The organism is Flavobacterium sp. RSP15, assembly GCF_003968755.1.
In the GTDB taxonomy this organism is placed as follows: Bacteria; Bacteroidota; Bacteroidia; order Flavobacteriales; family Flavobacteriaceae; genus Flavobacterium.
The window spans coordinates 1-57671 of the sequence record NZ_RYDL01000014.1; the positions used below are offsets into that span (position 1 = coordinate 1).

The 57671-nt window shown below is 35.5% G+C and carries 44 protein-coding genes, 5 tRNA genes and 1 pseudogene; 34 read left to right on the top strand and 16 right to left on the bottom strand.

Annotation, left to right across the window (positions count from 1 at the left end):
• The 18 genes from EKM00_RS12565 to EKM00_RS12650 all read left to right on the top strand — a co-directional run.
• On the top strand, positions 1 to 312 hold a 312-nt coding region (locus EKM00_RS12565; protein WP_148103249.1), incomplete at its 5' end, for a transposase.
• 197 nt (positions 313 to 509) lie between these two features.
• Positions 510 to 704, top strand: a complete 195-nt coding sequence (rpsU, locus tag EKM00_RS12570; RefSeq protein WP_035670421.1) for a 30S ribosomal protein S21 — start codon at positions 510 to 512, stop codon at positions 702 to 704.
• A gap of 68 nt (positions 705 to 772) precedes the next feature.
• A complete protein-coding gene (locus EKM00_RS12575) occupies positions 773 to 1669 on the top strand; it encodes a tyrosine-type recombinase/integrase (RefSeq protein ID WP_126516431.1) in 897 nt (298 codons plus the stop codon).
• Positions 1670 to 1699: 30 nt separating this feature from the next.
• Positions 1700 to 2002 (top strand): ribosome hibernation-promoting factor, HPF/YfiA family, encoded by a 303-nt coding sequence (gene hpf / locus EKM00_RS12580; protein WP_126455885.1) that lies wholly within the window; start codon positions 1700 to 1702, stop codon positions 2000 to 2002.
• 90 nt (positions 2003 to 2092) lie between these two features.
• Positions 2093 to 2166 (top strand) — tRNA-Thr (locus tag EKM00_RS12585).
• A 33-nt stretch (positions 2167 to 2199) separates the two neighbouring features.
• A tRNA-Tyr gene (locus tag EKM00_RS12590) sits at positions 2200 to 2280 on the top strand.
• A 65-nt stretch (positions 2281 to 2345) separates the two neighbouring features.
• A tRNA-Thr gene (locus tag EKM00_RS12595) sits at positions 2346 to 2417 on the top strand.
• A 53-nt stretch (positions 2418 to 2470) separates the two neighbouring features.
• Positions 2471 to 3658, top strand: coding sequence for an elongation factor Tu (tuf, locus tag EKM00_RS12600; RefSeq protein ID WP_126455883.1), 1188 nt, complete (start codon positions 2471 to 2473; stop codon positions 3656 to 3658).
• 66 nt (positions 3659 to 3724) lie between these two features.
• Positions 3725 to 3795, top strand: a tRNA-Trp gene (locus tag EKM00_RS12605).
• Positions 3796 to 3812: 17 nt separating this feature from the next.
• Entirely contained in the window at positions 3813 to 4010 is a 198-nt protein-coding gene (gene secE / locus EKM00_RS12610) for a preprotein translocase subunit SecE (RefSeq protein ID WP_126455881.1), read from the top strand.
• Positions 4011 to 4020: 10 nt separating this feature from the next.
• Positions 4021 to 4572: a transcription termination/antitermination protein NusG gene (gene nusG / locus EKM00_RS12615; RefSeq protein ID WP_126455879.1), complete on the top strand. Its 552-nt coding sequence runs from the start codon at positions 4021 to 4023 to the stop codon at positions 4570 to 4572.
• Between the two features lie 65 nt (positions 4573 to 4637).
• Positions 4638 to 5084: a 50S ribosomal protein L11 gene (gene rplK / locus EKM00_RS12620; RefSeq protein ID WP_126455877.1), complete on the top strand. Its 447-nt coding sequence runs from the start codon at positions 4638 to 4640 to the stop codon at positions 5082 to 5084.
• 3 nt (positions 5085 to 5087) lie between these two features.
• The gene (rplA, locus tag EKM00_RS12625) at positions 5088 to 5777 is read left to right on the top strand and encodes a 50S ribosomal protein L1 (RefSeq protein WP_126455876.1); all 690 of its coding nucleotides are present in this window, start codon (positions 5088 to 5090) and stop codon (positions 5775 to 5777) included.
• Positions 5778 to 5799: 22 nt separating this feature from the next.
• Entirely contained in the window at positions 5800 to 6312 is a 513-nt protein-coding gene (gene rplJ / locus EKM00_RS12630; RefSeq protein WP_126455874.1) for a 50S ribosomal protein L10, read from the top strand.
• 92 nt (positions 6313 to 6404) lie between these two features.
• Entirely contained in the window at positions 6405 to 6773 is a 369-nt protein-coding gene (gene rplL / locus EKM00_RS12635) for a 50S ribosomal protein L7/L12 (protein WP_126455872.1), read from the top strand.
• Positions 6774 to 7044: 271 nt separating this feature from the next.
• Positions 7045 to 10857, top strand: a complete 3813-nt coding sequence (gene rpoB, locus EKM00_RS12640) for a DNA-directed RNA polymerase subunit beta (protein WP_126455870.1) — start codon at positions 7045 to 7047, stop codon at positions 10855 to 10857.
• Between the two features lie 325 nt (positions 10858 to 11182).
• Positions 11183 to 15496: a DNA-directed RNA polymerase subunit beta' gene (gene rpoC / locus EKM00_RS12645; RefSeq protein ID WP_126455868.1), complete on the top strand. Its 4314-nt coding sequence runs from the start codon at positions 11183 to 11185 to the stop codon at positions 15494 to 15496.
• A gap of 2 nt (positions 15497 to 15498) precedes the next feature.
• Positions 15499 to 15810: a DUF3467 domain-containing protein gene (locus tag EKM00_RS12650; protein WP_126455867.1), complete on the top strand. Its 312-nt coding sequence runs from the start codon at positions 15499 to 15501 to the stop codon at positions 15808 to 15810.
• Between the two features lie 793 nt (positions 15811 to 16603).
• Here EKM00_RS12650 and EKM00_RS12660 read toward each other — a convergent pair.
• Positions 16604 to 18193, bottom strand: coding sequence for a peptide chain release factor 3 (locus EKM00_RS12660; RefSeq protein WP_126455865.1), 1590 nt, complete (start codon positions 18191 to 18193; stop codon positions 16604 to 16606).
• A 188-nt stretch (positions 18194 to 18381) separates the two neighbouring features.
• Positions 18382 to 19824: an alpha-amylase gene (locus tag EKM00_RS12665; RefSeq protein ID WP_126516432.1), complete on the bottom strand. Its 1443-nt coding sequence runs from the start codon at positions 19822 to 19824 to the stop codon at positions 18382 to 18384.
• A gap of 793 nt (positions 19825 to 20617) precedes the next feature.
• Here EKM00_RS12665 and EKM00_RS12670 point away from each other — a divergent pair.
• The 5 genes from EKM00_RS12670 to EKM00_RS12690 all read left to right on the top strand — a co-directional run bounded on the left by EKM00_RS12670 (position 20618) and on the right by EKM00_RS12690 (position 30726).
• The gene (locus EKM00_RS12670) at positions 20618 to 22024 is read left to right on the top strand and encodes a peptidylprolyl isomerase (protein WP_370453939.1); all 1407 of its coding nucleotides are present in this window, start codon (positions 20618 to 20620) and stop codon (positions 22022 to 22024) included.
• Between the two features lie 123 nt (positions 22025 to 22147).
• On the top strand, positions 22148 to 23101 hold the full coding sequence (locus EKM00_RS12675; RefSeq protein ID WP_126516433.1) for an AAA family ATPase: 954 nt from the start codon (positions 22148 to 22150) through the stop codon (positions 23099 to 23101).
• A 328-nt stretch (positions 23102 to 23429) separates the two neighbouring features.
• Positions 23430 to 26201, top strand: coding sequence for a bifunctional aconitate hydratase 2/2-methylisocitrate dehydratase (locus EKM00_RS12680; RefSeq protein WP_126516434.1), 2772 nt, complete (start codon positions 23430 to 23432; stop codon positions 26199 to 26201).
• 129 nt (positions 26202 to 26330) lie between these two features.
• Positions 26331 to 28598, top strand: a complete 2268-nt coding sequence (locus tag EKM00_RS12685; RefSeq protein WP_126516435.1) for an aconitate hydratase — start codon at positions 26331 to 26333, stop codon at positions 28596 to 28598.
• A gap of 658 nt (positions 28599 to 29256) precedes the next feature.
• Entirely contained in the window at positions 29257 to 30726 is a 1470-nt protein-coding gene (locus EKM00_RS12690; RefSeq protein ID WP_126516436.1) for a peptidoglycan endopeptidase, read from the top strand.
• 78 nt (positions 30727 to 30804) lie between these two features.
• Here the strand turns inward: EKM00_RS12690 and EKM00_RS12695 are convergent, their stop codons facing one another.
• Positions 30805 to 31272 (bottom strand): VOC family protein, encoded by a 468-nt coding sequence (locus tag EKM00_RS12695; protein WP_126516437.1) that lies wholly within the window; start codon positions 31270 to 31272, stop codon positions 30805 to 30807.
• 135 nt (positions 31273 to 31407) lie between these two features.
• Positions 31408 to 32484, bottom strand: coding sequence for a glycosyltransferase family 9 protein (locus tag EKM00_RS12700; RefSeq protein WP_126516438.1), 1077 nt, complete (start codon positions 32482 to 32484; stop codon positions 31408 to 31410).
• A gap of 686 nt (positions 32485 to 33170) precedes the next feature.
• Here EKM00_RS12700 and EKM00_RS12705 point away from each other — a divergent pair.
• A complete protein-coding gene (locus EKM00_RS12705; protein ID WP_126516439.1) occupies positions 33171 to 34583 on the top strand; it encodes a carbon starvation CstA family protein in 1413 nt (470 codons plus the stop codon).
• Between the two features lie 305 nt (positions 34584 to 34888).
• The gene (locus tag EKM00_RS12710) at positions 34889 to 35116 is read left to right on the top strand and encodes a CDGSH iron-sulfur domain-containing protein (protein WP_126454454.1); all 228 of its coding nucleotides are present in this window, start codon (positions 34889 to 34891) and stop codon (positions 35114 to 35116) included.
• A gap of 112 nt (positions 35117 to 35228) precedes the next feature.
• Here EKM00_RS12710 and EKM00_RS12715 read toward each other — a convergent pair whose 3' ends face one another.
• Positions 35229 to 36095 carry an NAD(P)-dependent oxidoreductase gene (locus tag EKM00_RS12715; RefSeq protein ID WP_126516440.1) on the bottom strand — a complete coding sequence of 289 codons (867 nt, stop codon included), beginning with the start codon at positions 36093 to 36095 and terminating at the stop codon, positions 35229 to 35231.
• A gap of 1055 nt (positions 36096 to 37150) precedes the next feature.
• On the opposite strand from EKM00_RS12715, the gene EKM00_RS12720 reads away from it, so the two are divergent.
• Positions 37151 to 40339, top strand: coding sequence for a TonB-dependent receptor (locus EKM00_RS12720; RefSeq protein ID WP_126516441.1), 3189 nt, complete (start codon positions 37151 to 37153; stop codon positions 40337 to 40339).
• Between the two features lie 116 nt (positions 40340 to 40455).
• Entirely contained in the window at positions 40456 to 41802 is a 1347-nt protein-coding gene (locus EKM00_RS12725) for an alkaline phosphatase family protein (RefSeq protein WP_126516442.1), read from the top strand.
• Here the strand turns inward: EKM00_RS12725 and EKM00_RS12730 are convergent.
• Both EKM00_RS12730 and EKM00_RS14815 read right to left on the bottom strand, forming a co-directional pair.
• Positions 41794 to 42405: a Crp/Fnr family transcriptional regulator gene (locus tag EKM00_RS12730; RefSeq protein WP_126463158.1), complete on the bottom strand. Its 612-nt coding sequence runs from the start codon at positions 42403 to 42405 to the stop codon at positions 41794 to 41796. The two genes, EKM00_RS12725 and EKM00_RS12730, sit on opposite strands and share 9 nt — an antisense overlap.
• Positions 42406 to 42652: 247 nt before the next feature.
• Positions 42653 to 42900 (bottom strand): annotated as a pseudogene (locus tag EKM00_RS14815) (IS1595 family transposase); the annotation flags it as partial.
• Positions 42901 to 43532: 632 nt separating this feature from the next.
• Between EKM00_RS14815 and EKM00_RS15105 the strand changes: the two are divergent.
• Positions 43533 to 43667, top strand: coding sequence for a hypothetical protein (locus tag EKM00_RS15105; RefSeq protein ID WP_255416650.1), 135 nt, complete (start codon positions 43533 to 43535; stop codon positions 43665 to 43667).
• A 194-nt stretch (positions 43668 to 43861) separates the two neighbouring features.
• Here the strand turns inward: EKM00_RS15105 and EKM00_RS12740 are convergent, their stop codons facing one another.
• The 3 genes from EKM00_RS12740 to EKM00_RS12745 form a co-directional block, all read right to left on the bottom strand.
• Complete coding sequence (locus EKM00_RS12740) at positions 43862 to 44728, bottom strand: IS3 family transposase (RefSeq protein WP_199734697.1); 867 nt, start codon at positions 44726 to 44728, stop codon at positions 43862 to 43864.
• Entirely contained in the window at positions 44728 to 45162 is a 435-nt protein-coding gene (locus EKM00_RS14820) for a helix-turn-helix domain-containing protein (RefSeq protein WP_199734699.1), read from the bottom strand. Before EKM00_RS14820 ends, EKM00_RS12740 begins: the two co-directional genes overlap by 1 nt.
• A gap of 86 nt (positions 45163 to 45248) precedes the next feature.
• Positions 45249 to 45325: transfer RNA gene (locus tag EKM00_RS12745), tRNA-Met, on the bottom strand.
• Positions 45326 to 45477: 152 nt separating this feature from the next.
• Here EKM00_RS12745 and EKM00_RS12750 point away from each other — a divergent pair.
• On the top strand, positions 45478 to 45870 hold the full coding sequence (locus tag EKM00_RS12750) for an START-like domain-containing protein (RefSeq protein ID WP_126454440.1): 393 nt from the start codon (positions 45478 to 45480) through the stop codon (positions 45868 to 45870).
• A 54-nt stretch (positions 45871 to 45924) separates the two neighbouring features.
• Entirely contained in the window at positions 45925 to 46764 is an 840-nt protein-coding gene (locus EKM00_RS12755; protein WP_126454438.1) for an aminotransferase class IV, read from the top strand.
• On the opposite strand, the gene EKM00_RS12760 is transcribed toward EKM00_RS12755, so the two are convergent.
• The 5 genes from EKM00_RS12760 to EKM00_RS12780 all read right to left on the bottom strand — a co-directional run bounded on the left by EKM00_RS12760 (position 46761) and on the right by EKM00_RS12780 (position 51334).
• Positions 46761 to 47321 carry a YqgE/AlgH family protein gene (locus EKM00_RS12760; protein WP_126454436.1) on the bottom strand — a complete coding sequence of 187 codons (561 nt, stop codon included), beginning with the start codon at positions 47319 to 47321 and terminating at the stop codon, positions 46761 to 46763. The two genes, EKM00_RS12755 and EKM00_RS12760, sit on opposite strands and share 4 nt — an antisense overlap.
• Before the next feature lie 119 nt (positions 47322 to 47440).
• On the bottom strand, positions 47441 to 47713 hold the full coding sequence (locus EKM00_RS12765) for an HU family DNA-binding protein (protein ID WP_073017033.1): 273 nt from the start codon (positions 47711 to 47713) through the stop codon (positions 47441 to 47443).
• Between the two features lie 179 nt (positions 47714 to 47892).
• Complete coding sequence (fmt, locus tag EKM00_RS12770) at positions 47893 to 48840, bottom strand: methionyl-tRNA formyltransferase (protein WP_126454434.1); 948 nt, start codon at positions 48838 to 48840, stop codon at positions 47893 to 47895.
• Positions 48840 to 50735, bottom strand: a complete 1896-nt coding sequence (locus EKM00_RS12775; protein WP_126516443.1) for a RecQ family ATP-dependent DNA helicase — start codon at positions 50733 to 50735, stop codon at positions 48840 to 48842. Before EKM00_RS12775 ends, fmt begins: the two co-directional genes overlap by 1 nt.
• A gap of 59 nt (positions 50736 to 50794) precedes the next feature.
• On the bottom strand, positions 50795 to 51334 hold the full coding sequence (locus EKM00_RS12780; protein WP_126454430.1) for an AAA family ATPase: 540 nt from the start codon (positions 51332 to 51334) through the stop codon (positions 50795 to 50797).
• Positions 51335 to 51480: 146 nt separating this feature from the next.
• Here EKM00_RS12780 and EKM00_RS12785 point away from each other — a divergent pair, with 146 nt between their 5' ends.
• From EKM00_RS12785 to EKM00_RS12800, 4 genes are all read left to right on the top strand, one after another.
• Complete coding sequence (locus tag EKM00_RS12785; protein WP_126516444.1) at positions 51481 to 51765, top strand: DUF493 family protein; 285 nt, start codon at positions 51481 to 51483, stop codon at positions 51763 to 51765.
• 84 nt (positions 51766 to 51849) lie between these two features.
• Complete coding sequence (locus tag EKM00_RS12790) at positions 51850 to 52575, top strand: DUF4290 domain-containing protein (protein ID WP_126454426.1); 726 nt, start codon at positions 51850 to 51852, stop codon at positions 52573 to 52575.
• A gap of 104 nt (positions 52576 to 52679) precedes the next feature.
• Positions 52680 to 53990, top strand: coding sequence for a UDP-N-acetylglucosamine 1-carboxyvinyltransferase (gene murA / locus EKM00_RS12795; RefSeq protein WP_126454424.1), 1311 nt, complete (start codon positions 52680 to 52682; stop codon positions 53988 to 53990).
• 113 nt (positions 53991 to 54103) lie between these two features.
• The gene (locus tag EKM00_RS12800) at positions 54104 to 54973 is read left to right on the top strand and encodes a cation diffusion facilitator family transporter (RefSeq protein WP_126454422.1); all 870 of its coding nucleotides are present in this window, start codon (positions 54104 to 54106) and stop codon (positions 54971 to 54973) included.
• Positions 54974 to 55119: 146 nt separating this feature from the next.
• Here the strand turns inward: EKM00_RS12800 and EKM00_RS12805 are convergent, their stop codons facing one another.
• Positions 55120 to 57606 carry a DUF5686 and carboxypeptidase regulatory-like domain-containing protein gene (locus EKM00_RS12805; RefSeq protein WP_126516445.1) on the bottom strand — a complete coding sequence of 829 codons (2487 nt, stop codon included), beginning with the start codon at positions 57604 to 57606 and terminating at the stop codon, positions 55120 to 55122.
• Between the last annotated feature and the right edge of the window lie 65 nt (positions 57607 to 57671).

Consider the following 57671-nt stretch of genomic DNA (forward strand, 5'->3'; position numbering starts at 1 on the left):
TTTGATAATGCTAGAAAATTTGCTTGTTATGCTGGAACTGCCCCTTTTGAATATAGTTCGGGTTCGAGTATTAAAGGACGAACCAAAGTGAATCATATGGCAGATAAAAAGATGAAATCAATATTACAAATGTGTGCTTTAGTGGCAGTGAAACATGATCCACAGCTCAAAGAGTATTATGAACGAAAAAAAGGAGAAGGTAAAAATGCGATGCTAGTTTTAAACAATGTAAAATGTAAAATTATTGGTCGCGTTTTTTCTGTAATTAACAGACAAACTCCATACATAAACACATATAAATTTGCCTGTTAATTTTTAAAACATCACTTGTTTTTTATCATAGAATGCGCAATGAATAAGATTATAGATATTAGCTGGCAGCACATGATAGCCTATTCGTGAAACGGAATTGATTTTTTGCAAACATGCTCAAATAAATTACAATTCATGACTTCCAATTCAAAATAATGTTTACTTTTGCAGACTTAAAGAAAGGGGGTGTCTATATTATGTTAATTATACCAATTAAAGACGGAGAAAATATCGATAGAGCATTAAAACGCTACAAAAGAAAATTTGATAAAACAGGAACTGTTCGTCAACTAAGAGCACGTACTGCTTTTATTAAGCCTTCAGTTACAAATAGAATCAAAATTCAAAAAGCGGCTTATATCCAAAATATGAGAGATAACTTAGAGAGTTAGTCAATATCTATTAAATAAAATACCGTTAGTCATCAAAATTGTATAACTTTGATGCTAACGGTTTTTTTATGACTACTAATAAAGATGCTTTTCGGGATTATCTACAGTTGGAGAAAAAATATTCTCCTCATACCCTAACGGCATATTGTGCGGATATTGCTTCTTTTGAATCATTCAACAAAATTCACTTTGAGGAGCAAGGCATAGAGCAGGTAGGGTATAGTCAAATCAGGAGTTGGATTGTATCACTTGTGGATGATGGGGTTTCGAATGGCTCCGTTAATAGAAAAATAGCATCTTTAAAAGCATTTTACAAATTCCTGTTGAAAACAAAGCAAATTCGGGTTAGTCCATTGTCAGGGCATAAAGCATTGAAGACTTCGAGGGTTTTGCAGGTTCCTTTTTCTGAAAAAGAAGTTTTGAATGTTTTAGATCAAATGCAAAATACAATTGGATTTGAAGAAGTGAGGAATAAACTCATAATCGATTTGTTGTATACTACCGGAATGCGACGCGCAGAGCTGATTCAGCTTCAAATAGCAAATATTGACTTATCGAACAATACAATTAAAGTGTTAGGAAAGCGAAGTAAAGAGCGAATCCTTCCTGTTTTGCCGGTACTGGCGGTTCAGTTTTGTTTGTACCTAAAGGAAAGAGCTTTGTTGGCAATAGTCGTTGATAATGCTTATTTTTTTCTCACAAAAAAAGGATTAAAATTAAATGATTCTTTTGTGTATCGGCTAATAAATTCTTACTTTAGTGCTGTGTCTGAGAAAGTAAAAAAAAGTCCACATATCCTGCGGCATACTTTTGCAACACATCTATTAAATAATGGTGCGGATTTAAATTCAGTAAAGGAATTGTTAGGGCATTCTAGTTTGGCTTCAACTCAAATTTATACCCATAGCAGTTTGTCAGAAATTAAAAGTATTTATAAAGAGGCGCATCCTCGAGGACGTAAATGATTCGTAAAATGTTTAACTAAAAAAATGATTATGAAGGTAAGTGTTCATGCAGTTAACTTTACTGTTGACAAAAAGCTAGTAGATTTTGTTCAAGAAAGAATGGACAAGTTAGAAAAGTATTATGACAAGGTGGTATCCGCCGATGTTTTTTTGAAAGTGGAGAAGACTAGTGATAAAGAAAATAAAATTGCTGAGGTAAAAATGAATGTTCCCGGAGATGACTTTTTAGTTAAAAAGCAATGTAAAACTTTTGAAGAAGCCTTAGAACTTTCTGCTGAATCTTTAGAACGATTATTGGTAAAAAGGAAAGAAAAAATAAGTTCGCATATTTAATATGATTTTTTTTTAAAAAAAGTTTTGATTGAGAGATAAAATCTATACATTTGCAGTCCGTTAGAAATAGCGGACTTTTTTTATTGATTCGCCAGCGTAGCTCAGTTGGCTAGAGCAGCTGATTTGTAATCAGCAGGTCGTGGGTTCGAGTCCCTCCGCCGGCTCAAGACTGTAAAGGTCTGGCAATATAAAAAGTAGGGGAGATACTCAAGCGGCCAACGAGGGCAGACTGTAAATCTGCTGTGTAAACTTCGCAGGTTCGAATCCTGCTCTCCCCACGTTGAATGTTTTAAATTATTAGGTTTAAATTAATTTAAAATGTAATATTTAAAATTAATTCTCTGCCGGTGTAGCTCAGGGGTAGAGTGCTTCCTTGGTAAGGAAGAGGTCTCGGGTTCAATTCCCGACATTGGCTCAAGTAAGTAGGAAATAGAAATTAATATATAACAAGATTTAAAATTAAGTAAAATGGCAAAGGAAAATTTTAACCGTAACAAGCCCCATTTAAACATTGGAACAATTGGGCATGTGGATCACGGAAAAACAACATTAACTGCGGCAATTACAAAAGTATTGTCTGATGCAGGGTATTGTCAAGCAAAATCATTTGATCAAATTGATAATGCTCCAGAAGAAAAAGAAAGAGGTATTACAATTAATACATCTCACGTTGAGTATGAAACTGCTAATCGTCACTACGCTCACGTTGACTGTCCAGGTCACGCGGATTACGTAAAGAACATGGTTACAGGTGCTGCTCAAATGGATGGTGCTATTCTTGTTGTAGCTGCTACTGATGGGCCAATGCCACAAACACGTGAGCATATCCTTTTAGGTCGCCAGGTAGGTATTCCTAGAATGGTTGTATTCATGAATAAAGTGGATATGGTTGATGATGAGGAATTACTTGAATTAGTTGAGATGGAAATCAGAGACTTGTTATCTTTCTATGAATATGATGGAGATAATGGTCCTGTTGTTCAGGGTTCAGCTTTAGGTGGATTGAATAATGATCCAGCTTGGGTACCAAAAATTCTTGAATTGATGGCAGCTGTAGATTCTTGGATCGAAGAGCCGGTAAGAGATGTTGCAAAACCTTTCTTGATGCCTGTTGAAGATGTGTTCTCAATCACTGGTCGTGGAACTGTTGCTACAGGTCGTATCGAAACAGGTGTTGCTAATACAGGAGATCCAGTTGAAATCATTGGTATGGGAGCTGAAAAATTGACTTCTACTATTACAGGAGTTGAGATGTTCCGTAAAATCCTTGATAGAGGTGAAGCTGGAGACAACGTAGGTATTCTTTTAAGAGGTATTCAAAAAGAAGACATCAAAAGAGGAATGGTTATCTGTAAGCCAGGTTCAGTTAAACCACATGCTACTTTTAAAGCTGAGGTTTATATCTTGAAAAAAGAAGAAGGTGGTCGTCACACACCATTTCACAATAACTACCGTCCACAGTTTTATGTACGTACAACGGATGTAACAGGGATCATTACTTTGCCTACAGGTGTAGAAATGGTTATGCCTGGGGATAACTTAACTATTGATGTTGTTTTGCTTAGTGCAATTGCATTAAGTGTTGGTTTACGTTTTGCTATCCGTGAAGGTGGTAGAACTGTAGGTGCAGGTCAGGTAACTGAAATTGTAGCATAATCCAAATAGGATAAAAAAGTATAAAGCCAGTAACTCTGTAAAGTTGTTACTGGCTTTTATTAACGAACGGGCGTAGTTCAAGGGTAGAATAGCGGTCTCCAAAACCGTTGATGGGGGTTCGAATCCCTCCGCCCGTGCAAAAAAATAAATCATAATGACAAAAGTTGTTAATTACATATCAGAGGCATTTGAGGAATTAAAGTCAAATGTAACTTGGCCGGTTTGGGCTGAGGTTCAGCGTCTAACGATTGTTGTGGCTGTTTTTTCAGTATTATTCGCTTTGGCAACTTGGGGAGTAGATGAAATTTTCGCAAAAGCTTTGGCCGGTTTTTTTAACTGGATAAAAGCATAATTTTTTTGTTATGGCAGATAATAATATTAAAAAGTGGTATGTCGTTAGGGCGGTAAGTGGTCAAGAAAATAAAGTGAAAGCTTATATCGAAACCGAAATCGCACGACTTGGGATGGGTGATTATGTGTCACAGGTTTTGGTTCCTACTGAAAAAGTAGTTACTGTAAAAGAAGGAAAAAAGATAATTAAAGATAAGGTTTATTTTCCAGGATACGTCATGATAGAGGCTAATCTGATTGGTGAAATACCTCATATTATTAAATCAATAACAAGTGTTATTGGTTTTTTAGGAGAGATTAAAGGGGGGGAGCCTGTTCCTTTGAGAATTTCCGAAGTGAATCGAATGTTAGGTAAAGTAGATGAATTAGCGGTTAATACCGATACACGTTCTATTCCTTTCAATATTGGTGAGACGATTAAGGTTGTTGATGGTCCTTTTAATGGTTTTAACGGAACTGTGGAAAAAATTAATGAAGAAAAGCGTAAACTGGAAGTAATGGTAAAAATTTTCGGAAGAAAAACACCATTAGAATTGAGTTTTATGCAAGTTGAAAAAGTATAATTTTGTTACATCTATAATATCCATTGCAATCGCTTCCAAAGATTGTAGTGTTAAATTTTTAAAAAATGGCTAAAGAAATTAGTAAAGTAGTTAAACTACAAGTTAAGGGAGGTGCTGCGAATCCATCGCCACCGGTTGGACCTGCTTTAGGTGCTGCTGGTGTTAATATCATGGAGTTCTGTAAGCAATTTAATGCAAGAACTCAAGATAAAGCCGGCAAAGTTTGCCCTGTGCAAATTACAGTGTATAAAGACAAATCTTTTGATTTTGTTGTAAAAACACCACCTGCTGCTGTCCAATTATTGGAAGCTGCAAAGCTAAAATCTGGTTCAGGTGAACCTAATCGTAAAAAAGTGGCTAACGTTACTTGGGACGTAATTAGAACAATCGCCGAAGATAAAATGGTGGATTTGAATGCATTTACTATCGAATCTGCTATGAGCATGATCGCAGGAACGGCTAGATCTATGGGTATAACTGTAACTGGAGATTCTCCTCTAAAACAAGGGTAAGACATGGCAAAATTGACAAAAAAGCAAAAAGAGGCTGCTTCAAAAATTGAAAAGAACAAATTATATTCTCTTAAAGATGCTGCGGCATTAATAAAAGTTGTTGCTTCTGCAAAATTTGATGAGTCTATTGATATCGCAGTTCGTTTGGGTGTAGATCCAAGAAAAGCGAATCAAATGGTAAGAGGTGTAGTAACATTGCCTCATGGTACTGGTAAAGATGTTAAAGTATTAGCATTGGTTACTCCGGACAAAGAAGCGGAAGCTTTGGCAGCTGGTGCTGACTATGTAGGTCTTGATGACTATTTACAAAAGATAAAAGACGGTTGGACAGATGTTGATGTAATTATCACAATGCCTTCTGTTATGGGTAAATTAGGTCCATTAGGTCGTATTTTAGGACCTAGAGGTTTAATGCCTAACCCTAAAACAGGTACTGTAACTATGGATGTTGCAAAAGCTGTTCAAGAGGTGAAAGCTGGTAAAATTGACTTTAAAGTTGACAAAACTGGTATAGTGCATGCAGGAATTGGTAAAGTCTCTTTTGGAGCTGAACAAATTGTTGACAATGCTCACGAAATTATTCAAACATTAATCAAACTTAAACCAACTGCGGCTAAAGGAACTTACATCAAAAGTATTTACCTAACTAGCACTATGAGTCCTGCAATTGCATTGGATCCTAAGGCAGTATAATTGGTAGTTAAAAATTTTTAGTATGACTAGAGAAGAAAAATCAATCGCGATTGAAGTTTTAACTGCACAGTTAGCTGGTACAAATATTATTTATGTATCTGATATTTCTGGAATGAATGCAGAAGCGACTACGAACTTAAGAAGAGCTTGTTATAAAGCAGGTATAAAATTAGAAGTAGTTAAAAATACGTTGCTTGCAAAAGCAATGGAAGCATCAGCTAATGATTATGGAGATTTACCTTCAGTTTTGACTGGTAATAGTGCTATATTCATTTCTGAGATAGCAAACGCTCCGGGTAAGATAATAAAAGATTTCAGAAAAAAATCAGCTAAACCGGTATTAAAGGGAGCTTATATCAACTCTGAAATTTATATTGGAGACGATCAATTAGATGCATTAGCAACTATTAAATCTAAAGAAGAGCTTATCGGCGAACTTATTGGATTATTGCAGTCACCAGCACAAAGAGTTATTTCTGCTCTTCAAAACCAATTTGCCAAAAGCGAAGAGGCTACAGAGGAAGTGGAGGCATAATGAAAGAAGAGTTTTACTCTAATTTTATTACATAAAACGCGCACAATAAATAAATTATATTTTTTACAAATCATTTTAAAACGATAGAAAAAATGGCAGATTTGAAACAATTCGCAGAACAATTGGTTAACCTAACGGTAAAAGAAGTTAACGAATTAGCAACAATATTAAAAGATGAGTACGGAATCGAACCAGCTGCTGCAGCTGTAGTAGTTTCAGGTGGTGGCGAAGCTGCTGCTGAAGATGTTCAAACAGAATTTACAGTGGTTTTGAAAGCAGCAGGTGCTTCTAAATTAGCAGTTGTAAAATTAGTTAAAGAACTTACTGGTTTAGGTTTGAAAGAAGCTAAAGATGTAGTAGACAGCGCACCAAGCAATGTTAAAGAAGGTGTAACTAAAGATGAAGCAGAAGCGCTTAAAAAATCTTTGGAAGAAGCTGGAGCTGAGGTTGAACTTAAATAGTTCACTCTAGTTTTGAAAATAAGGTTTAGGTCTTGGAGTCATCCAAAGACCTAAACCATTTTTCGTATAACAAAAGGCTACGTTGTATTAGTACATACTAGTCTTTTAAAATAGATTCATTTTATCCATTACGAGGAAAAAAAATTAACAGATAATAAGAAAGTAGTTATCTTAAATTGGTTTTTAAAGATGTAATGGTTAAAAAAAAAGGTATAAATAAATTACTATTTATACAAAAAAATTACTTTTCTAATCAAAATTTTGTCCATTGATGATAACAAATCAAACTGAAAGATTGAATTTTGCCTCTACAAAAAATATTCCTGATTATCCAGATTTTCTAGATGTTCAGGTTAAATCGTTTAAGGATTTTTTTCAATTAGAAACTAAATCTGACGAAAGAGGCGACGAAGGGCTTTACAATACCTTCATGGAAAACTTCCCAATTACTGATACAAGAAATAACTTTGTATTAGAATTCCTTGATTATTTTGTAGATCCGCCACGTTACACAATTCAAGAATGTATAGAAAGAGGTCTTACGCATAGTGTACCCCTAAAAGCTAGGTTAAAACTATATTGTACAGATCCAGAACATGAAGATTTTGAGACTATTGTTCAGGATGTTTATCTTGGGACAATTCCATATATGACGCCAAGCGGTACTTTTGTTATTAATGGTGCTGAGCGTGTAGTTGTTTCTCAATTACACCGTTCTCCTGGTGTTTTCTTCGGGCAGTCATTTCATGCAAATGGAACAAAATTGTACTCTGCCAGAGTAATTCCTTTTAAGGGTTCTTGGATAGAATTTTCTACAGATATAAACAGCGTAATGTATGCTTATATTGACAGAAAGAAAAAATTACCTGTAACGACTTTATTCCGTGCAATTGGATTCGAAAGAGATAAGGATATCCTAGAGATTTTCGATCTTGCTGAGGAAATTAAAGTTTCTAAAACAGGACTTAAAAAATATATCGGTAGAAAATTAGCTGCTCGTGTATTGAATACATGGCATGAAGATTTTGTAGATGAGGATACTGGTGAAGTAGTTTCTATTGAACGTAACGAAATAATTCTTGATAGAGACACTATTATCGACAAAGATAATGTGGAAGAAATCATTGATTCTAACGTTAAATCTATTTTGCTTCACAAAGAAGATGCTAATCAAGGAGATTATGCAATTATTCATAATACGTTGCAAAAAGATCCAACAAACTCTGAAAAAGAGGCTGTTGAGCATATCTACAGACAATTGCGTAATGCTGAACCGCCTGATGAAGAAACGGCTCGTGGTATTATCGATAAATTATTCTTTTCTGATCAACGGTACAACTTAGGTGAAGTAGGTCGTTATAGAATAAATAAAAAATTAGGGTTGGATACTCCAATGGAAAAGCAAGTCTTGACCAAAGAAGATATCATAACGATTGTTAAATATTTGATTGAATTAATTAACTCCAAAGCAGAGATTGATGATATTGATCACTTATCAAACCGTCGTGTACGAACAGTTGGAGAACAAATGTCACAACAGTTTGGTGTTGGTTTGGCGCGTATGGCCAGAACCATTAGAGAGCGAATGAACGTTAGGGATAACGAGGTGTTTACACCGATAGATTTGATTAATGCTAAAACATTATCCTCTGTTATCAACTCTTTCTTTGGTACAAACCAGTTGTCTCAGTTTATGGATCAAACGAATCCATTAGCCGAGATTACGCACAAAAGAAGATTATCTGCACTTGGACCAGGTGGACTTTCGAGAGAAAGAGCCGGATTTGAGGTGCGTGATGTTCACTATACGCATTATGGACGTTTATGTCCAATTGAAACTCCTGAGGGACCAAACATTGGTTTGATATCTTCTCTTGGTGTTTATGCTAAAGTAAACGGAATGGGTTTCATTGAGACTCCATACCGTAAAGTAACCAACGGAGTCGTAGATCTAGTGTCTACTCCTGTTTACTTGAGTGCAGAAGAAGAAGAAGGAATGATGATTGCTCAGGCAAACATAGAAATGGATGCAGTAGGTAAGATTATCGCTGAAAATGTAATTGCCCGTCAGGAAGGTGATTTTCCAGTAATTGAGCCTTCAAAAGTGGATTATACAGATGTTGCTCCAAATCAAATTGCTTCTATTTCAGCCTCTTTGATTCCTTTCTTAGAACATGATGATGCGAATAGAGCCTTGATGGGATCTAACATGATGCGTCAGGCCGTACCATTAATTCGTCCTGAAGCTCCTATTGTTGGAACTGGTTTAGAGCGTCAGGTTGCTTCGGATTCCAGAGTTTTAATTAACGCTGAAGGAGATGGAACTGTTGAATATGTTGATGCTAATATTATCACAATCAAATACGATCGTTCTGAAGAAGAAAGAATGGTGAGTTTTGAGTCAGATGAGAAAACATACAATCTAATTAAATTTAGAAAAACCAATCAAGGTACTAGTATCAACTTGAAACCTATCGTAAGAAGAGGTGACAGAGTAGTTCTTGGTCAAGTATTGTCAGAAGGTTATGCCACTCAAAATGGAGAACTTGCTTTAGGTCGTAACCTAAAAGTAGCGTTTATGCCATGGAAAGGATACAACTTTGAGGATGCGATTGTAATTTCTGAAAAAGTAGTTCGTGACGATATTTTTACCTCTATTCACGTGGATGATTATTCATTAGAAGTTAGAGATACTAAATTAGGTAACGAAGAATTGACGAACGATATACCGAACGTTTCTGAAGAAGCTACTAAAGATTTAGATGAAAATGGTATGATCAGAATTGGAGCCGAGGTTAAACCTGGTGACATTCTTATTGGAAAAATTACTCCAAAAGGGGAATCAGATCCTACTCCGGAAGAGAAATTGCTTCGCGCAATCTTCGGGGACAAAGCAGGGGATGTAAAAGATGCTTCATTAAAAGCCTCTCCTTCTTTACATGGTGTTGTTTTAGACAAAAAATTGTTTGCAAGAGCGGTAAAAGATAAACGTAAACGTACGCAAGATAAAGATGCTTTAGGAGCACTTGAAATGGAGTTTGAAGTTAAATTTGTTGAATTAAAAGACAAATTGGTGGAAAAACTTTTCTTGATCGTAAACGGAAAAACATCTCAAGGGGTAATGAATGATTTGGGTGAAGAAGTTTTACCAAAAGGTAAAAAATACACTCAAAAAATGCTTTATGCGGTTGAAGATTTTGCTCACTTAAGTAAAGGTCAATGGGTTGCTGATGATGCAACTAATAAAATGGTAAATGATTTAATTCATAACTATAAAATTAAATTGAACGATTTACAAGGGGCTTTGCGTAGAGAGAAATTCACTATCACTGTTGGAGATGAATTGCCAGCAGGAATCTTGAAACTAGCGAAAGTATATATTGCCAAAAAACGTAAGTTGAAAGTTGGGGATAAAATGGCGGGACGTCACGGTAACAAAGGTATTGTTGCTCGTATTGTTCGTCATGAAGATATGCCTTTCCTTGAAGACGGAACGCCAGTTGATATCGTGTTGAACCCACTTGGTGTACCTTCACGTATGAACATTGGTCAAATTTATGAAACAGTTCTTGGTTGGGCGGGACAAAACTTGGGTAGAAAATTTGCTACACCAATTTTTGACGGAGCAACCCTTGATCAAATCAATGAATTGACTGATGAAGCTGGAATACCACGTTTTGGACATACACATTTATATGATGGTGGTACAGGAGAACGTTTCCATCAAGCTGCAACCGTAGGAGTTATCTACATGTTGAAACTTGGGCACATGGTTGACGATAAAATGCACGCACGTTCTATAGGTCCGTACTCATTGATTACGCAACAACCACTTGGAGGTAAAGCTCAATTTGGAGGACAGCGTTTTGGAGAGATGGAAGTTTGGGCACTTGAGGCTTATGGAGCATCAAGTACACTTAGAGAAATCTTGACTGTGAAGTCTGATGATGTTATCGGTAGAGCAAAAACGTATGAAGCAATCGTAAAAGGTGAATCTATGCCAGAACCAGGATTACCGGAATCATTCAATGTATTGATGCATGAATTGAAAGGTCTTGGACTTGACATTCGTCTAGAAGAATAGAAGTTTAGTATTCAATGTTCAGTATTTAGTAATCAGTGATAAACTGAACACTAAATTCTGAATACTGAACACTTTTTTAAAAGAGTTTTTAGGATTTATACCCGTAACCCGTTCCGATTTTTTATTTAAACCCAATTGGTTTTATAAATAGCACTTCAAAATTTTTATTTGAAGTTTAGAGAAGTAATTCGAGGTAATGTTTAAGTCTAAAGTTTGAAAGTCTAAAGTCTAAAGTCATCCGTGGCTTTAAAAACTTTATGACATTTGACTTTAAGACTGAAATAAAATTAATTTTTTAATTGCAAATAAATCAATAGTAAAAACTATGATGAATAATAGAAATAATAACAATAAAGATAAAAACCCTGTAAAAAGGTTTAATAAAATCTCCATAGGACTTGCTTCTCCTGAATCGATCTTGAAAGAATCAAGAGGTGAAGTATTGAAACCTGAAACTATCAATTATAGAACGCACAAACCGGAGCGTGATGGTCTTTTCTGTGAACGTATTTTTGGACCAGTAAAAGATTTTGAATGTGCTTGTGGTAAGTATAAAAGAATTCGCTACAAAGGAATCATCTGTGACCGTTGTGGTGTAGAAGTAACGGAGAAAAAAGTACGAAGAGACAGAGTAGGTCACATCAATCTTGTTGTGCCTATTGCTCATATCTGGTATTTCCGTTCTCTTCCAAACAAAATTGGTTATATCCTTGGACTTCCATCTAAGAAATTAGATATGATTATTTACTACGAAAGATACGTAGTAATCCAAGCTGGTATCGCTAAAAATGCAGAAGGTGAATCAGTACAAAGATTAGACTTTTTGACAGAAGAAGAATATTTAAATATTTTAGATACGCTTCCTGCTGACAACCAATATCTTGATGATTTTGATCCTAATAAATTTGTTGCCAAAATGGGAGCAGAATGTATTATGGACTTATTGGCAAGAATTGATTTAGATCAATTGTCTTACCAATTAAGACACAATGCTAACAATGAAACGTCTAAACAACGTAAAACGGAAGCATTAAAAAGATTACAAGTTGTGGAATCTTTCCGTGAGTCTAACTTGAACCGTGAAAACCGTCCGGAATGGATGATTATGAAAGTGGTACCCGTTATTCCACCAGAATTACGTCCGCTTGTGCCACTTGATGGAGGTCGTTTTGCAACTTCAGATTTGAATGATTTATACCGTCGTGTAATTATACGTAACAACCGTTTGAAAAGATTAATGGAGATTAAAGCTCCGGAAGTTATTTTAAGAAACGAGAAACGTATGTTGCAGGAATCGGTAGATTCACTTTTTGACAATACGCGTAAAGCATCTGCAGTAAAAACAGAATCAAACCGTCCATTGAAATCACTTTCGGATTCCCTAAAAGGAAAACAAGGTCGTTTCCGTCAAAACTTACTTGGAAAACGTGTAGATTATTCTGCTCGTTCGGTAATTGTTGTTGGACCAGAATTGAAATTGTCTGAATGTGGTATCCCTAAAGATATGGCAGCTGAATTATACAAACCTTTCGTTATCCGTAAATTGATAGAAAGAGGAATTGTAAAAACGGTTAAATCAGCTAAGAAAATAATAGATAAGAAAGAGCCTGTAGTTTGGGATATCCTTGAAAATGTGATCAAAGGGCACCCAATATTACTGAATCGTGCTCCTACTTTGCACAGATTAGGTATCCAAGCATTCCAACCAAAATTAATTGAAGGAAAAGCAATCCAATTGCACCCTTTAGTGTGTACTGCATTTAATGCGGATTTTGATGGGGATCAAATGGCAGTTCACTTGCCATTAGGACCTGAAGCTATTTTGGAAGCGCAACTATTAATGTTGGGTTCTCACAATATCTTGAATCCTGCAAATGGTGCTCCAATTACGGTACCTTCTCAGGATATGGTTTTGGGTCTGTATTATATGACCAAAGAACGTTTATCTACTCCTGAGCTTAAAATTTTAGGTGAAGGGATCACTTTTTATTCTGCGGAAGAAGTAAATATTGCTTTGAATGAAGGCAGATTAGAATTGAATGCTTCAGTGAAAATTAGAGCAAAACATTTTAATGAAGCAGGAGAATTAGTTTTCCAAATTATTAAAACTACTGCAGGCCGTGTATTATTTAATGAAGTAGTACCAGAAGCTGCAGGATATATCAATGATGTATTGACTAAGAAAAACCTTAGAGATATTATCGGACACGTTTTAAGCGCTACCGATGTACCTACAACTGCGGTTTTCTTGGATAATATGAAAGACATGGGATACAAATTTGCCTTCAAAGGTGGTTTGTCATTCTCTCTTGGGGATATTAGAATTCCGGATCAAAAACCTAAATTAATTGCAGATGCCAGAGAACAAGTTCAAGGTATTTCTGCTAATTATAATATGGGTTTGATTACTAATAACGAACGGTACAACCAAGTTATTGATGTATGGACTTCTGCGAATGCTCAACTTACAGAGTTAGCAATGAAAAACATTAGAGAAGACCAACAAGGTTTCAACTCGGTGTATATGATGCTTGATTCTGGAGCAAGGGGTTCCAAAGAACAAATTCGTCAGTTAACTGGTATGCGTGGTTTGATGGCTAAGCCAAAAAAATCTACTGCTGGTGGTGGTGAAATTATTGAAAACCCTATTCTTTCTAACTTTAAAGAAGGTCTTTCTATCCTTGAGTATTTTATTTCTACTCACGGTGCGCGTAAAGGTCTTGCGGATACGGCTTTGAAAACAGCCGATGCAGGATATTTAACAAGAAGATTGCATGATGTATCGCAAGATGTTATTGTAAACATCGAAGACTGTGGTACATTAAGAGGTGTTGAAGTTTCGGCATTGAAGAAAAATGAAGAAATTGTAGAATCACTTGGAGAAAGAATTTTAGGGCGTGTCGCTTTACAAGACTTAATCAACCCTTTGACCAGTGAGATTTTAGTTCATTCTGGGGAGCAAATCACAGAGGTTATCATGAAAGCAATTGATGCTTCTCCTATCGAGAAAGTAGAAGTGCGTTCTCCGTTAACTTGTGAAGCGCTAAAAGGTATTTGTGCCAAATGTTACGGTAGAAATCTAGCTACCGGAAAAATGACACAAAGAGGTGAGGCAGTTGGTGTAATTGCAGCACAATCTATTGGAGAACCTGGAACACAGTTAACATTACGTACTTTCCACGTTGGTGGGGTTGCGGGTGGTATTTCTGAAGAGTCTAGTATCGTTACTAAATTTAACGGTAAACTGGAAATTGAAGATTTAAAAACTGTTAAAGGCGAAGATAATGACGGTAATGCAGTGGATATTGTAGTATCTCGTTCTTCTGAATTGAAATTAATCGATGAAAGAACTGGTATTTTATTGAGTACAAATAATATTCCTTACGGTTCAAGTATTTTCGTTAAAGACGGCCAGTCTGTTGTTAAAGGAGATGTGATCTGTAAATGGGATCCTTATAATGGGGTTATCGTATCTGAGTTTACCGGTAAGATTGCTTATGAAGAATTAGAGCAAGGTCAATCATTCATGGTTGAAATTGATGAGCAAACTGGTTTCCAAGAAAAGGTAATTTCTGAATCCAGAGCTAAAAAATTAATTCCTACTTTATTGGTTTACGGTAAAGACAATGAATTGATTCGTTCGTATAACTTACCTGTTGGAGCCCACTTGATGGTTGAAAATGGTGAAAAAATTAAAGCCGGTAAAGTGTTGGTGAAAATTCCGCGTCGTTCTTCTAAATCAGGAGATATTACAGGAGGTTTGCCTAGAATTACTGAGTTGTTAGAAGCTCGTAATCCTTCAAACCCAGCAGTTGTTTCTGAAATTGATGGTGTTGTTTCTTTTGGAAAAATCAAAAGAGGAAACCGTGAGGTTGTTATTGAATCTAAATTTGGTGACATTAGAAAATACTTGGTTAAATTATCAAGCCAAATTCTAGTTCAGGAAAATGACTTTGTAAGAGCAGGTGTACCGTTGTCAGATGGTGCTATTACTCCGGATGATATTTTAAGAATCCAAGGGCCAGCAGCTGTTCAACAGTATTTGGTTAACGAAATTCAAGAAGTATACCGTTTGCAAGGGGTGAAAATTAACGACAAGCACTTTGAAGTAGTAATACGTCAGATGATGCGTAAGGTAAGAGTGCAAGATCCAGGTGACACGTTGTTCTTAGAAGATCAATTAATTCATACAAAAGACTTTATCTTTCAAAATGATAAATTATATGGTATGAAAGTCGTGGAAGATGCTGGCGATTCTGGCGCTTTGAAAGAAGGACAAATTATTACGCCTCGTGAGTTGCGCGATGAAAATTCTCTTTTGAAACGTACCGATAAAAATCTTGTTGTGGCTCGTGATGTCGTTACTGCAACTGCAACACCAGTCTTACAAGGTATTACAAGAGCCTCCCTTCAAACCAAATCATTTATATCAGCGGCTTCTTTCCAAGAAACGACTAAAGTATTGAACGAAGCTGCTGTTGCAGGTAAAATCGATTACTTAGAAGGATTGAAAGAAAATGTAATTGTTGGACATAGAATCCCTGCCGGAACGGGTATGAGAGAATATGACAATACAATTGTAGGTTCAAAAGAAGATTACAACGATATGATGGCTAATAAAGAAGAATATATTTATTAAGTATGAGTAATTCAAATCAACAACAAGAACAAATCAACATTGAGTTGGATGAGAAAATTGCCGAAGGAATTTATTCCAATTTGGCGATAATCAATCATTCGTCTTCTGAATTTGTTTTAGATTTTGTAAGCATCATGCCCGGCATACCTAAGGCTAAGGTAAAAGCAAGAATTGTCTTGACACCACAGCATGCTAAAAGATTGTTGAAAGCAATCGGAGAAAACATTCATCGTTTTGAAGTCGCTCATGGCGAAATAAAAGATACTGAACAAGCCCCGATTCCGCTTAATTTTGGTCCTGCGGGACAAGCATAATACCTTTAAAGGCTCCAGAAATGGAGCCTTTTTTATTTACGGCTATTTTTTCCCAGTCTAGAATTTTTGATTTCATTTTTGATTCGTGGTGTTAATTAGCTGTTTTTGTATGTAGGTTTTATGAATAAATTAGTATATCCAACCATCAAATCTGTGTTTTACAGCGCCTATTTGTACTTTGAACGGGTATAATGGCACTTCATCGAAAATATTTCCGATTCATTTATAAATGATAAAGTTTCATGATCGAGATGGAAAAAACACATGCTGTCTATTGTAAAATGTAACGGATATGAACTATTTATCTTTAAAAACAACTAAAAATACAGGATGTAATCGTTTCCTTTTGCTTGTTTTTATCCTAGTAACAAATATTTCTGTTTTTGCATAAACCGAGATAAACTTAGTTGATGTGAATACAGTAGCAGTTGGTACAACTACAAAACAAGAGAATGTTTCAACAGTTTCTGCTTCAAATTCTAACAGTATGCATTTTATATTGTGGTTTATGGGTTCAAAACAAGATCCTAATAGCACAATTTCTATAGAAGGAATAAACGCTAAAAAAATAAATAATCACATTAGGAGTTGCTCCAAATAGGCTGCTAATAAAGGCTTTGTTGAAAAAATCGGTAAATTTAGAAAACATGATTGCTTGAGTATAATGCGATTTTAAAACATAAAAAAACGCTAATTTTAGAAATTAGCGTTTTTTTATGCCTTTATTTTTTATGCCTGTGTTATTCAAGACCTGCATTTAATTCCATTAGGGAGCTTTACTTTATATTAAGAATTACTCAAATTCAGAAGTAAAGAATAACTTAACATTTGGATATTTATTTTGTGTCATTTGAATTGTGAAATCAGAATCAGCCAGAAATACTAATTGTCCGTATTTATCATGTGCCAAGAATTTTTGTTTGATTCTTCTGAATTCTTTGAACTCTTCGCTTTTTGGATCGTTTGGTTTTACCCAACATGCTTTGTGTACGGGGAAATTTTCATAGGTACATTTTGCGCCATATTCGTGTTCTAAACGGTATTGGATCACCTCGTATTGTAGGGCTCCAACCGTTCCAATGATTTTTCTGTTGTTCATTTCCAAAGTAAATAACTGCGCCACACCTTCATCCATCAACTGATCGATTCCTTTGTCCAGTTGTTTGGCTTTCATGGGATCTGCATTATTAATGTATCGGAAATGTTCCGGGGAGAAGCTCGGAATCCCTTTAAAACTCATGATTTCTCCTTCGGTCAATGTATCTCCAATTTTGAAATTTCCGGTATCATGTAAGCCAACAATATCACCTGGATAGGAAATGTCTACAATTTCTTTCTTTTCGGCAAAAAAAGCATTTGGACTCGAAAATTTTAAGTTTTTCTTCTGACGCACGTGGTAATACGGTTTGTTTCTTTCGAAAGTTCCGGATACTATTTTTATAAAGGCCAGACGATCTCTGTGTTTTGGATCCATATTGGCATGGATTTTAAACACAAATCCTGTCATTTTTTCCTCTGTGGGATCTACTAATCGGGTTTCCGAATCTTTTGGTCTTGGTGATGGAGCAATTTGAACAAAACAGTCCAATAATTCTCTAACTCCAAAATTATTCAATGCCGAACCAAAAAATACAGGTTGTAGTTTTCCGTCTAAATAATCCTGACGATCAAATTTAGGATAAACTTCATCAATCAACTCTAGTTCTTCCCGCAAGCTGTCAGCTGGTTTTTGACCGATAATTTTTTCTAATTCGGGATTTTTAACATCGGAGAAAGCAATTGTTTCTTCAATATTTTTACGGCTGTCACCGCTAAATAAGTTGATGTTTTGCTCCCAAAGGTTGTAGATTCCTTGAAAATCATAGCCCATTCCTATTGGGAAACTTAATGGTGTAACTGTTAAGCCTAGTTTCTGTTCCACTTCATCCATCAAGTCAAAAGCGTCTTTTCCTTCTCGGTCTAATTTATTGATGAATACGATAATTGGAATTTTTCGCATTCTACAAACGGCCACTAATTTCTCTGTTTGTTCTTCAACACCTTTGGCAACATCAATTACAACAATAACGCTGTCAACAGCTGTTAAGGTTCTAAAAGTGTCCTCCGCAAAATCCTTGTGACCTGGCGTATCGAGAATGTTTATCTTTTTGTCTTTATAATTGAAAGCCAAAACCGAAGTAGAAACCGAAATTCCTCTCTGGCGTTCAATTTCCATAAAGTCACTGGTAGCGCCTTTTTTGATTTTATTGTTTTTTACAGCACCTGCCTCTTGAATCGCACCACCAAAAAGGAGGAGTTTTTCTGTAAGTGTTGTTTTTCCGGCATCAGGATGTGAGATAATCCCAAAAGTTCTTCTGCGTTGTATTTCTTCTAAAAAGCCCATATTTATATCAATAGTGTGCAAAAGTACTATTTATAAATGCCAATTAAAAAAATTGTATCCGCTAATTGGAATAGATTGGTTTTGAAGTTGCAATTCATGCGATTATAATTCACTATTAGAAATGCGATGATTTAATAAATGATAAAAAGAAGGCTATCTTTTCAGACAGCCTCGATGATATTTACATGTTACATATTGATTGACCAAATAGAATATCCATTCGGGGGACACTGTATTTTGACCCATTTGTCTGCTTGAGTAGTTGGCAGCCAAGTTGAATTGCCGGTAAAATCTTTGATTTGTGCATTAGCCCAATTGGTCTGAATCCATCGTTCTTGCCAAGTGGATGAATTATTGATGTAAACCACTAATCCAGGATTGCCGTTATATCCGTTTCTACGGGCGATGTATTCATCAGTATCAGTATATAAAATAGAGGTGTTACCAGTAGCTTTATTGTTATGAATCCAAATTAAGTTATTCATTTTCGTTTTATTAAGCCATTCTTCGTAATCTCGGTAAAAAATAGTTGGGTATCCTTCATGCGTTAAGATGTAGGCATACGCTAGCTCTTTTTTCCAAATTTCATCAGTGTCATGGTTGGTGACAAAAGTAACTGCTTTGTGCGGGTTTCTTTTCCACATCATGTCGTCATTCAAAATATTTAGGTTGTTTCCGTCGAAAGCATCGTTCATTTTATAATAGCACGCAAAATCAAAAACGGAACTGTTGGCATTATTCGCCCAATCATTTAGTATGTTTACGTTAGAATCCCATAATTCACCAACGGAGAAACCACCAACGTTTGCATTCCAATCTTTTATGACCCACGGAGCAAAACCTTTTACGTAATCAAATCTCCATCCATCAAATTTCATTGTGTTTTTATAGTATTTCCCTACTCCGTCTGCTCTTTTCCAAAGCCAGTCTTGTACATTTGGTACTACATGGGCTAAATCTGGAAATCCCCCAAAGGAACCTTCGTCATTATTACCGTACGCATTTTTATAGAAATCAGCACTGGTTCTTGGAAATTTTCCAGAAGCAACACCGGTAAAGTTTGTGTAGGTTTGTGTTCCTGTAAAAGGGTTGTTTTCTAATTGTCCGCCACTGTTGTGATTTAGTACCATATCCGCATAAACCTGCATGTTTTCAGAATGCACTTTTGTGATCAGACTTTCTAATTCAACACGGGAACCAAATCTGGTTTCTACCGTACCATTTTGATTGTAATTCCCAAAATCAAAATAGTCAGTAGGGTCGTAGCCCATAGAAAACGGCCCGTTTTGAGCTTTTGATACAGGAGGAAGCCAGATAGAGCCAATGCCGGCATTTGACCAATCTGTTATTTTTGTGTTCACAGTATTCCACCAGTTTCCACCGGCCGGTACATCCCAGTAGAACGCTTGCATCATTACACCACCTCCGGGATTTGCAACATATCTTCCAGTTGGTATATTAGTTGATACTCCAGTGCTGAATGGCCGTCCGTCATGATTAGTGACATTAATCACTTTGAATTGTGTTGCTGTTTCAGTTGGATTGTCTGCCAGATCATCATTTGAATTACAGGAGTACAAGCCGGCAAGTAAAGCGGTCAATAAATAAATTTTGAAATTTGGTTTTTTCATAAAACGATAAATTAAGGTAGTTAATAAATTGGGGACATTTTAATTGAAATTGTGTAGGATGTGTTTTAAGTCTATTGCTTCATTATGAAAGAATAGATTGCGATTTAAATCATAATTTTATTGAAATCAAAACAAAAAGTATTAAAAAATAGTAATAATATATTTTTTAAGTTTATTTTTTAAATAAATATCATTTTTAGCTAATTTATAAAAATTATCAAAGGACTCGTAAAGCATTGCTTTTAATTTGTAGCGATAACGTTGTAGTGTTGAGAACTTTTTAAATAAGGATCCTTACAATGAGGTTTTTAAAGCTGGATTTTTGTTTTTGAAGTAAAAATGGTAAAGTTTTATCTTTTAGATTGTTTGAACGGAGCGAAAGATGCACGAGTAAAGAGGTTTCATAATTAGTAAGCGCTGGGAAAAAGAAGAAAAATAATTGATGCCGTTTCGATAGCATAAATGAAGGAATAGGGAGTCCTTTATTTAGGTCTTTAAAAGTTGCTTATTTAGGATTTAGAAGAGGAAGCCAACAGGGAATAATTGGGGGTATAAATTTTTGTTAATAGTAGTACGGAAACTTGTATTATATAATTGAATTGTTATTTTTGTCTGTTTTAAATTTAAAAAAAAGGAAGTAATTTGGAATGCAAATGCAATTCATTTCCTGAAGCTTAAAAGTGTATATTTGGCAAAAATTAATATTGCTTTTACAAGACATACATTAAAGATGGGAATATTAAATCCTTCAGTATAAAAATAAACTAGAAAAATGCCAATAAAACACATACAAATGAAATTTATTAATAAAATTGTTCTTCCTTTTTTTCTTTTGCTATTTTCCAGTGGACTTTTACAGGCACAAGAAATCATTAAGGATACTGTAATCGTTCCTATTAAGAAAACGCAATCTACTGGGAAGCAAAAAATTGATGGGGTTATTGGTACCGTAGGCGATTATATTATATTAGATTCGGATATTGACAAGTCATATCTTGAAATTTCTAGTCAGGGAGGTTCCGTAAAAGACATTACAAGATGCCAAATGTTAGGGAAGTTATTAGAAGATAAATTGTATGCGCACCAAGCCATTCAGGATAGTATCGTAGTGACGGATGCTGAAGTAAAAGGGATGATGGAAGAACGATTGAGCTATATGACAGAGCAAATCGGATCGCTGGAAAAAGTGGTGGAGTATTATAAAAAAGATTCGGAAGAAGAATTCAGAACCTATTTCTCAGACATTCTGAAAGAGAATAAGCTCACGTCAGAAATGCAAAAGAAAATTATTGAAGCAGTAGAAATTACACCGGAAGAAGTTCGTAATTTCTTTAAAAAGATACCTGCCGCTGATCTTCCTTTTTTTGGAGCTGAAATGGAAGTGTCACAAATTATAATTACGCCTAAAGTTTCAGCTGCCGATAAACAAAAGGTAATTGATCGATTGAATTTGTTTAAAAAAGAAATATTAGAAGGATCCAGTTTTTCAACTAAAGCCGTATTGTATTCTCAAGATCCCGGTTCAAGAGCGAATGGAGGTTATTATAAAATGAATAGGAAGACCCCTTTTGTAAAAGAGTTTAAAGAAGTAGCTTTCAGTCTGGCTGAGGGAGAGATATCCGCTCCTTTTGAAACTGATTTTGGGTTTCACATTATTTACATAGAAAAGATAAAAGGACAAGAAGTAGAGTTGCGTCACATATTATTGAGTCCGACTGTGACAGAGGAGGCTTTGAACGAAGCTAAAGAAAAAATCACGTTGGTCAGAAAAAGAATCGAAGATAAAGAAATTACTTTTGAGGAAGCCGCCAGAACTTTATCTGACGAGAAAGAAACAAGAGCCAATGGAGGCGCATTGATTAATCCAAAAACGCAGGATACCCGTTTTGAATTGACAAAAATGGATCCCGCTTTTTACAGTCAAGTGTCTAATTTGACAGAGGGCGAGATCTCACTTCCAATTTTAGATCAAGGCGAAGAGGGAAAAAAGAAGTTCAAATTAATCACGGTGACCAATAGAATAGATGAGCATACCGCGGATTATGCGAATGATTACATAAAAATTAAAGATTTAGCTTTGAAAGACAAGCAGATTACGGCAATTGGGAAATGGTTTGAAGAAAAAATTAAAGAAACGTATATTAAAATCATTGGTGAATATAGAGATTGTGTCTTTACAAACAATTGGTTAAAAAAATAATGTACTTAAATCAACAAATTTTGTTGAATGAGGTGCAAACAATTTTTCGGTAAAATAAATAAAAAGAGTTAGTTTTATGATTTCATAACAGCTAACTCTTTTTTAATTTTAAAATTTTTATAAATGTCAGACGTAGCAGCAATACATAACCTAGTTCAAAAAAGGAATGAGCTGAAAAATGAAATCGCAAAAATCATAGTGGGACAGGATGCTGTAGTAGATCAAATTTTGCTTTGTATTTTTTCTGGGGGACATGCTTTGTTAGTAGGAGTGCCAGGATTAGCTAAAACATTAATGGTAAATACGCTGGCACAAGCATTAGGTCTTGATTTTAAAAGAATTCAGTTTACACCGGATTTGATGCCCTCTGATATTTTGGGCAGTGAAATATTAGAGGAGAACCGTCAATTTAAATTTATAAAAGGGCCTATTTTTTCTAATATTGTTCTGGCAGATGAGATAAACCGAACACCACCCAAAACGCAGGCAGCCTTGCTGGAAGCCATGCAGGAGCGCGCTGTTACTATTGCTGGGGAGAATTACAAGTTAGCCTTGCCTTATTTTGTTTTGGCCACGCAAAACCCAATAGAACAAGAAGGAACATATCCTTTGCCTGAAGCTCAATTGGATCGGTTTATGTTTGCTATAAAGCTAGAATATCCTTCTTTTGCAGAGGAAGTTCAAGTAGTAAAACGCACCACATCAGACATCAAAAACACGATCAATCCATTATTTACTGCACAAGAAATTATTGATTTTCAACATTTGATTCGCAGAATTCCCGTGGCTGATAATGTAATTGAATATGCCGTGACATTAGTGAGTAAAACGCGTCCAGATAATCCATTATCAAATGAGTTTGTAAAAAACTATCTCGATTGGGGAGCAGGGCCCCGAGCATCTCAAAATTTGATTTTGGCAGCCAAAGCCAACGCTGCTTTCAATGGAAAATTTTCTCCTGATATTGAAGATGTGAAAGCGGTAGCCACCGGAATTTTACGCCATCGAATTATTAAAAATTACAAAGCAGATGCCGAAGGAATTACCGAAGAAATGATAATTGCTAAGTTGGTTTGACTTTTTTTTGGTACTCGGTTCTTATTTTCAGACAGGAACTACAACGTTTTCTTAGTTATAATGGTTTTTAGGATCTGATACTAGTTAGAATGTAATTAATTCTTTAGGGATTAATCAGTTTATAGTTAAATTTTTTAAAATTATTTAATTATATAGGGTAAAAATCAGTATTTAGTAATAATATCATTTGAAAAAACCACATCTATTAATTTTTTTTAAATATCATCTTAAAGAGCTAAATTTGCGACGTGAATAAAAACTACGTATCATGGCTTTTAATTTTGAGTACATTAAAATAAATAGCTTTTAACATTGAAAACAATTTACTATGAACATTTATAACGATTATCTGAAAGAAATCGAAGACAGAAAAACTCAGGGACTTAACCCAAAGCCAATTGATAGCGCTGATTTAGTAAGCGAAATCATTACGCAAATTAAAGATTCAAATAACGCAAATCGCGAGGATTCAATTTCGTTTTTTATTTATAATACGGTTCCTGGGACAACACCTGCAGCTGGTGTAAAAGCGTCTTTTTTGAAGGAGGTAGTTCTTGGTGAATCAATAGTGAATGAAATAACACCAGCTTTCGCATTAGAGTTATTATCACAGATGAAAGGTGGTCCTTCAATCAAAGTTTTGCTTGACTTAGCTTTAGGAAATGAAGTCACAATTGCAAAAGCGGCGACAGAAGTTCTAAAAACACAAGTCTATCTTTATGAGGCTGATACTGATCGGTTAGAGGCGGCATTTAAAAGCGGTAGTGCGTTTGCAAAGGAAATTCTAGTGAGTTATGCTAAGGCAGAATTCTTTACGAAGCTGCCAGAGGTAGTTGAGGAAATTCAGGTTGTTACCTATGTTGCTGGTGAAGGAGATATTTCGACAGATTTACTTTCTCCGGGTAACCAAGCGCATTCACGCTCTGATCGTGAGCTACACGGAAAATGTTTGATTTCGCCTGAAGCTCAAGATGAAATTAAAGCACTTCAAGCGCAGCATCCAGACAAAAGTGTTATGTTGATTGCCGAAAAAGGAACTATGGGTGTAGGCTCTTCAAGGATGTCAGGAGTGAATAATGTGGCTCTTTGGACAGGTAAAAAAGCAAGTCCTTATGTCCCATTCATAAACATAGCTCCAATTGTTGCTGGAACTAACGGTATTTCCCCAATTTTCCTTACTACTGTTGATGTGACGGGTGGTATTGGTCTGGATCTTCAAAACTGGGTTAAGAAAACAGATGCAAATGGAACGGTAGTCCGCAATGAAAATGGTGAGCCTATTTTGGAAGAAGTTTATTCTGTTGCAACAGGAACAGTGCTGACCATAAATACAAAAACTAAGAAGCTCTATAACGGCGATAAAGAATTAATTGATATTTCTAAGGCATTTACGCCTCAGAAAATGGAATTTATTAAAGCGGGTGGATCTTACGCTATTGTATTTGGAAAAAAACTACAAACTTTTGCATCAAAGACTTTAGGAATTGATATCGTATCGGTATTTGCTCCGTCAATAGAAATTTCTATTGAAGGACAAGGTCTTACCGCAGTAGAAAAAATATTCAATAAAAATGCAGTTGGTTCAACACCAGGTAAAGTTTTACATGCAGGTTCTGATGTGCGTGTTACGGTAAATATTGTAGGTTCGCAAGATACGACTGGCTTGATGACTTCTCAGGAATTAGAGTCTATGGCTGCTACTGTGATTTCCCCAATTGTTGATGGTGCATACCAATCCGGTTGTCATACAGCATCAGTTTGGGATAATAAGTCTAAAGCAAACATTCCAAGATTGATGAAATTCATGAATGATTTTGGTTTGATTACGGCTCGTGACCCTAAAGGGAACTACCATGCAATGACAGATGTGATTCACAAGGTTCTTAATGACATTACTGTTGATGAGTGGGCGATTATTATTGGGGGTGACTCTCATACGAGAATGTCTAAAGGGGTTGCCTTTGGAGCTGATTCAGGAACAGTTGCACTCGCGCTAGCTACGGGTGAGGCTTCAATGCCAATTCCGGAATCAGTAAAAGTTACTTTCAAAGGGGATATGAAAGAATATATGGATTTCCGTGATGTTGTTCATGCTACCCAATCTCAAATGCTGAAGCAATTTGGTGGAGAGAATGTATTTCAAGGACGAATTATTGAGGTTCATTTAGGAACACTCACTGCTGATCAGGCCTTTACTTTTACAGATTGGACTGCAGAAATGAAGGCGAAAGCTTCTATTTGTATTTCTGAGGATGATACTTTGATCGAATCATTAGAGATTGCCAAAGGCAGAATCCAGATCATGATTGACAAAGGAATGGATAACGAGAACCAAGTTCTTAAAGGATTAATTGCTATCGCTAATAATAGAATCGCAGCCATCAGATCAGGTGATAAGCCAGCTTTGATACCGGATGCTAATGCAAAATATTTTGCGGAAGTTGTAATCGATTTAGATATCGTTGCTGAGCCTATGATTGCAGATCCAGACGTAAATAACGCGGATGTTTCTAAGCGTTATACACACGATACCATTAGACCACTTTCTTTTTACGGTGGTGTAAAAAAAGTAGATCTTGGTTTTGTAGGATCTTGTATGGTACACAAAGGTGATTTGAAGATTCTTTCTCAAATGCTAAAAAATATAGATGAGCAACACGGTAAAGTAGAGTTTAAAGCACCGCTTGTTGTTGCGCCTCCTACTTATAATATTGTAGATGAACTTAAAGCTGAAGGAGACTGGGAAGTTTTACAAAAGTATTCTGGTTTTGAATTTGATGATAATGCTCCTAAAGGCGAGGCACGTACAGGATATGAAAATATTCTATACCTAGAGCGTCCAGGCTGTAATTTATGTATGGGTAACCAAGAAAAAGCAGCAAAAGGAGATACTGTAATGGCAACATCTACGCGCCTTTTCCAGGGAAGAGTTGTTGAAGATACGGAAGGTAAAAAAGGAGAATCGTTACTTTCATCAACACCGGTTGTCGTGTTGTCTACAATTTTAGGTAGAACTCCAACTCTTGAGGAATACAAAGCTGCAGTAAAAGATATAAATCTAACGCAGTTTGCACCATCTCATAAGTTATTGGTTAGGTAATAATTAATTTTTGTTAATAATTTAAAAAGCTTGGGTCTTTCGACAGACTTAGGCTTTTTTTATTTATATAGGTCTTCATTTTTTTTGTACCTTGTGGTTCTAAAATATAATAACAGAAAATAATTAGATATGGCTTTTGATATTGAAATGATTAAAAAAGTGTACGACAACATGACTACTCGTGTTGATAAAGCACGCGAAATAGTTGGCCATCCGCTTACATTAACGGAGAAAATATTGTACAATCACCTGTGGGATGGAATGCCTTCACAAGCTTTTACCCGAGGAGCTGATTATGTTGATTTTGCTCCAGACAGAGTGGCCTGTCAGGATGCAACAGCTCAAATGGCATTATTGCAGTTCATGCATGCCGGTAAAACTAAAGTAGCGGTTCCTACAACAGTGCATTGTGATCACTTGATCCAGGCAAAAGTGGATGCAGTAACTGATTTGGCCAGAGCAAAAACACAAAGTAATGAAGTGTTTGAATTTCTTTCTTCAGTATCTAATAAATACGGAATTGGTTTCTGGAAACCAGGAGCCGGAATTATTCACCAGGTAGTACTTGAAAATTATGCATTTCCAGGCGGAATGATGATCGGTACTGATTCTCATACTGTTAATGCAGGCGGTTTAGGAATGGTAGCCATTGGTGTTGGAGGTGCTGATGCGGTTGATGTGATGTCAGGAATGGCTTGGGAATTAAAATTTCCTAAATTAATTGGAGTAAAATTAACTGGAAAACTTTCCGGTTGGACAGCGCCAAAAGACGTAATCCTTAAAGTAGCCGGTATTCTTACTGTAAAAGGTGGGACAGGTGCTATCGTGGAGTATTTTGGCGAAGGAGCAACTTCTATGTCTTGTACTGGAAAAGGAACGATCTGTAATATGGGTGCCGAAATTGGTGCTACTACTTCTACATTTGGTTATGACGCTTCCATGGGGCGTTATTTGCGTTCTACTAATAGAGCTGATGTAGCAGATGCAGCGGATAAAATTGCACCGTACTTAACAGGTGATGCTGAAGTTTATGCAAATCCAGAATTGTATTTTGACCAAGTAATCGAAATCAACTTAGACGAATTAGAACCCCATTTAAACGGTCCTTATACCCCTGATTTAGCTACTCCAATTTCTAAAATGAAAGAGGAAGCCATAAAAAATAACTGGCCTTTGAAAATTGAAGTAGGTTTGATAGGTTCTTGTACCAACTCTTCTTACGAAGATATCGCTCGTGCTGCTTCATTGGCAAAACAAGTTACAGATAAAAATTTAAAAATAAAATCTGAATTTACCATTACTCCAGGATCTGAAGTAGTGCGTTATACCATAGAACGTGACGGATTTATCGATATTTTCGATAAAATGGGAGCAACAGTTTTTGCGAACGCTTGCGGACCGTGTATCGGAATGTGGGATAGAGAAGGAGCTGAAAAAGAAGAGCGCAACACAATTGTTCACTCTTTCAACCGTAACTTCTCCAAACGTGCCGATGGAAATCCAAACACTTTGGCATTCGTGGGCTCTCCTGAATTGGTAACCGCTTTGGCTATTGCCGGAGATCTGGGTTTCAACCCATTGACGGATACCTTAATTAATGAAAATGGGGAAGAAGTAATGCTGGATGCGCCAACAGGAAATGAATTACCTCCAAAAGGCTTTGATGCGGAAGATCCAGGTTTTCAAGCGCCAGCTGTTGATGGTTCAGGAGTTCAGGTTTCTGTGAGTGAAACTTCAGAGCGCTTGCAATTGTTAGCTCCGTTTTTGCCTTGGGATGGAAAAAATATTACAGGGGCTAAATTATTGATCAAAGCTTTCGGAAAATGTACTACAGATCACATTTCTATGGCTGGGCCATGGTTGCGTTTCCGTGGGCATTTAGATAACATCTCTAATAATATGTTGATTGGTGCCATCAATGCATTCAACCAAAAACCCAATACCGTTAAAAATCAGTTGACTGGTACTTACGATGCAGTTCCGGCTGTAGCGCGTGCTTACAAAGCAGCCGGTGTTCCTTCGATTGTTGTGGGCGATCACAACTATGGAGAAGGATCTTCTCGCGAACATGCCGCTATGGAGCCGCGTTTCTTAGGTGTGAAAGCTGTATTGGTAAAATCATTTGCTCGTATCCATGAAACAAACCTTAAAAAACAAGGTCTTTTAGGATTGACATTTGCAAACGAAGCGGATTATGAAAAAATCCAGGAAGATGATACTATCAACTTCACAGATTTAGTTGATTTTGCTCCGGGAAAACCATTAACATTAGAATTTGTTCACGCTGATGGAACTAAAGATATTATCTTGGCAAACCACACGTACAACGCAGGACAAATTGGTTGGTTCGTTGCTGGTTCAGCATTAAACTTGATTGCTGCTGCCGGAAAAGCATAAGCATTCAAATAATTTATTTCAAAACTCTCAAGGAAACTTGGGAGTTTTTTTTGGAGCTATTTCCTGCTCTCCGTTTCAAGCTTTTTCGTAAAATTTCTTTTTTTAACGATAAAAAGGAGCTTCCTTTGGTCGCTCTTTTTATCTGAAAAAAGTGTAATTTCACTTCAAAAGGCTTTACACTTCCATCTGGGCTATGACAAACTAACAGTGTTATTATTTTGAATAAAGAATAGATTTTACTCAAAAAAATATTAAAAAATTACAAAAAAGGTATGAAATGTTCTTTTTGGACGTTAAAAGTTAAAAAAAAGAGAAGTCCTTAAGTTATAAGACTTATATTAGCTTTTTTGTAAAATAAAATTCATCGATTTTTTTCGGCTAGTAATACTGATTCGCACTCCATTAAGGGGCTTGTTTTTTAGATCAGTAGTACCATAGTATTGTAAGATTCCTTTTTGAGTTCTTGCGGTGAATTAGAATAAGATCATTCAAAATTTTACAAACACAGAATCAGGTTTTTTTTATAAAAAAGGTATTTTTTTACCCTTTTTTATAAATAGAAAAAATACAAGCAAATAAACCAAAGCGAAATTTAATAATTATATCCCGAAATCGCTTCTGAGGAATACATAGGATAAGTAATTTGAAAGAGAAGAGTATGAGTGTAAGAGTAATTGTAGCGTTTTTTTTATTTAATAGTATAGTTCTTTTTTCACAGGAAAAAATTATAAAACATACCATCGTAAAAGGGGAAACAATATCGAGTATTGCTGAGCGCTATGAAGTGAAACAAAGCGCCATTTACAAACTAAATCCTAAAGCTAAGAATCTTTTAAAGCTTAATTCAGTATTGTTAATTCCAATTATAGGTCTGAAAAAAACCACTACAAAAACGAATACTCCCTTAAAATATGCTACTAAAGAGCACGAAGTACTCGCTAAACAAACTCCATACGGAATTGCAAAGGAATACGGAATATCTCTGGCAGAATTAAACCAATCCAATCCTGAACTAGAAGCTAAAGGACTCCAAATAGGACAAAAAATCACCATTCCGGGAACCGCAGTTACAACCTCAAAAGTGGTTGTTTCTCCATCTAAAAAAGCAACTTTTACACCGGAAATAGTCCTAGACACTGAAGCAACTAATAAACAAATTTCTGAAATTTTGATACGGGAAGTTTTATCAAAAGAAACCAAATATTCCATTGCAAAACAGTACGGAATCACCATTGGTGAATTAGACAAAGCCAATCCTGCAATAGGCGTTAAACCACTTCAGGTTGGACAGAAGATTAATATTCCTGGAGCGCCAGTGTCGGTTAATCAAATAGCAGCAGTGTTTCAGCAAGAGGTTAAGTTACAAAAAAACGCTCCGAAAACCAGTATTTCCACTGATTCTGTTTTGCCTGAAACAGCAACGGCAGTACCTTTGGAACTTAAAAATGAAGCAACCGCTATCTCTTCAACTAAAGAGATAGAAAAAATAGATTCACAAGTAATTGTGCGGGAAGTGATGCCCAAAGAAACTAAATATTCCATAGCAAAGCAGTACGGCATTTCTGTTAAGGAATTAGAAAAACAAAATCCTGGTATCAAAAGAAAACTCCCTGTTGGATATAAATTAAATTTTCTGGGTTTAATTGAGCCATCAAAAAACAAGACTGAATTAAGTGCTTCTGAAAGTACTATTGGTGAAACTAAACCGGAATTACACCCGTTTACCAAGCCTGTTTTTAATCATGATTTTCTGGATCAATTGATTGAGCATGCCTCCGAAAATATAGGAACCAGATATCGCATGGGCGGAACCACAAAATCTGGGTTTGACTGTTCTGGCTTGATGTGTACTACTTTTGAGGCATTTGATATTAAGTTGCCAAGAACATCAATAGCTCAATCCAGTTTTGGAACAAAGATTAATACGGAAGAAGCTAAAAAAGGGGATTTGATTTTCTTTAAGACAAATGGAAGGCGCCAAATTAATCATGTAGGGATGGTTGTAGAAGTTTGTGAAGGAGAGATAAAATTCATTCACGCCTCAGTGAGCAGTGGTGTTATCATTTCCTCTACAAAAGAAAAATATTATGAAAAAAACTTTACTCAAATAAATCGAGTGTTGCAGTAAAGCGCTTTTTAAAATAAATTATAAAATAGCAAAGCCTTTTCAACTACCTGAAAAGGCTTTGCTATTTTCAGGGATTAATTATTTAGGAAGTGCTTCACTATTTATTTCAATCCAATATCCATCAGGATCCTGAATGTAGATTTGTTTGATACCATCAGCTCGAACAGTAATTTTATCAAGTGTGCCCGGCCAATCTGAATAGGTAATGTTTAGGGTTTTTAATGCCGAAATCAATGCGTCAAAGTTGGCTGATTTAAAGGCTAAGTGGACTGCTTTATTGATTTTTACAGGTTCTTTAATCGTAGATACGAGATGTAATTCTTTTCCGTCACCTAAAGAAACCCAACGAATGCCTTCTTTTTTTGTAAGGTTTGTGATTTCTGAAAGATGTAAAATATTCTTGTAGAAATCAACCGATCGGTCTAGGTCTTTTACGGAAAGGGCAATATGATCTAATTTCAGGGAAAAGGAATTAGTGTTTTGCGCATAAATACTTGATGTACAGGTAATAGCGAATAATAGTGTGGTTAAAAATGTGGTTTTCATAGTGTTAAATAGAATTAAGCGGTTTTAGTTTTAGGTGACTGTCCACAAAGTAGACTAAGTTTACTGCCTGCGATGGCTTCAAAAAAGGGAATCAGGCCGTTTTATATTCAATTGATACATCTTGAAGTAATCGTTTCATAATTTTGATTTTGTGGAATAATTTGGTTTAAACAAGATACTATTTATCACGTTGATTAATTCCTGTGTGCTGCTGGTATTCGTATTTACGGCAGTACTGCTAGTGCCAAAAGGCGCATATTTGTTTTGATTTTCTCGTGAAAAAAGTCCAACTGTTGGTGTTAGTGCTGAACTGGCTAAATGCATGATCCCACTATCAGCACCAATAAAAAGTTTGGTATTTGCAATTACGGAGGCAATTTCTCGAATGTCTTTACTGTAAAATGTAGTTGCTTTAAAACCTATTTGGGAAATATTCTCAACTGGCAAAACCTCAATGATGTTATACTCTTGGTATTCTGTTTTTAATCTTTCATAGCATTCTTCCCACCAGGTTTCGGAATAGCATTTGTCATCTGTTGCATAGGTAAAGATGCAAATCGTCTCTTTGTCATTTTTGACTAGTTCTTGGACTATTTTTTGACCTTCAGCATGTTCAGCAAGACTCAATTTAAGATCTAGCGGTGGTACTGAATTTTTGTTTTCCGCGAATCCCAGAGTGGTCAAAAAGTTTCTGAATTCATATATCGGATATTTTGCAATATGCTCGTAATCAATATAATTTAACGATATGTCTTTGTCAAGAGCTCCAAAAAATTTATATTTGGCATCTGCAAATTGAGCGGATAATCGTCCCGAAGAGGAATTTTTATCCACATTGATGACAATGTCATATTTTTGTTTTTTAATTCGTATCCAAACCTTAAAATATTCAACAAGATTTTTGAATGGTTTTTTGGGAAGTGCAATTACGGTATCGATATTGGTATATTTTTCAAATACAATTGGTGCTAAACCACCTTTTACAAACAAATCAATCTTGCAGTCCGGAAAAGTAGCTATTACATCTTGAACAAGTGGGGTAATGAGCAACAGATTTCCCAATCTGTGGTTGGGTCTGGAAATTAAAACCCTTTTGATCTCTATTTTTTGAGTCCAATCAATTTTTTGATTCTTTTGTGAATTGCCAATATTTTTGGTTAGACCTTGTGTTGCAATTCTTCGATATGCATTTATTTTTTTTAAGATACTCATGCGTTTAAAATAGAATTTAGAATTGAACTTTACTATTATTTATCAAAGGAATCAAGTGGTGCATAGTACGGTTCCGGAATGTAAACAATCGGAACACCTCAAAAGGTACTCCGAATGCAACAAATGTACAATTTAGATTGAAACAATGCTGTTTTTAGTTTTTATTATAATAGATTGGTTCAGTGAATTCATGAGCTATGAGCCAAGTGTATGTGTGAAGCGGTACTCAAATGAGTTTTGAATTCAAAAGTATTTTTATATATGGGTTCGAACAAAAATACAGATTGGCCAAAGTCTGCCAGCTAAACTATATTACACACGATTTTTGTCTGGGTTCTGCTGTAATGAAGATTGTTGTAAAAATAGAACAATAAGTATCCCCCTCGGGGTTTTGTAAATTGGCACACCACATCAATTCGTACAAAGAGAGGCAAGTGGATTTTAATTTTGTGAAATAGTAGGGATATATGTAGGATATGGAAAGGCCTTATTTCTCTTTTGAATAAAATCATTAAGCTATTCTTATAAAAGCGTAATAAGAGCCGTTATAATTGCATTTTTCGTAAAAAAAGCTGAATAAGTATGTAAATAGGTTTGTTTTAGTTAAAAAAATCTAAATTATTGGTGCCTTACCTTGGATACCAAGTTTGATGTCATATATTTAAAAGATCTAAACTATGTAAACTATGATTACTTTTATTATTGCAATTTTTTTATTGATTTTTGGTTACATCATCTACGGTAAATTTGTAGAGAGAAATTTCAAGATCGACGAGAACAAAACGACGCCGGCAAATGAACTTACTGATGGGGTCGATTTTGTTCCCATGAGTAGTAACAAAAACTCATTCATACAAATATTAAATATTGCGGGAGTGGGGCCTATTTTTGGGCCTATTTTAGGAGCTCTATATGGACCATCAGCTTTTATCTGGATCGTTTTAGGATCTATTTTTGCAGGGGGTGTGCATGATTACTTGACGGGAATGATTTCTATGCGGTACGGTGGTGCACATTTACCGGAATTAGCGTCTCGGTTTTTGGGCAAGTATTTTAGTCACGTTGTTAACTTTTTTGCCCTTCTTTTATTGGTTTTAGTTGGTACCGTATTTGTTTCGGCACCTGCCAAAATGATTAATGAATTAGTGGGAAATGATGCAGACATTTATCTGATTATTGTGTTCTTAATCTTCCTGTACTATATTATTGCGACCGTTTTGCCTATTGATAAAGTGATCGGTAAGATATATCCGGTTTTAGGGTTTTTGCTATTGATAAGTGCCTTGGGTATTTGTATCGGGATGTTTATGTTTGGGAATCCAATCCCTGAACTAACCTTAGAAAATCTGCATCCAAAAGGAATTCCCTACTATCCGGTAATATTTTTGACTATATCCTGTGGTGCTTTATCCGGATTTCATGCCACGCAGTCCCCTATAATTTCTAGAACGATAAACAACGAAAAAGACGGTAGAAAAATTTTCTACGGAATGATGATTGTTGAGGCGGTTATTGCAATGATTTGGGCAGCAGCTGCAATGAGTTTGTTTCATGGAAACGATCTTAGTTTGTTGCTTGAAAACGGTGGTCCAGCTGCTGTTGTAAATAAAATTTCGGTAACGTTCTTAGGGACTATTGCTGGGACAATCGCAGTTTTAGGGGTGATTGTTTTACCAATTACTTCCGGTGATACATCGTTTAGAGCCGCAAGAATGATTATTGCTGATTATTTCAAAATTGATCAAAAGCTGTTAAAAAACCGTTTTATGGTTGCTACTCCACTTTTTGTAATCTCCTTTATTTTAACCAAAATGGATTTTGAATTGTTGTGGAGGTATTTTTCTTGGGCCAATCAAGTAACTGCAGGGATTGCTCTATGGATTGGTGCGGTGTATTTGTACCAAAGAAAAACTAACTATATGGTAGCTCTAGTGCCTGCTTTTTTCATCAGCTCTGTCATTGGTTCTTACCTTTGTTATGATCCTACTATCGGTTTTGGATTAGATATCAGTATTTCTAACACAGTAGGAATTTTATTCTCAATTGCTTTGACGGTATTGTTTTTTAGTGTGTTGACAATAAGGAAATCAACATTATAGTTGCCTTAAAGTCTGTTGTATGATGTATGAAAGCAGTGTAAATCCCGGCATGATGCTAATTATAACAGGATAGGTATAATTTAATATTGAATGGGTATGGACAGAGAGCGAGTTATACTAACCAAATGCTGTTTGTGTAGCAGTAAAACGATTTTTATACCTTTCAGTTAGCACGTATTGGACCTTAGATTTTTATAATATAGAACTAATGTAAATTAGTCTTTTGGTTGAGAAAAGAGAGATAATTTGTACTCCGTTAGCATATATTTTGCAATCTTTGGCCTCAAAAAAAATCAAACTGCATTATGAGCAAGACAAAATTAACAATCAATCGCAATGGTTCTATAAAAATAGAAGGCGATTTTGAAATAACAGACTGCGAAGGAAAAACATACGGATTAGAGGGAAGAACGGCGTTGGGTCTTTGCCGTTGCGGACTATCGGTAAACAAGCCTTTTTGTGATGGTTCTCACCGCAATGGTTTTGAACATGAATCAGCTGCATTCGACTTGCCTCCGATGAAGATTAAGTAATATCATTTTTACAATTAAATAATAAAAGCTACATCTTTATGGGTGTAGCTTTTCTTGGTTAATATTTAAACCAGTTAAACACAATGATTTATTCGCTGAGTTTACTACTGTTTTAAAATGATTTACTTTTTAAACTACTGATAATTGCCATCACATCTAAATCGCCTAATCCTTCTTGCTCTGCTGCGGCATAACTGTCGTACAAAGGATGAATCAACGGAGAATTGAGTCCGGCTTCTTTGGCAAGTCTTAAATCTTTGACTAGATGTTTCAACGCAAATGCAGCAGGATAGGAATCGTTCAGAATGGAAGGTGTTTTAATATTCGTAATTCCATTGCCGCAAGCACCTTGATTGATGATGTTGAGCATGTCTTCTTTGCTTACGCCGTTTTTCTCGGCAAATAAAACCGTTTCGGCTACTCCTTGAAGATTTAATCCTAATAGGTAATTGATGGCTAATTTAGCAGAACTTGCTACGCCAGGTTCCCCTACGTGAATCGCAATTTTACCCAAAACCTCAAATATGGGTTTGGCTATTTCGAAATCTTCAGCCGAAGCCCCCACAAGAATGACTAACGTTCCGTCTTGTGCTGGTTTCACACTGCCAGAAACGGGAGCATCTATAAAATGTACCTGATGTTGGTTGCAAATGGTGTTTAAATAACGCGAGGTTTCTGGAGCAACCGTACTCATATTGATGATGGTTTTGCCAGGATGTGCTTCAGATAATAAACCTGTTGGTCCTTCAAAAACTTCTTTTACCGCCGCGTCGTTGGACAGCATCGTCAAAACTACGTCGCATGTTTGCAGTAGTTCGTGCAAACTGCTTGCTGATTTTGCTCCTGAGGCCAGTAACGGTGCTTCTTTCTCTTTGGTACGATTGAAAACGGATACTTCAAAACCGGCTTTGAGTAGGTTCATAACCATTGGATTTCCCATGTTGCCAAGGCCTATCCATCCTAATTGTATTTTATTCATGTTTATTAGTGCTAAATGATATCTTTCTTTATAGATGTGACTTTATTGTTGGGTGTATATGCTTAGAAAAGTGACCCTAAAGTACCGTTTATTTTTGGAAAGAAACATAAAATAACAGTTGGAACGGTAATAATTATAAACATTCAAGTGAACGGGTTTTATAAATTCAGGTACTCCAATATAAAAATCAGTAGTTTATAGCGTGTAATTCCGGATGTTGCTCTGGTTAGCGTCCAAAAAAGTTTTTGTTTTTTATTTGTTTTCGGAGCATAAAACATCATTCCTATAGTTGAAGTCTTAGGGGTCTACTGGATAAACAATAAAAAACCCTAACATATTGATGTTAGGGTTTTGCTTTGGTAGCGAGACCGAGATTTGAAATCGGGACCTCAAGGTTATGAATTTGATGTTTTTATCAATTAAACACCAAGTTATATACTGTTGCAGAGCTATAAAATTAAGTAATCGTGTACAAATTCGTGCACGATTGATAGTAAAAGTTTAAGTTAAATTAATGAAAATTAATGAATGTTAATTTACTTATTATGGATTTTATTTAATTCGTTGAAAATTTTGGATTCTAGACTTTTACATGAGTGTTTTTAATATGTAAAACTAAATATTTTATTCCCTTCACAGTTATCATAAACCCTTAATAAAGGTCTCGCTGACCCCTATTACAGCGTGAATATCTTCCAAAGTATAGCATTTATTTAGCTGTCCGTAAGTTAGGTCTACAAATTGATCATAAGTCTTTTACTTACTGCACCCTGTATAGCTTTTGTGTTGTTTGGCACAAGATTCAAGCATCCAGCAGGGTCCCAAGTCAATAATTCGTCGAATCACAGGTTTTTTGGTGTATTTGCTGCGTCTGAATAGGACCATTATTTATTTTGCAAAAACAAAAATATGGGATTCTCAGACATTTTTTATTTTAGACTTTCGGATGACAGTATTAAAAAATATGAAAGTCAAAGTTAAGATGTTGGTTCATGTTAAAACTTAACATGTGTTTCAATTGATATTAAAATAGTTTCGCTCAATAAATTAAAAATATGAAAACAAAAAACTTTTTAAACAACAAAAATCACCGACAAAAAATTAAATTTGGTCTTACCTTCTTGGCAATTTGCTTCGGTATGCTTTTCTCTTACGGTCAAGCTACCAATGCCTCTATTAAGGGAACTGTGAAAGATTTAAATGGCGAGCCTTTAATTGGCGCAACGATTATTGTTAAGAATAATGCTACCGGATTTACTACTGGATCTATTAGTAATGAAGAAGGAAGTTACAAAATACAGCAACTTCCCCTTGGTGGACCTTATACGGTCATAGCTCAATATTTTGTCTATCAGGAGAGAACTCAGGAAGGTTTTACCTTAAATTTAAGTGACGTTTTAACGGTAGATTTCATTTTACAAGAGTCGACGACTACTCTAGATGAAGTTGTGATATCCTCAAACAATTTGTCTAAAAGAATACAACAAATTGGATCTTCAACAAAAATTGGAGCCGGGCAGATTAAAAACCTACCCACAGAAGGTAGAAACTTCACAAGGTTAACTAGTTTATCTCCATTACAAGGAGGAGGAGATATTAATTTGGGCGGGCAAAGACGTACCTCTACAAATGTGACAATCGACGGGGTTAATTTTAGAAATACCTTAACAGCAGGCGAAATTGGTGGCGGCCCGTATACCATTTCTCAAGAAGCAATTAGAGAATTTGAAGTGTCCACAAATGATTATGACGTTGCACAAGGTCGCCAAGGTGGGGGTTCTATTACCTCAGTAACGAAATCGGGAACTAATGAATTTAGTGGTAGTGCTTTTTTCTATCATAGGGCAGATGCACTCCAAAGTAAATTTACGATACAAGGACAAGAAAGGAATGCAGACTTCTACAATTCCCAGTACGGCTTTAGTCTGGGTGGACCAATTGTAAAAGATAAATTACACTTTTTCATGGTATATGAACGACAAGATGCCGGTGATCCGCAATTTATAGCAAATATCCAGAATGATGACGATGCCAACCGTTTAGGAATTTCGCAGGCAAATTTAGATCGTTTTTTACAAATAGGAAGAGACAGTTATGGCTTAAGTAATTCTCAGCAAATAGGGCAATTTGATAGAGTTACTGAAGCAAACAACTTATTCTTAAAGTTAGACTGGCAGATTAATGATAAACACAGATTAACACTTAGAAATCTTTACAACAAATGGGACAATCCTTTTAGCGTTAGTGATGACTCAAATATTGAAGTTGCAGAATCATTTTCTAATTTTAATTCTCAAGAGAATAGCACTTTTCTATCCTTACGCTCTATGTTTTCTCCTAGTGTAACCAACGAGCTTAAAGTTCAGTATCAACGTTCAGAACGTATTTTTGGACCAAGTTCAGAACTACCATCACAAAATATACCAAGAGCAATAGTGCAAGTACAATCCGTTTTACCAAATGGAAACAATAGAAATTTAAGTGTACAATTAGGTGGTCAGCGTTATTCCCCAGAAACAAATCTGGAAAAGCAACTCCAATTTGCAAACACCACCTATGTTAGCGCTGGTAAATATAATTTTACTTTTGGAACAGATAATTTAGTTACCTATCTAGAAACGCAATTATCTAACGAGCAAAATGGTCGGTTTTTCTTCGATTCGTTAGATGATTTTGAAAATTTAAATCCCTCGAGATACGCAAGAGAAGTTCCACTAAAAGGGTCCTCATTAGTAAAACAAACGGTATTAGATCTATCGCTTTTTGCTCAAGTAGAGTTTGATATTAATCCGAATTTGAATTTTAGTGCTGGAGTTCGCTATGATGCAACGGCTTTTCTAGATTCCGCAGAATTCAACCCTTTGGTGTTTGAGGAACTAGGAATACGAACGGATCAAAAACCAGAAGATTTCAATAATATTCAACCAAGGTTTCAGTTGACATGGAATGTAAAGGGTGAAAATAAAGATGTTTTCAGACTTGGTGGAGGTGTTTTTAGTGCACAACCACACTATTATGCGCAAGTAAATAATATTCAAAACAGCGGTACTTTGTTAGGTGCTATAGATGTTACTGGTACAAACGTGCCTGTGCCAAATTTCCCATCGTATAGAAATGATCCCAGCACAGCACCAGGTGTACCAGCAGGAGTAACGCCATTTTCAACGATAAATGCAGTAAGCCCTGATTTTAATGTGCCAACAATTTATAAAGCAAATATTAATTACACTCACTTTTTTGGAGATCGGTACAGCTTAGGATTAAATGCAATTGTTAGTCATACTACTAATAATTATGTTTACCAAGAAGCAAATTTAGTTCCTGAGCCATTTTTTCTGACGTCTAATGAAGGAAGAGAGGTTTTTGTGCCAGCGAATACTATTCCTTCAAACGGTAGAGCGGACTGGATCAACTCTAGAATTTCGGATCAAGTAGGAAGAACTTTAGTATTAACTTCTGATGGAGTCTTGGACAATCTAGCTTTCGTTTTGGAAGGAACTGCAAGAATTGGAAAAGATGGTTATGTAAATGCTAGCTTCACAGTAAACACCAGTAAAGATAATTCATCCTATAATTGTTGTGTGGGAAATACATCTACTTTTCTTCCAGTCTCTGGAGATCCAAGAGACCTTAATTATGGGTTTTCAGATAATCACTTTGATACTAAATTGGTTGTTAACGGTGCCTCACCTACTTGGAAAGGGTTTACTTTAGGTGCCACTATCATTGGAGATGGAGGTTCACGATATTCTTTTCAATCTGGAGGTAACAGAAGTACGAATGGCGACTTTAATTTAAGCAATGAAATTGCCTATGTTTTTGATCCCAACAACCCTAATACTCCTCAAAACATTATTGATGGCTACAACGAAATATTAAATAACCCAGAAACTCCAGATGGATTTAAAAAGTATTTGAGAGAAAGCTTTGGTTCTTTTGCAGAGCGTAACGGCGGAAAGAACCCTTTTAGAGCCCTAGTAGATTTAAGACTTCTAAAAAGTTTTAAAATTCCAAAGACCAAACAAGCTTTAGAATTATCGGCTGACGTTTTCAACTTTATGAACCTGGTAAATAAAGAATGGGGAAGAAATAATAATTTCGGCAGAACAACAAATTTAATGAATACAACTGGTTTTGACCAGGCAACTAATAGCTACCAGTACAACGTTAACACAGGTGTGGCAGCTGAACCCATCAATGGTACTCCCTGGCGTTTGCAATTAGGAGTACGATACTCTTTTTAATTAAGCGTTTTTTAAAAATAACTTGGGCAAATCAAGCCCAGTTCTTTTTATATCAAGCCATGAATATGATGTTACAATTCGTTAAAATTATCAATTATAAAATAAATACTTTAAAAATGAAAAAAATTCTTTTATTACTTCTAGTTACACAACTTAATTTCGCCGTTAAAGCACAAGATAAAGCAATGTCGAAATATGTTGTTTTAATTTCTATTGATGGTTTCCGACCAGAATTTTACCTTGAAGAAAAGTGGCCAGCACCCAATCTTAAAAGTATGGTAAAAGAGGGTACTTATGCATTAGGGGTGCGAAGTGTGTTCCCGTCCGTAACCTACCCTTCCCATACGACCATAATTACAGGTGCTTATCCAGCGACTCATGGTATTTATTATAATAGCCCTTTTGAACCAGAAGGACAAACAGGACGTTGGTATTGGGAAAGCAATTTAATTAAAACCGAAACCCTTTGGGATGCCGTACGAAAATCCGGAAAAACAAGTGCAAGTCTTATATGGCCTGTTTCTGTGGGTGCGCCAATAGATTATAACATTCCAGAAGTTTGGACTTTAGATAGTAGTTATGGGAGAATAAAGCCCATGGAAGATAATGAAACACCCAAAGGACTCTTAAAAGAAATGGAGCTTGCTGTTTTAGGAAAAATGGATACCATTACCTTTAATGGTGACTATTTAAACCGTGAAGATCGTACAGGGGAAATGGGTGCCTATTTACTTGAAAAGTACAAACCCAATTTAATGACCATTCATTTAATTGCAACAGATCATTTTCAGCACGAACAAGGCAGGAATGGTGAAAAAGTCTTTACTTCAATTGCAGCAATAGATCGCGCCATTGGTAAGATTAAAGAGGCCGCTGAAAGAGCTAAAATTAGTGAAGAAACTACTTTTATAATCGTTGGTGATCATGGATTTGTTGATATACACTCCGCTATAAGTCCAAATATATGGCTAAAAGAAGACGGTTTATTGCAAGAAAACACGACACTCTGGAAAGCAAAATTTCATACTTCAGGCGCAGCTGCTTTTTTAATGTTAAAAGATAAAAAAGATAAAGTGACCTTAGACAAAATTCGAAAAAAATTGCATTCCTTACCAAACTCCTATAAAAAACTATTTCGCATTGTAGAAAGACCAGAACTAGATGCCATCGGAGCAGATCCTAATGCTATTCTCGCACTTGCTCCGATACCTGGTGTAACTATGTCAGCTTCTACTAAGGGTAAAGTTATCACTGCAAGAAGTGGCGGTACGCATGGTTATTTTCCTGATTTCAAGCAAATAGAAACTGGTTTTGTAGCTTGGGGTGCTGGAATTTCTTCCGGAAAAGAAGTGTCAAAAATGGGACTGGAAGATATAGCTCCATTAGTGAGTGAATTACTAGATTTAAACTTTAAAACAGAAGATGGAGTCCTATTTCCAGGAATTCTCAAAGCTTCAAATTGATTTTTTCTTAAGTATGGTTGAAATAGTTTGTCGGGTGGCCCCAGAAAGGTCACCCACATCTTTTTGAGTCAATAGCTTGAAAAGTAAAAATTGCTCTCCCTTTGCATCATGAACTTCAATATTGAAAAACTTCCTTACAAATGAAATTCTGTCTTCAATTTTATTTCCCGTAATATTTCCCATTTTCATTTCTGAAATACACCAACGCTTTGTAAGATAGGATAAAAACCAATCCGATAGATAAGGGTCGTTGCTTATCGTTTTTTTAAAAAAAGAAATTTCATATTTTCTTATTTTAGTGTCTATCAAGGTTTTTGAAAATTCAAAGAACTGCATGTTCAGATATCTTAGATTTCCAAAAAAATCACCTTTGTGCAGAATATCGTAAACAAACTCCTCTCCTTGTTCAGAATAACTTCCTAATTTTACAGCTCCTGAAACTATCTCGTAAATAAATCCTTCGTCATAAGGTGGTTGGTAAACATAAGTATGTTTTTCTATTACACTTTCAATATTTTCAATACTTCTTTCATTTTGTAGATTGGTTTTTAAATAACAATAAAAATTAAAGGATTTGTAATACTCATTATTGGGACGTTGCATTCTTTACTGATTTTTGATAATAATAGTAAAAGTAAATGACTAAGAGTATTCCTAAGTTATATAAACATTATGTATATAAAATTAAACCTGCAGTATTAGTTAAACAACATTTTTAAAATTATTTTTCTGTTTCTAGAACTCTTCAATTGTCTTCTAATTTAGGGCTGAATGCCTTTTTTTTTATTGTTCCAAATTTAAATAGATCTCTACATCTGCTCTCGTGGTATAAGTTTATTGAGGTCGGTATTTAATCACATAGTATTTCTTGATGAGTAATATTCTCTGATTTCACATCCTTTTGATTTAATTATTAAAGATTGTGTCTTTGTTTTGAGAACGATTAATTAGGTAATAAAATTCATGAAAATAGCTGTTAATATTAGTCTCACCTATCCAAGAATAAGCTGTTGGTATCCAAGATTTCACTTGATGAATTATAAGATGTTATGCTTTAAAATTAGACCGTTCATCAACTAATATTTGTGTTAGGTCATAAGAGAGCGTTTAGGAACTGTAATTTGGGAAATAGAAGTGTAAGCGTTGACTAAATATCAATCAATATTTCCAATCTCATTATCATCACTATCCAGTAAATCAAAAGTTCTAATAAGGTTGATGATGGCAGGATCAATTTTTACTAGTCTATTAACTTCAATTTCTGTTTTAGTGAGTTGTTTTTAAACTTTTTCAAACCTACATCCAAAAACAATTCTTTCTTTACGGTTTTCCACATTTGGGTGAAATTTTTTTATTTAAAGTTTCGTTACATTTATTTTAAATCAAAATAGAATGCTTTGATTGCGGAAATGTAAATAAAGGAGATTCCCAATGATTTTACAATACCCACTTTCAGTGATATTTGAAATTTATCCTATAAACAAGAAAGTTCATAAATCACTTTGATGTAAAGCACATCTTTGCGTTAACGTTTTTTTCTACCGTTGACAAGGATTAATGGTTTTATTGTATAATTTTCATACAGTAAACAAGAATCCCGTTAACGGAAATTAGTTTACCGTAAACGGGAATATAACCTCTCGTCTATATCATGAACACTCTATTGGAAAAGCACCGGAATTAATAAAGTGTATCGTTTGAAAATTTTTCGGAAAACCTATTTTACTTGAATGGAAAGAGTAATGGAAGGCGAAACTAAAATGGTATCACCGCATTCTTCTTATGAAGTTTTGAAAAAGTACTTAGATCCTAAACTTTCATCTGTGATCGCAAACGGGACTTTGGAAATTAAGATATTTGACTAAACAGAAAAGGTACACATGAAAACTACATTGCATGTATGCCGTGTCTGTATCATACTTAAAGAATTATATCAGCTCAATTCATAAAATTCGGCACTTCGGTGCGCACTGGAGTAATCAGAGGGCGATGTTTTTTGAATTTATTGTCTAGTCCTAAAAAAACGATACATGATTAATAAAAAATAAAATTACAATTATTAAACAGTAGTAAGCAAAAGTTTACTGCTGTTTTTTGTTTTATAAGTTCTCATTTTAATTTGATTTTGTAAGTGCATTTGATCTGGAGTCAGCATATAATTTGAATAATGTGGTCGTTGCGTATTGTAAATATTAATTGATTCTTTGACAATTCGTTTGATAACACTTAATTCTAGATTGTATTTATCAATCATGAATTCTTGTTTTAATATACCATTTATTCTTTCAGCTACAGCATTTTCATATGGATCAGAATTTTGTGTCATACTTGGAAGTATTCCATTTTTACTCAAAACACTTTGGTAATCATTAGCACAATATTGCAATCCTCTATCTGAGTGATGAATTAACGGCATTTCTTTGTTTTTTCTTTGTCTTATCGCCATTTTTAGAGCCATAACACTACTCTCTGTATTCATATTGTCTGCCACATAATATCCCATTATCTTCTTAGAATAAGCATCTGTAACAATGCTTAAATAACGTGGCTTGTCTCTTTTTCCAATGTAGGTTATGTCGGAGACCCAGACTTGTTCGGGTCTGTTAATTTCTAAATCAAGAATATAATTTTGGTGTTTTCTAAATCGATGATGAGAGTTTGTAGTTATATGATAACTCCGTTTGGGTTGTATCAATAAATGATTAGCTCTAAGAATATCAAATAGTTTATCCCTTCCAATATTCATTAATTGAAACTTATTTAATAAAATATGATAAGACTTTTTTGTTCCTAATCTTGGCATGCTCTTTCTGATTTCAAGAACCATCGAAACCACTTCAATAGCTTTGGCTTCTTTGATGGTTTTTCTTTTAATTCTTCGATAATAAACCTGTCTGTCTATCCCGAACAAATTACAGGCGAACATTATTGTTTGCTGTTCTTTTTGTCTAAAATGGTCGATTGTCCGGGGGGAGAGTTTTTTCGTATATCAATTTTATATTCTTCTTCAGCGATATCGATCATCATATCAAAAATGATAGCTTTTTTATCGGCAACAAAAGCTTGTTGTTCCAAAAATGACTTCTGTTTCTCTAGAAGTTTTACTTTGGCTTCAAGCTCCATTATCTTCTGTTCTGGAGACTTTGTCATATTAAAAGGTATTTGATTTTCCCAATCAAAGTTACCAAATTTTCTTAGCCATTGTACAACCGTCTTTCTACATTGAATACCATACTTCTTTGTAGCTTCTGTACTTGTAAGTTGTCCTCGTTCTATTTCTTGAACAATTTGTAATTTAAAAGAAATTGTGTAGTCTTTTTGGGTGCGCTTAACATAGCGAGTTTCTTCATCTTTTTCCATTAGGATACTTTTTGTGTATCGCTATTTCAGGACGGGACATATTTCCAATAAAAAACCCTAACATATTGATGTTAGGGTTTTTGCTTTGGTAGCGAGACCGAGATTTGAACTCGGGACCTCAGGGTTATGAATCCTGCGCTCTAACCGACTGAGCTATCTCGCCATAATTAGGGAAAAACCTTCCCTGAATGCGGGTGCAAATATAAAAATAAAAATATTGGATGCAACTATATTTTTAATAAAAAAATATATTTTTAAAAACACTTTTTTTATGTAGTTATATTCTATATATTTCCGAAAAATTAAATGTAGGTCATGGATCAAAAAGTACGTTACGAAATCGAGTTTCCCATAAATTCTTCTCCACAATTATTGTATCAGTATATCTCTACTCCATCAGGTTTGTCTGAATGGTTTGCAGATAATGTAAACTCTCGTGGTGAATTTTTTACTTTTATTTGGAAGGATTCCGAAGAAAAAGCAAGGCTTGCCTCTAAGAAAGCAGGTGAGAAAGTAAAATTCAAGTGGGTCGACGAGAATAGTAAAGACACGGAGTACTTTTTTGAATTGCATATTTTAGTAGATGAACTCACTAAAGATGTTTCTTTAATGGTGGTAGATTTTGCTGAAAAAGACGAGGTAAACGAGGCCACACTATTGTGGGAAAATCAAATATCGGATCTTAAACATCTAATTGGATCTGTATAGTAAAATCATATTTTATGACTTATATTTGCCTTGAATAAAATTTAGGGCTTTTTTATGATTAATTTTAATGGAACTATTGTGTCTCAGGACACCAATGTATTGTTTCAAAACCGTGCTTTTCTATATGGTGACGGTGTTTTTGAAACAGTTAAAATAGTAAATAATACAATTCTTTTTCTAGAAGATCATTATTTCAGGTTAATGTCTTCTATGCGGGTGGTGCGTATGGAAATCCCAATGAATTTCACCATGGAATACCTGGAGGAACAAATTCTCTCTTTAGTAAAAAAAACGGGTCTCTCTCTTTCCTCCCGAGCCAGAATTACAGTATATAGAAACGATGGCGGGTATTATTTGCCGCAAAATAATACGGTTTCTTTTTTGATTCATTCAATAGCGCTTGAGAATACTTTGTATTCAATTGAAAAGAAAGAATATGAAGTAGATTTATACAAAGACTTCTATATCACAAAACAATTGCTATCGTCGATCAAAACGACTAATAAAATTATTAATATAACAGGAAGTATTTTCGCTAATGAAAATGGCTTGGACAATTGCTTAGTACTTAATGATAGCAAGAATGTAGTAGAAGCATTGCAAGGGAATATCTTTATGCTAATGGGTGATAAATTGATTACGCCGCCGGTTTCTGAGGGGTGTTTAAACGGCGTTATGAGAAAACAGATTTTAAGTTTGGCTAAAAAAATAGAAACTTTAGAGGTTGTCGAGGAAGTGATCTCTCCGTTTGACCTGCAAAAAGCGGATGAATTATTTATAACAAACGTAATAAAAGGGATTCAACCCGTAACGCGATACCGCAAAAAAGTATTTACAACTCACGTATCGACTCAATTATTAGAAAAACTCAACGAAATAGTCCGAAATGCTTAATTTAGGTATGGATTTTCTGGAGCATTAGACCAGATGAGGTATTCGCCGCCTAATTCCATAATCTGTTCTTTCCAGAAATGAGTGGCTGATGTTCCAATTATTTTGTTTTCATAGCTGTTTGCCGTTATAATCCACGAGCGACTTTCCATTTCGCTTTCTAGTTGGTTTTCATGCCAGCCGGTATAACCTAAAAAGAATCGGATATTGTCTTTGCTTATCTCTCCTTTATTGATGAGCTCTTTAGTTGCTTCAAAGTCACCACCCCAATATATTCCGTTAGATATTTCAATGCTATTTGGAATTAATTCAGGGATATTATGAATGAAATACAAGTTGTCTTGTTCTACCGGACCACCATTATAAATCTTAAATCGTGCCGCTATCTCCGGAATTAAATCGTGGATAGTGTACTTTAAAGGTTTGTTAATTATGAAACCTACAGATCCTTCTTCATTATAATCAGCTAATAAAATTACCGATCTATTGAATGATAAATCCCCAATTATTTTAGGCTCTGCTATAAGCAAATATCCTTTTTTTATCTTATCTGTTATCATCGGATTAGATTTTTTATTAAATTTAGGTTTTTTATTTTAAGGGAGCCATATAAAATCGGTGAAACGTATAAAAAAACCTTCCAGATGGAAGGTTTTGTTATATTTAGGAAGGATAAAAATTAGTTTACTGCACCTTCTAATTCTGCTCCAGCTTTAAATTTCACTACATTTTTAGCAGCGATTTGAATAGTTTTTCCTGTTTGAGGATTTCTACCGTCTCTTGCAGCTCTGGCAGATACTGACCATGATCCGAAACCTACTAAAGATACTCTACCACCTTTTTTCAAAGTTCCGCCTACGTTACCTAAAAATGACTCTAAAGCTAATTTTGCTGCAGCTTTTGTAATTCCTGCATCAGCAGCGATAGCATCGATTAATTCTGATTTGTTCATAATAATTAGTTATTAATTGTTGGTTAAAAAAAATTGTTAATACACAAATTTAGTAGGAAATACGTTCCTTGCAAGCGTTTTGTGTTAATTTAGAGTATTTTGTTGATAACTTATTTTTTTTGTTGATAAAGTAAAGATTGTTTCTTGTTAAAGTGTATGAGGTGCCCTTTTTGTTGGTGTTAATAGACTTTTGCGTCAACAGAAAATACAATCCCGTTCAGAAATTCAGAAGTATTCATTTTCTTTTTGCCTGGAAACTGTAAAGTAAGTATTTGGATAAATCCTTTTTTTACAGCTACCCTCATTTCTTTTTTGGTGCAAATTAAACTCCCGACAGCATAATTATGTTCCTCAGTGATTAGTTTGGCTTCGTATAGCTTTACATTCCACTCTTCGTTCTTGTCGCCAAAATAACTCCAAGCCGCTGGGTGCGGACTCAAACCTCGTATCAGATTGTTTATTTCCGGCGCTGATTTTGTCCAGTCTATTTTGCAATTCTCTTTGTTGAGTTTGTAGGCTGTTCTGGTGTTGGCAGTATCTTTTTGAATCACTGTTGATACACTTCCTTTTTCGATCAGTGCCAAAGTGTCAATGACGGTCTGGCTTCCTAATTCCATTAATCGGTCATGCAAATGTCCCGCATTTTCGGTTTCATCAATTGGGATTTCCGAACTTAAAATCATTGCGCCCGTATCAATTTTATCATCGATAAAAAAAGTGGTGACACCCGTTTTAGTTTCTCCATTAATGATTGCCCAATTTATGGGTGCCGCGCCGCGATAATTCGGCAGGAGCGAAGCATGAAGATTAAAAGTGCCGAAAGAGGGCATTTCCCAAACTACTTTTGGCAACATTCTAAACGCAACTACAGTTTGCAAATTAGCATTCAACGCTTTTAATTCAGCTAAAAAAGTTTCGTCTTTTAGGTTTAAAGGCTGCAATAAAGTTAGATTATTGGCCAGTGCGTATTCCTTTACTGCTGAGTATTTTAATTTTTGTCCGCGACCTGCGGGTTTGTCTGCAGCTGTAATGACACCCACAACTTCGTAGTTGTTTTTCAGTATCGTGTCTAATATTCCCACGGCAAATTCAGGCGTACCCATAAAAACTATTCGTAATTTTTCCATTATGATCGTAAAGTATATTTATTATTTGGTTTAACCAAAATTGTGTTGTTTTCTAGTAAATCCTGAAGTACAAAGATAACTTCGTCCGGACTATTTTTAGTTTTATTTTGAATGTCTCTTGAGTTTAAATCTTCTGCTTGTAATAACGCAATTATTTCTTTGGAAAGCACCGATACCTCTTTTTTCTTTATTTTTTTAGTAATGCAAAAGGAGCAAACGCCGCAATCAACGGTTGTTTTTTCGCCAAAATAATTTAGAATCAACTTATTTTTGCATACTTTTTTTTCACTTATATACTGAATTACGGATTGAAGCTGTTCTTTTTTTAACTGATTTTGATTTTCTAAATGCTTCGAAACTCGATTGATGGTTCTGTCATCTTCCCGAACTTCATTGAAAATTAATGTGGCGTCATTATTTTTCGAATGGTACTCTATAATTTTCTTTTCTTTTAATTTATGTAAAACAGCCTGAATTTCAGTTTCCTTATGGGTTGATTTTTTAGCAATCAGTTGCAGGTTGAATGCAGTTTGCATTTCGTAAATTCCCGGATAGGTGCGCAAAATGGCTAAAATAATTTCCTCGTCATTTGGATTTAAACTCATATACCGAATCACTTCTTTGGAGGAAATAAGAAACTGCATGGTGATTTTTTCTGAAAATTCTTGAGACAGGCTAATAATTCCTTGTCGGTCCAGGAATTGCATTGCATGATACGTTTTTAAGGTTGGGAATTCATATTTTGAACAAAAATGATGCAAATTGAAGGTAAACTGTTCGTTGATTCCTTCTCCGTAAGCGATTTGAAAATAATTGCAAAGCTTGATATACATGAGATTCAAAAACTTTTTATCAGGAAGAATAGTGATAAATTGGCTTTGAGCCTGAATGATGTCAGAGGGGCTGGTTAATAAAACCGCAAAAGCTCTTTCTCCGTTTCTACCCGCACGTCCGGCTTCTTGATAATAATTTTCCATGTTTTCCGGAAGCTGAATGTGAATGACCGTTTTTACATTGGCTTTGTCAATTCCCATTCCAAAAGCATTGGTTGCCACAATAACCTGTACGTCCTCATTCATCCAGGATTCCATGTTTTTATCTTTTTCTTTGGACGAAAGTCCGCCGTGATAATACGTAGCTTTAAATCCTAATGAATTCAATTGAGAGGAAATATCCAGACACGATTTCCTGTTTCGTACATAAATTATGGAAGGTTGTGGATTTTTCTTCAGGATTTGTTCGATTCGGAACAGTTTATCCTCGACCTCAAAAATCATATAAGCAATATTTTCTCTGGCAAATGATTTTTCAAAAATCTGTGGTTTATGTAGTCCCAGTTCTGCGATGATATCTTCTTTGACTCTTGGCGTTGCAGTGGCGGTCAAGGCTAAAAATGGTACTGTTGGAAAATGCTTTTTTAGTTCTGAAATTTTTAAATAAGCTGGTCGAAAATCATGTCCCCATTGGGAAACGCAATGCGCTTCATCGATTGTGATTAAATGGATGGGAAGATTTTTTATTCGTTCTAAAATCCAATCGGATTGAAGACGCTCTGGCGATAAATAAAGGAATTTGTAATTTCCGAATTGGCAATTGTCTAATAAATCAATCATTTCCTCGGATCGAATTCCGCCTGTCAGCGCTATGGCTTTGATGTTTCGCTGTTGCAAATTGGCGACTTGATCTTTCATGAGCGCTACCAATGGCGAGATAACCAGGCAAATGCCTTCTTTCATCATTGCCGGAATCTGGAAACAAACTGATTTTCCACCGCCTGTTGGCATCAGTGCAAAAGTATCTTGACCACTTAAAACGGAATCAATGATTTCCTTTTGCAGTGACCTGAATTTGTTGTGCTTCCAATATTTTTGAAGAATAGCTTCTGCTTCTTGCATAGAGTATAGATTTCATTTCATTGAAAAACAGTCCAAAGCATAAATCCTAAACCTGCAGACTATCTGGAAATTTCATCTAAGATAAAAAGAATTCGGTTATCCATCGTATCTTTTGGAACTTCTATGAGTTTGTACCCATAATTTTCATAGGTTTCAGTAAGATGATTGTAGATGAGTTTCGCTTGTTCGAAGTTTTCATAACGTTCGTGGTCGCTGATATAAATTTCTTCCCAAGGCGGGAGTATGAATATTTTTGAGTAGGCGTGTTCGCGGCAGGCCGTATCAAAAGTAGCAGGATAACTATCGCCTATGTAATGCATGTAGGCCAAAACATCTGGAATTCCTCTGTCTATAAATACAATGTCGTGGATTTCTTTGGAAGCATTTTGAAATTGTTTTTTTCTCCCTTCAAGAAGCAATTCGCTGAATAACAGTGGTTTTTCCAGGAATAATTGCTCGATTCCTTGTTTTTTTGCTTCCAATGTTACTTCCCGGGAAATTTCGGGATAACAACAATGTCCCTGAGCTATCAATCCATCGATGATAGTAGTTTTACCGGTTCCTGGACCGCCAATGATAACTATAATTTCTTTCTGCACTTTTAAAAAATAAGGGCAAATTTACTTAAACTTATTGGGATTTGAAAAAATCATTGCGGTTAAAGTGCGATTAAACAAAAAATCATATTTCAAAATTCATAATTCACGTTTGAAACCGTATATTTGCCTTTATTTTTAAATAAAAAATGGATAAGAAGACGGAAGAATTTTACGATAGATTAAAAGTAGAGTTGGATATGAGCAATACATGGCCAGCAGAATACTTATTTAAATTTATTGTGCCAACAGAAAGTGATAATGTAGAACGTGTTGAGTTGGCTTTTGATTGCATGGGAGCGGTTATCAAAACCACAAAATCCAAGACTGGAAAATTTACCAGCATATCTGTTGATGTGACTGTGAAAGACGCACAAGAAATAGTAGATAAATACCAAGAAGTCTCTATAATAAAAGGCATTATTTCTCTTTAGATATAAAAAATTGGGATGGGTGTTCGAATGATTCCACTATTCGAAAAGAAAACACTTAAATCAAAAAAAAATATACATTCGAATATGAATTCAAAATATAGTAAAGAAAATGCGAACGATGTCGTGCATCATTTGGAATACAATGCAGAGCGATCGCATTTGATTATTCCCGAGTACGGCCGTCATTTGCAAAAATTAATTGATCAGGCTACTAAAATAGAAGATGATGTAGAACGCAATAAAGCGGCAAAATACATTATTCAGGTCATGGGCAGCTTGAATCCGCATTTGCGTGATGTTCCTGATTTTCAACACAAATTATGGGATCAAATTTTTATAATGTCTGATTTTAAACTAGTGGCGGATTCGCCCTACCCAATTCCCTCGCGCGAAGTTTTGCAACTGAAACCGGATGTGTTGAGTTACCCTCAGAATTTCCCCAAATACAGGTATTATGGCAACAACATAAAATACATGATTGATGTGGCCAATAAATGGGAAGATGGCGATATGAAAAGTGCCTTGGTGAAAGTAATTGCCAATCACATGAAAAAATCATATTTGAGTTGGAACAAAGACACAGTAAAAGATGATGTCATTTTTGAACATTTATTTGAACTCTCTGATGGCAAGTTGAATTTGATTCAAAGTTCAGAGGAATTATTAAATACCACTGATTTATTACGAACCAATAAGCGGGTTTCGAATAAAATATTGCCGGTAGGACAACCCAAAATTCTTAGCAATAAGAATACAAAAACAGGAAAACCAAATCCGATTCACAAGAACCAAAATAGGAAACCTTTGTAAGTCAGTTATAAATTGGAGTTATAAGTTTTGAATTTTGTTCTATTACTTTTAGCTCGTAACTTTTTAACTTATAACTAATAATTTATAACTCATAACTGTAAAAAATGGGAATTTTCAAAATAGAAGGAGGCATCAGTCTAAAAGGAGAAATCACGCCACAAGGGGCAAAAAATGAAGCGTTACAAATTTTATGTGCCGTTCTTTTAACACCTGAAAAAGTAATTATCAATAATATTCCTGATATTATTGACATCAATAAACTAATTACGCTTCTGGGAAATTTAGGAGTAAAAATTCAAAAAAATGGGTCAGGCTCGTATACTTTTCAAGCTGATGAAGTGAATATAGAGTATCTGGAAACCGAAGCATTCAAGAAAGAAGGCGGTTCTTTAAGAGGTTCCATCATGATTGTTGGACCACTTTTGGCACGATTTGGAAAAGGATATATCCCAAAACCAGGTGGTGATAAAATAGGTCGCAGAAGATTGGATACGCATTTTGAAGGATTCATCAATCTGGGCGCTAAATTTCGTTACAACAGAGAAGATCACTTTTATGGCGTTGAAGCAGCAGAAGGGTTAAAAGGGGCCGATATGTTATTAGACGAAGCCTCCGTAACCGGAACCGCAAATATTGTTATGGCTGCCGTTTTGGCCAAAGGAAAAACAACAGTGTATAATGCAGCTTGTGAACCTTACTTGCAACAATTGTGTAAGATGTTGAACTCTATGGGAGCTAAAATAACTGGAGTTGGGTCTAACTTATTGACTATTGAAGGAGTTGAAAGTTTAGGTGGTTGCGAGCATAGAATTCTTCCAGATATGATTGAAATTGGGAGCTGGATTGGTCTGGCTGCCATGACAAAATCAGAGATTACAATAAAAAATGTCAGCTGGGACAACCTTGGTGTTATTCCTACTACCTTTAGAAAACTTGGAATTACGCTGGAACGTCGTGGCGATGATATATACATTCCTGCTCACGTAGATGGATATGAAGTAAAAACAGATATTGACGGTTCTATTTTGACAATTGCTGATGCACCTTGGCCCGGATTTACTCCGGATTTATTGAGTATCGTGCTTGTAGTTGCCACTCAGGCAAGAGGTGATGTTTTGATTCACCAAAAAATGTTTGAAAGCAGATTGTTCTTTGTGGATAAACTGATTGATATGGGAGCAAAAATTATGTTGTGTGATCCGCATAGAGCAGTTGTGATGGGGCATGATTTCAAATCGCAGCTCAAAGCCACCACAATGTCATCACCGGATATTCGTGCGGGAATTTCATTATTGATTGCTGCGCTTTCCGCAAAAGGAACGAGTACAATTCAAAACATTGAACAAATCGACAGAGGATACGAACGTATTGACGAACGATTGAGGGCTATTGGTGCAAATATTGTACGTGCATAAATAACATAAATCATAAAAATTTTCGTTTAAGTAAGCCAGAAAGAATTTAAATCTAAAATTTAATTCGGTTTACTTAAACGATTTTACTTTTATTTCATCTTTAAACAAAGCGCATGTCAAGCGAACAAACAGCGATCAAGGCAACTTATTTTAGCATTATAGGGAATACTTGCTTGGCTATTATCAAAGGATTAGCCGGTTTTTTCGGAAATTCGTATGCACTAATTGCAGACGCAATTGAATCAACGACTGATATTTTTGCTTCTTTTTTGGTTTTGTTCGGAATTAAATATTCTAACAGGCCAGCGGATAAAAATCATCCGTACGGACATGGTAAAGCAGAACCTTTGATTACCTTTCTGGTGGTAGGTTTTTTGATTACTTCGGCTACAATTATTGCCTATGAAAGTATTGTAAATATTGGAACGCCACATCAATTACCAAAACCATGGACATTACTCGTTCTGGCTGCAATTATTATTTGGAAAGAATATTCGTTTCGACTGGTGATGAAAAGAAGCATTCAAACCAATAGTTCCTCACTAAGAGCTGATGCCTGGCACCATCGCAGTGATGCCATAACTTCTGTGGCGGCATTTGTTGGAATTTCGATTGCCTTGATTTTAGGAAATGGTTACGAATCTGCGGATGATTGGGCTGCACTTTTTGCTTCGGGATTCATACTTTATAACAGTTACCTTATTTTTAGACCCGCTTTGGGCGAAATAATGGACGAGCATTTATACGATGATTTAATAGCTCAAATCCGAATGGTTTCCATTCAGGTTGACGGAATTATCGATACCGAGAAATGTTTTATTCGAAAAGCCGGCATGCAATATCATGTAGATTTGCATGCTACGGTCGATTCTAATATTACCGTGAAAGAAGGACACGATCTGGCTCATAAACTAAAGGACACTTTGCTAGAGGAAATTCCGGAATTGGGACAGGTGCTGATTCATGTGGAGCCAAATGATTAATATTGTGGTGTATGTTAAAACTAAAAAAGACACCAAAACTATTTTCGAGTGCCTTTTTTTAATTCGTTATGTTTTTGTCACATCGAGCGCAGTCGAGATGCCGTTATATTTTCCGACTGTACTGCAACTGACAAATAGATTCTTTTTCACTCCAATATATTCAAAAATTTGAGCCCAAATACTACGCCGTCTCCTTGAAATCCATTTTGGTACGAACGAACATAATCGATACGGAGCATTTTAAATTTACCAAAACCTAAATTGTCTAACCCAACTGTAATTTCAGTATAAGGTTTGTTGTTTGGCGTAGACAGCGCGTGAGCACCCAGTGTCAAAGTTGATTTTAGTTTGTTCAATAAAGGTATTTTATTCATGATATAGCCTTTGTCGTTGTATTCCGAATGGGCTTCAAAATAGCTGTCGTTTGTACTATTTGAGTAATACGGCAGTAAGTTAAATACATTCAAATAGCGCGCTGACTGCCCAATGTGGGTTTGATTGCCATTAAAATGCTTGTAATCTATAAAAGCAATGTTATCTGCATTCAGAAACTTCCCCGCTTTTAGATTCAACCCTAAAACACCTTTATTTTTCAATGTCAAATCATACGTCAATCGGGTATTGAAATGGTCAAACTCATACTTCTTTTCATTAGCCGCAATTGCTTTTTCATAGCCTAAATAAAGAGTTGGATATTTTTCATTTCGGATGTTAAATTTTCCATCGGGACGGGAGGAATATTTGTTTCCAAAATTGATTTTTGCCAGCAAATTAATTTTCGTTAAATGATGTTTTTCAAAACCGGGAGTGGTGAAATCATTTGGTGCCAACGGATTATTCGAAGTGTATAAATCGTCCTTGTTAAAAAAAGAAAAATCCGTATTGTTGTATAGTGGTTTGCGTTGCTGGTATTCTATCTTTCCATTTAGATTCACGCCATTTGCAACATCCTGGTTGTAGCCAATTGCCGCTGATTCCAGATTATACAACTTCATAAAATTGTTCTTGAATGCTAGGGAACTGATCGTGTTTATTACTTTACTGATGGGTTCATTCGGATTAAATTGCTTTACAGAACTGCCTCCTGTCATATATAAAGTGGCATAATTCTGATTGTTGAACCGGTGGATAAATTGTCCGGTGACACGCAAACGATCTTCGGCAAAACCGTAATTGAGTTTTGTACTTATGGAAGTGTAGATTCCTTTACTTTCCTGATTTTTCCAGTTGGTGTATTTAAATCCTGAGTCAAAATTATATCCTTGCACCGTATTGAAACTCAATGAACCAAGATTTAATAATCCTTCATAACTAAAACTGTATTTTTCGCTACTGTTTTTATAGGTGTAGCCGCTCAGTAGCTTCAAGATTTTGAACTTGTTCTCTTTTGTGTCTACTGAATCCAAGTATTTTTCGGAATTTCGGACCTTGTAAATGCTGTCTTTTCTAATATAATCTGTGCTTTCTTCATTTGTTAACGGAATGGGTCTGTTGGTAGTCCAGAATAAGCTGTCTTTTTTATTGGCATTTATTTCGATTCTCGTAATTTCATTTGTAAATGTTTTGGGTGCAAAAGCATTTATGAATTCATAATTGCTATACACGTAATTGTATTTTCCGGTAAATTTTATCCCAAAAGCACCTGCTGTGATTTCGAGACTTTGGGTATTTTTGGCCCAGATTTTATTGCTGTTGTTGTAACTGAAATTTTGTTTTAAGGTCATCACATCCAGAAATTCTTCTTTTATTCGGTAGCCTTTTATATCCAGATCAACGGCGTAAATCGCCCAGGAGTCTTCCACTATATAAATGTACCCTTCAAAAACGGGTTCACTGTCGCGCTTTGCAATCACTTTTATTTTGTTGATCATGTTTGTATTCTCGTCAAAAAAAGTGCTTTCTAAGGTGTAATTATAGTAGTTGAACGCGTTGTTCGCTATTGGAGAAATCATTTGGACACTAAAATCGATGGTGTTGTCATAAAAATCGTAGAATGAAGATGTAGCCGTATTGTAGCTGTAGCCATTGTCTCTGCCACTTACTTTTGAGGCCGTAACGACTTCTTTCAAGTTGTTGGGTTTCTCAAATGCTATTTTTGAAAACGTTTCAGATAAGGAAATAATTCCGGTTCCGGTAGAATCCAGTGCGCCATCAAGATCACCAATTTTTTGGCCTAATATTTTTTTTGGGGCATTTTTCAGTTTAAAAATACCGCGAGAATAAAAGTCAGCATTGAATCGATTTGTTTTTTTGGTGTTTTGTTTTCTGCTGGCAATGGCACTTTTTATTATCGCTAAAGCCGGATTATTTTTTTTGTTGATGATTACTTCGTTCAGCGAGAAACTTTCTTCGATCATTTTGATGTGCAACGAATAAGGGAGTTTGTCTGTTTGTATAAGTACTTTCTGGGTTTTAAAACCTAAAAATTGAAAGACAACTGTTTGTTTTTCCTTTTTCTTTAAGTTGAATTCATAGTTTCCTTGCTCGTTTGAAGTGGTTCCATTATAGGTGTCCTCCTGAAAAATAGTCACAAAAGGCAAGGGATTTCCTTTTTCGTCCGAAACGGTTCCTTTTATTTGTGCAGTACTGACAAATGAAACTAATAAAAGCAGTAGAAAGTAGTATTTTTTCATGAAAGTTTTTTCTTTCACAAAAATAGAAGAAGTTACAAAAGAGCGTATTAATTATTTGTTAAAGA

Bases quoted from the DNA above. Each gene is read 5' to 3' on its own strand.
- EKM00_RS12660 (WP_126455865.1), bottom strand. From the start codon at position 18,193: ATGGGCTTTTTAGAAGAAATACAACGCAGAAGAACTTTTGGGATTATC.
- tuf (WP_126455883.1), top strand. From the start codon at position 2,471: ATGGCAAAGGAAAATTTTAACCGTAACAAGCCCCATTTAAACATTGGA.
- EKM00_RS12700 (WP_126516438.1), bottom strand. From the start codon at position 32,484: ATGAGTATCTTAAAAAAAATAAATGCATATCGAAGAATTGCAACACAA.
- EKM00_RS12740 (WP_199734697.1), bottom strand. From the start codon at position 44,728: ATGTTCGCCTGTAATTTGTTCGGGATAGACAGACAGGTTTATTATCGA.
- nusG (WP_126455879.1), top strand. From the start codon at position 4,021: ATGGCAGATAATAATATTAAAAAGTGGTATGTCGTTAGGGCGGTAAGT.
- fmt (WP_126454434.1), bottom strand. From the start codon at position 48,840: ATGGAAAAATTACGAATAGTTTTTATGGGTACGCCTGAATTTGCCGTG.
- EKM00_RS12760 (WP_126454436.1), bottom strand. From the start codon at position 47,321: ATGATAACAGATAAGATAAAAAAAGGATATTTGCTTATAGCAGAGCCT.
- EKM00_RS12790 (WP_126454426.1), top strand. From the start codon at position 51,850: ATGAATTCAAAATATAGTAAAGAAAATGCGAACGATGTCGTGCATCAT.
- EKM00_RS12650 (WP_126455867.1), top strand. From the start codon at position 15,499: ATGAGTAATTCAAATCAACAACAAGAACAAATCAACATTGAGTTGGAT.
- EKM00_RS12725 (WP_126516442.1), top strand. From the start codon at position 40,456: ATGAAAAAAATTCTTTTATTACTTCTAGTTACACAACTTAATTTCGCC.
- EKM00_RS12675 (WP_126516433.1), top strand. From the start codon at position 22,148: ATGTCAGACGTAGCAGCAATACATAACCTAGTTCAAAAAAGGAATGAG.
- EKM00_RS12665 (WP_126516432.1), bottom strand. From the start codon at position 19,824: ATGAAAAAACCAAATTTCAAAATTTATTTATTGACCGCTTTACTTGCC.
- rplJ (WP_126455874.1), top strand. From the start codon at position 5,800: ATGACTAGAGAAGAAAAATCAATCGCGATTGAAGTTTTAACTGCACAG.
- EKM00_RS12765 (WP_073017033.1), bottom strand. From the start codon at position 47,713: ATGAACAAATCAGAATTAATCGATGCTATCGCTGCTGATGCAGGAATT.
- EKM00_RS12715 (WP_126516440.1), bottom strand. From the start codon at position 36,095: ATGAATAAAATACAATTAGGATGGATAGGCCTTGGCAACATGGGAAAT.
- murA (WP_126454424.1), top strand. From the start codon at position 52,680: ATGGGAATTTTCAAAATAGAAGGAGGCATCAGTCTAAAAGGAGAAATC.
- EKM00_RS12690 (WP_126516436.1), top strand. From the start codon at position 29,257: ATGAGTGTAAGAGTAATTGTAGCGTTTTTTTTATTTAATAGTATAGTT.
- EKM00_RS14820 (WP_199734699.1), bottom strand. From the start codon at position 45,162: ATGGAAAAAGATGAAGAAACTCGCTATGTTAAGCGCACCCAAAAAGAC.
- EKM00_RS12680 (WP_126516434.1), top strand. From the start codon at position 23,430: ATGAACATTTATAACGATTATCTGAAAGAAATCGAAGACAGAAAAACT.
- EKM00_RS12720 (WP_126516441.1), top strand. From the start codon at position 37,151: ATGAAAACAAAAAACTTTTTAAACAACAAAAATCACCGACAAAAAATT.
- EKM00_RS12710 (WP_126454454.1), top strand. From the start codon at position 34,889: ATGAGCAAGACAAAATTAACAATCAATCGCAATGGTTCTATAAAAATA.
- rpoB (WP_126455870.1), top strand. From the start codon at position 7,045: ATGATAACAAATCAAACTGAAAGATTGAATTTTGCCTCTACAAAAAAT.
- rplK (WP_126455877.1), top strand. From the start codon at position 4,638: ATGGCTAAAGAAATTAGTAAAGTAGTTAAACTACAAGTTAAGGGAGGT.
- rplL (WP_126455872.1), top strand. From the start codon at position 6,405: ATGGCAGATTTGAAACAATTCGCAGAACAATTGGTTAACCTAACGGTA.
- EKM00_RS12750 (WP_126454440.1), top strand. From the start codon at position 45,478: ATGGATCAAAAAGTACGTTACGAAATCGAGTTTCCCATAAATTCTTCT.
- EKM00_RS12685 (WP_126516435.1), top strand. From the start codon at position 26,331: ATGGCTTTTGATATTGAAATGATTAAAAAAGTGTACGACAACATGACT.
- EKM00_RS15105 (WP_255416650.1), top strand. From the start codon at position 43,533: ATGGAAAGAGTAATGGAAGGCGAAACTAAAATGGTATCACCGCATTCT.
- EKM00_RS12575 (WP_126516431.1), top strand. From the start codon at position 773: ATGACTACTAATAAAGATGCTTTTCGGGATTATCTACAGTTGGAGAAA.
- EKM00_RS12805 (WP_126516445.1), bottom strand. From the start codon at position 57,606: ATGAAAAAATACTACTTTCTACTGCTTTTATTAGTTTCATTTGTCAGT.
- EKM00_RS12785 (WP_126516444.1), top strand. From the start codon at position 51,481: ATGGATAAGAAGACGGAAGAATTTTACGATAGATTAAAAGTAGAGTTG.
- EKM00_RS12730 (WP_126463158.1), bottom strand. From the start codon at position 42,405: ATGCAACGTCCCAATAATGAGTATTACAAATCCTTTAATTTTTATTGT.
- rpsU (WP_035670421.1), top strand. From the start codon at position 510: ATGTTAATTATACCAATTAAAGACGGAGAAAATATCGATAGAGCATTA.
- rplA (WP_126455876.1), top strand. From the start codon at position 5,088: ATGGCAAAATTGACAAAAAAGCAAAAAGAGGCTGCTTCAAAAATTGAA.
- EKM00_RS12775 (WP_126516443.1), bottom strand. From the start codon at position 50,735: ATGCAAGAAGCAGAAGCTATTCTTCAAAAATATTGGAAGCACAACAAA.
- hpf (WP_126455885.1), top strand. From the start codon at position 1,700: ATGAAGGTAAGTGTTCATGCAGTTAACTTTACTGTTGACAAAAAGCTA.
- EKM00_RS12695 (WP_126516437.1), bottom strand. From the start codon at position 31,272: ATGAAAACCACATTTTTAACCACACTATTATTCGCTATTACCTGTACA.
- rpoC (WP_126455868.1), top strand. From the start codon at position 11,183: ATGATGAATAATAGAAATAATAACAATAAAGATAAAAACCCTGTAAAA.
- EKM00_RS12800 (WP_126454422.1), top strand. From the start codon at position 54,104: ATGTCAAGCGAACAAACAGCGATCAAGGCAACTTATTTTAGCATTATA.
- secE (WP_126455881.1), top strand. From the start codon at position 3,813: ATGACAAAAGTTGTTAATTACATATCAGAGGCATTTGAGGAATTAAAG.
- EKM00_RS12705 (WP_126516439.1), top strand. From the start codon at position 33,171: ATGATTACTTTTATTATTGCAATTTTTTTATTGATTTTTGGTTACATC.
- EKM00_RS12755 (WP_126454438.1), top strand. From the start codon at position 45,925: ATGATTAATTTTAATGGAACTATTGTGTCTCAGGACACCAATGTATTG.
- EKM00_RS12670 (WP_370453939.1), top strand. From the start codon at position 20,618: ATGAAATTTATTAATAAAATTGTTCTTCCTTTTTTTCTTTTGCTATTT.